Origin of the sequence: Caballeronia novacaledonica (assembly GCF_900258035.1) — a bacterium.
In the GTDB taxonomy this organism is placed as follows: Bacteria; Pseudomonadota; Gammaproteobacteria; order Burkholderiales; family Burkholderiaceae; genus Caballeronia; species Caballeronia novacaledonica.
Genome location: NZ_OGTP01000033.1, coordinates 1 through 55291, shown reverse-complemented (window position 1 = coordinate 55291; position 55291 = coordinate 1). Strand labels below are relative to the sequence as shown.

Annotated in this window: 37 protein-coding genes and 2 pseudogenes; 17 read left to right on the top strand and 22 right to left on the bottom strand. The window is 61.5% G+C overall.

Going from position 1 to position 55291, the window contains the following annotated elements:
- The coding region (locus NOV72_RS29375) for an integrase core domain-containing protein (protein WP_146150062.1) at nucleotides 1-188 on the top strand (188 nt) is incomplete at its 5' end.
- A gap of 382 nt (nucleotides 189-570) precedes the next feature.
- Here the strand turns inward: NOV72_RS29375 and NOV72_RS29370 are convergent.
- Entirely contained in the window at nucleotides 571-1461 is an 891-nt protein-coding gene (locus tag NOV72_RS29370) for a LysR family transcriptional regulator (protein WP_106858032.1), read from the bottom strand.
- A 105-nt stretch (nucleotides 1462-1566) separates the two neighbouring features.
- Here NOV72_RS29370 and NOV72_RS29365 point away from each other — a divergent pair, with 105 nt between their 5' ends.
- The 3 genes from NOV72_RS29365 to NOV72_RS32470 are packed head-to-tail and all read left to right on the top strand — an operon-like array spanning nucleotide 1567 to nucleotide 2319.
- Nucleotides 1567-1959 (top strand): tautomerase family protein, encoded by a 393-nt coding sequence (locus NOV72_RS29365; protein WP_106858031.1) that lies wholly within the window; start codon nucleotides 1567-1569, stop codon nucleotides 1957-1959.
- A 34-nt stretch (nucleotides 1960-1993) separates the two neighbouring features.
- Nucleotides 1994-2152 carry a hypothetical protein gene (locus NOV72_RS29360; RefSeq protein WP_181291188.1) on the top strand — a complete coding sequence of 53 codons (159 nt, stop codon included), beginning with the start codon at nucleotides 1994-1996 and terminating at the stop codon, nucleotides 2150-2152.
- Nucleotides 2153-2172: 20 nt separating this feature from the next.
- Entirely contained in the window at nucleotides 2173-2319 is a 147-nt protein-coding gene (locus NOV72_RS32470) for a hypothetical protein (protein WP_181291187.1), read from the top strand.
- A gap of 49 nt (nucleotides 2320-2368) precedes the next feature.
- On the opposite strand, the gene NOV72_RS29350 is transcribed toward NOV72_RS32470, so the two are convergent.
- Genes NOV72_RS29350 through NOV72_RS29300 form a run of 11 tightly spaced genes read right to left on the bottom strand, consistent with a single transcriptional unit; the run spans nucleotide 2369 to nucleotide 10714 of the window.
- Nucleotides 2369-3082 (bottom strand): hypothetical protein, encoded by a 714-nt coding sequence (locus tag NOV72_RS29350; protein ID WP_106858030.1) that lies wholly within the window; start codon nucleotides 3080-3082, stop codon nucleotides 2369-2371.
- Nucleotides 3083-3107: 25 nt separating this feature from the next.
- Nucleotides 3108-4175, bottom strand: a complete 1068-nt coding sequence (locus NOV72_RS29345; RefSeq protein WP_106858029.1) for an asparaginase — start codon at nucleotides 4173-4175, stop codon at nucleotides 3108-3110.
- Nucleotides 4172-4543: a non-heme iron oxygenase ferredoxin subunit gene (locus tag NOV72_RS29340; RefSeq protein ID WP_106858028.1), complete on the bottom strand. Its 372-nt coding sequence runs from the start codon at nucleotides 4541-4543 to the stop codon at nucleotides 4172-4174. Before NOV72_RS29340 ends, NOV72_RS29345 begins: the two co-directional genes overlap by 4 nt.
- Nucleotides 4540-5478 (bottom strand): dihydroorotate dehydrogenase, encoded by a 939-nt coding sequence (locus tag NOV72_RS29335; protein WP_106858027.1) that lies wholly within the window; start codon nucleotides 5476-5478, stop codon nucleotides 4540-4542. Before NOV72_RS29335 ends, NOV72_RS29340 begins: the two co-directional genes overlap by 4 nt.
- Complete coding sequence (locus NOV72_RS29330) at nucleotides 5472-6371, bottom strand: dihydroorotate dehydrogenase electron transfer subunit (RefSeq protein WP_245933204.1); 900 nt, start codon at nucleotides 6369-6371, stop codon at nucleotides 5472-5474. Before NOV72_RS29330 ends, NOV72_RS29335 begins: the two co-directional genes overlap by 7 nt.
- Before the next feature lie 13 nt (nucleotides 6372-6384).
- Nucleotides 6385-6960, bottom strand: a complete 576-nt coding sequence (locus NOV72_RS29325) for a nuclear transport factor 2 family protein (protein WP_106858025.1) — start codon at nucleotides 6958-6960, stop codon at nucleotides 6385-6387.
- A complete protein-coding gene (locus NOV72_RS29320; RefSeq protein ID WP_106858036.1) occupies nucleotides 6957-8207 on the bottom strand; it encodes an NAD(P)/FAD-dependent oxidoreductase in 1251 nt (416 codons plus the stop codon). The genes NOV72_RS29325 and NOV72_RS29320 overlap by 4 nt, the downstream gene beginning before the upstream one ends.
- A complete protein-coding gene (locus NOV72_RS29315) occupies nucleotides 8204-8578 on the bottom strand; it encodes a cupin domain-containing protein (RefSeq protein ID WP_106858024.1) in 375 nt (124 codons plus the stop codon). Before NOV72_RS29315 ends, NOV72_RS29320 begins: the two co-directional genes overlap by 4 nt.
- Nucleotides 8575-8991 carry a cupin domain-containing protein gene (locus NOV72_RS29310; protein WP_106858023.1) on the bottom strand — a complete coding sequence of 139 codons (417 nt, stop codon included), beginning with the start codon at nucleotides 8989-8991 and terminating at the stop codon, nucleotides 8575-8577. Before NOV72_RS29310 ends, NOV72_RS29315 begins: the two co-directional genes overlap by 4 nt.
- A gap of 16 nt (nucleotides 8992-9007) precedes the next feature.
- On the bottom strand, nucleotides 9008-9400 hold the full coding sequence (locus NOV72_RS29305; RefSeq protein WP_106858022.1) for a hypothetical protein: 393 nt from the start codon (nucleotides 9398-9400) through the stop codon (nucleotides 9008-9010).
- 3 nt (nucleotides 9401-9403) lie between these two features.
- Nucleotides 9404-10714, bottom strand: coding sequence for an aromatic ring-hydroxylating oxygenase subunit alpha (locus NOV72_RS29300; RefSeq protein ID WP_106858021.1), 1311 nt, complete (start codon nucleotides 10712-10714; stop codon nucleotides 9404-9406).
- A 172-nt stretch (nucleotides 10715-10886) separates the two neighbouring features.
- Here NOV72_RS29300 and NOV72_RS29295 point away from each other — a divergent pair, with 172 nt between their 5' ends.
- From NOV72_RS29295 to NOV72_RS32915, 5 genes and pseudogenes are all read left to right on the top strand, one after another.
- Nucleotides 10887-11477, top strand: a complete 591-nt coding sequence (locus NOV72_RS29295; RefSeq protein WP_106858020.1) for a TetR/AcrR family transcriptional regulator — start codon at nucleotides 10887-10889, stop codon at nucleotides 11475-11477.
- Between the two features lie 268 nt (nucleotides 11478-11745).
- Nucleotides 11746-13062: an MFS transporter gene (locus NOV72_RS29290; protein WP_106858019.1), complete on the top strand. Its 1317-nt coding sequence runs from the start codon at nucleotides 11746-11748 to the stop codon at nucleotides 13060-13062.
- Between the two features lie 146 nt (nucleotides 13063-13208).
- The gene (locus NOV72_RS29285) at nucleotides 13209-14279 is read left to right on the top strand and encodes a porin (RefSeq protein ID WP_245933203.1); all 1071 of its coding nucleotides are present in this window, start codon (nucleotides 13209-13211) and stop codon (nucleotides 14277-14279) included.
- A 13-nt stretch (nucleotides 14280-14292) separates the two neighbouring features.
- A complete protein-coding gene (locus NOV72_RS29280; RefSeq protein ID WP_425428804.1) occupies nucleotides 14293-15048 on the top strand; it encodes a maleate cis-trans isomerase family protein in 756 nt (251 codons plus the stop codon).
- Nucleotides 15049-15114: 66 nt separating this feature from the next.
- Nucleotides 15115-15566: pseudogene (locus NOV72_RS32915) on the top strand (transposase); the annotation flags it as partial.
- Nucleotides 15567-15699: 133 nt separating this feature from the next.
- Here the strand turns inward: NOV72_RS32915 and NOV72_RS29270 are convergent.
- Nucleotides 15700-17985, bottom strand: a complete 2286-nt coding sequence (locus NOV72_RS29270; protein WP_106858016.1) for an FdhF/YdeP family oxidoreductase — start codon at nucleotides 17983-17985, stop codon at nucleotides 15700-15702.
- 216 nt (nucleotides 17986-18201) lie between these two features.
- On the opposite strand from NOV72_RS29270, the gene coxB reads away from it, so the two are divergent.
- From coxB to NOV72_RS29245, 5 genes are all read left to right on the top strand, one after another.
- The gene (gene coxB, locus NOV72_RS29265) at nucleotides 18202-19272 is read left to right on the top strand and encodes a cytochrome c oxidase subunit II (protein WP_106858035.1); all 1071 of its coding nucleotides are present in this window, start codon (nucleotides 18202-18204) and stop codon (nucleotides 19270-19272) included.
- Nucleotides 19269-21257 (top strand): cytochrome c oxidase subunit I, encoded by a 1989-nt coding sequence (gene ctaD / locus NOV72_RS29260; RefSeq protein WP_106858015.1) that lies wholly within the window; start codon nucleotides 19269-19271, stop codon nucleotides 21255-21257. Before coxB ends, ctaD begins: the two co-directional genes overlap by 4 nt.
- Entirely contained in the window at nucleotides 21254-21868 is a 615-nt protein-coding gene (locus NOV72_RS29255; protein ID WP_106858014.1) for a cytochrome c oxidase subunit 3, read from the top strand. The genes ctaD and NOV72_RS29255 overlap by 4 nt, the downstream gene beginning before the upstream one ends.
- Before the next feature lies 1 nt (nucleotide 21869).
- A complete protein-coding gene (locus NOV72_RS29250; RefSeq protein WP_106858013.1) occupies nucleotides 21870-22316 on the top strand; it encodes a hypothetical protein in 447 nt (148 codons plus the stop codon).
- Between the two features lie 62 nt (nucleotides 22317-22378).
- A complete protein-coding gene (locus NOV72_RS29245) occupies nucleotides 22379-23644 on the top strand; it encodes a c-type cytochrome (protein WP_245933205.1) in 1266 nt (421 codons plus the stop codon).
- 462 nt (nucleotides 23645-24106) lie between these two features.
- Here the strand turns inward: NOV72_RS29245 and NOV72_RS29240 are convergent, their stop codons facing one another.
- From NOV72_RS29240 to NOV72_RS29230, 3 genes are read right to left on the bottom strand one after another with little or no spacing between them, the layout of a single operon-like run.
- The gene (locus NOV72_RS29240) at nucleotides 24107-25120 is read right to left on the bottom strand and encodes a tyrosine-type recombinase/integrase (RefSeq protein WP_106858011.1); all 1014 of its coding nucleotides are present in this window, start codon (nucleotides 25118-25120) and stop codon (nucleotides 24107-24109) included.
- Nucleotide 25121: 1 nt separating this feature from the next.
- Entirely contained in the window at nucleotides 25122-26090 is a 969-nt protein-coding gene (locus NOV72_RS29235) for a tyrosine-type recombinase/integrase (RefSeq protein ID WP_106858033.1), read from the bottom strand.
- Nucleotides 26087-27337 (bottom strand): site-specific integrase, encoded by a 1251-nt coding sequence (locus NOV72_RS29230; protein WP_106858034.1) that lies wholly within the window; start codon nucleotides 27335-27337, stop codon nucleotides 26087-26089. Before NOV72_RS29230 ends, NOV72_RS29235 begins: the two co-directional genes overlap by 4 nt.
- Before the next feature lie 392 nt (nucleotides 27338-27729).
- Between NOV72_RS29230 and NOV72_RS29225 the strand changes: the two genes are divergently transcribed.
- The 3 genes from NOV72_RS29225 (at nucleotide 27730) to NOV72_RS29215 (ending at nucleotide 32904) form a co-directional block, all read left to right on the top strand.
- Nucleotides 27730-29448: a LuxR C-terminal-related transcriptional regulator gene (locus NOV72_RS29225; protein ID WP_106858010.1), complete on the top strand. Its 1719-nt coding sequence runs from the start codon at nucleotides 27730-27732 to the stop codon at nucleotides 29446-29448.
- A gap of 136 nt (nucleotides 29449-29584) precedes the next feature.
- The gene (locus NOV72_RS29220; protein WP_181291186.1) at nucleotides 29585-32173 is read left to right on the top strand and encodes an autotransporter outer membrane beta-barrel domain-containing protein; all 2589 of its coding nucleotides are present in this window, start codon (nucleotides 29585-29587) and stop codon (nucleotides 32171-32173) included.
- Nucleotides 32174-32175: 2 nt separating this feature from the next.
- Nucleotides 32176-32904, top strand: coding sequence for an HD-GYP domain-containing protein (locus tag NOV72_RS29215; RefSeq protein ID WP_106858008.1), 729 nt, complete (start codon nucleotides 32176-32178; stop codon nucleotides 32902-32904).
- A 513-nt stretch (nucleotides 32905-33417) separates the two neighbouring features.
- On the opposite strand, the gene NOV72_RS29210 is transcribed toward NOV72_RS29215, so the two are convergent.
- The 6 genes and pseudogenes from NOV72_RS29210 to NOV72_RS29180 form a co-directional block, all read right to left on the bottom strand.
- Entirely contained in the window at nucleotides 33418-42612 is a 9195-nt protein-coding gene (locus NOV72_RS29210) for a Tc toxin subunit A-related protein (RefSeq protein ID WP_146150061.1), read from the bottom strand.
- Between the two features lie 265 nt (nucleotides 42613-42877).
- Complete coding sequence (locus NOV72_RS29205) at nucleotides 42878-50158, bottom strand: SpvB/TcaC N-terminal domain-containing protein (RefSeq protein ID WP_181291185.1); 7281 nt, start codon at nucleotides 50156-50158, stop codon at nucleotides 42878-42880.
- Between the two features lie 362 nt (nucleotides 50159-50520).
- Nucleotides 50521-50913, bottom strand: coding sequence for a hypothetical protein (locus NOV72_RS29200; RefSeq protein WP_106858005.1), 393 nt, complete (start codon nucleotides 50911-50913; stop codon nucleotides 50521-50523).
- Nucleotides 50914-50916: 3 nt separating this feature from the next.
- A complete protein-coding gene (locus NOV72_RS29195) occupies nucleotides 50917-53274 on the bottom strand; it encodes a tetratricopeptide repeat protein (RefSeq protein ID WP_106858004.1) in 2358 nt (785 codons plus the stop codon).
- A 162-nt stretch (nucleotides 53275-53436) separates the two neighbouring features.
- Nucleotides 53437-53742: a hypothetical protein gene (locus tag NOV72_RS29190; protein WP_106858003.1), complete on the bottom strand. Its 306-nt coding sequence runs from the start codon at nucleotides 53740-53742 to the stop codon at nucleotides 53437-53439.
- A 731-nt stretch (nucleotides 53743-54473) separates the two neighbouring features.
- Nucleotides 54474-55172 (bottom strand): annotated as a pseudogene (locus tag NOV72_RS29180) (PDDEXK nuclease domain-containing protein); the annotation flags it as partial.
- Nucleotides 55173-55291 lie beyond the last annotated feature (119 nt).

Below are 55291 nucleotides of genomic sequence, written 5' to 3'. Positions count from 1 at the left end.
AACAGAACGCCTATGTGGAGCGGTTCAACCGGACGGTGCGGTATGAATGGCTGTCGCAATACCACTGGGATGACCTCACACACGTGCAGCACTTCGCGACCGAATGGATGTGGCAATACAATCACGAGCGCCCTAACATGGGCCTCGGAGGCGTGACACCAAAACAGCGGCTCACTGCCGCAGCATAGTCTACTTCCGACCCGCGTTATTAGCGGGGGGATTACCGTGCATGATCACCTCCCATGGATACACGTACATTAAACTGTATACCCAGAGGCGGATTTCCTCATGCACTGACCGTCTCGCCCACCTCGTGTCGGCGATCGATCGCGCATCGTCCAGGTAGAGCGCAAAACATTGCCGTCTGATTGGCCTGGCATAGCAAGCGCGATAACGTGCCGCTGCGATTTTCCGGCGGGCGTTGGGCCTGGACTACATGCATCTCGTCCCCACCGCATACCCATGCGCCCAAGGGCTCCTTTTGGCCTCGTGATCAAAGAGGACGCTACCTGCTGCCGAGCCCCCGCTTGCTAATTGAAGATACTTGCAGCCGTAGGATTACCGCAAGCCCTAAGACCTGAACGAAGACTTCATCGTGTCTCCGAGGTGCGCAATCGCCCGGCTGAGGTTCCCGAGGTGAGGCGCATGCAATAGCCACACATCGAGTTGAGGCGCGAAGCGTGCGACCTTCACGACTTCGAGCCGCCGCTGCCACACGCTGTGGGCAAGGACACTGCGCGGAACCAGGCCCAATCCTAGGCCGGAAGCGATGAGCTGAAGTTGCATCTCGCTGCCGTGCGTGTCTGCCTTGACGCGCAACGCGTACCCGGCGGCCTGGATCGCGTGTTGCAGCGCCGCTCGATAGCCGCATCCTTCGGGGTTCAGAATCCATCCGCCATCTGCAATCGCAGGGAGCGTCGCACGATTCGAAACCAGTGGACGCCTTTTGCTCTGCACGACGACGAGTTCCATGGTCGCAACATGTTGACCCGCGTAGGCCTCCGCAGGTTGCCTGCCCTTCGGACTCAAGATGGCGGCGGCATCCAGTCCACCTGCATCGAGCAGACGAAGCAGGCACGGACTCCAGTCCGATTTCAACGTCACTTCGAGTGCTGGAAATGCGTCCTTGAGCGCGGTCAGGGCGTCGAAGAGGACGATGTCGGCGATACCCTGCGGCAAACCGAAGCGCAGCCTTCCCGAAGGATCACCGTCCTCACGGGCCACATTCATCAGCCGGTCGAAAGAAGCGAGCAACGGAACGGCATGCTCGTGGATACGATGCGCAAGCGCGGTTGCACGCGGCGGTTTGGAATTGCGGTCGAGAAGTGGCGCGCCCAACACATCTTCCAGCCGCTGCATGCGCTTCGATATCGCCGATTGCGTGACGCATAGCTTTTGCGCAGCACGGGTCAAAGAGGTTTCCTCGACCACCGCCACGAAGGATTTCAGTTCATCGATCATTATTCCATTCCGTCATTTTCGACAGTCCGAATATTCGCTTTTGGAAAGAGATCGTTGAGTCTAACCTGATAGGCGTTATCACGCACTCTCGCCTTTGAGGCCACTATGCCACTCGTCCGAATCGATCTTTCGAAAGCCGCGCCACCCGCCGTCGCTCAGGCTGTCAGCGACACCGTCTACGAGGCGATGACCTCGATCGCCGGTGTCCCCGCCAACGACAAGTTTCAGATCGTTACCCGCCACGATGCTGGCGAACTCGTCTATCCGGCCGATGGCTATCTCGGCATCTCCTACTCTCCTTCGATTGTTTTCATCCAGATCACCTGGAACACGGGCCGTTCGATCGATGTGAAGAAGGCCTTCTATGCCGCCGTTGCCGACGGCATTTCAAAGAAGACGGGTCTGCGAAAGGAAGATGTCTGGATCAGCCTGGTCGAGGTCGCACGCGAGAACTGGTCGTTCGGCAACGGGGAAATGCAGTACGCACCCGCCGACTAACCTGGATCAGCGCTCGCAGCGCATGGAGGAAGACATGAAGCCACTGGCGCAGTTGACGTTTCATTCGCTCGAATTACAGCCCGTGCTGATCCCACTGAAGCGGCCGATCGTGTCGCGGGTCGGCAGCTACTCGGACTGGCCGGTCATCGCCATTACGCTGAGAACGAACGAAGGCATCAGCGGATACAGCTAAAGCCCGAGGTCGTCCAGTTCATGGCAGCGACGCACCGCATCGCCGAATCTCTTGCCCTGGTTGAAATCGAAGTCCGGATCGGAAGTCGTGACATCCGCGAGTCGCGCCGGGATGTTGGTGACGAGGATGTCGAGTCGGGGAAGTTCGCTTCGCGACAAGATCAGTGAACAGCTCGGTTTCGTCACGTAAGAGCAAGAGGCATCGATCCCATCTTCGTTACGATGATCCCTGTTCCGGATAACGGGTATCGGCCCACATCGGATGATGAATGTTGCTGCCTTCGAACGGCGGGAACTGCTCGAAGTCCGCCCGCATGTCGTGCCGCACGGAAGAGTTCATCGCCCGCGTGATCGCGTCGGGGCTGTCGAACATCAGCCGGTTGCGTTGCATGTAGTGCACGCGCTTCCACGGCATCGCATCGACCCAGTCCACGCGCGTGAAGATTTCGATCTCGCGCACGCCGTCGAAGAACTTCATGATCTGCGGGTGATGCGACAGATAGTAGCCAAGCCATTCATCGAAGTTTTCGGCGCGCCCCGGATAGTGCACGAGGAACTGGCAAGGCAACGCGCCCTGCGGAACGTGCGGCGTCGGATCGAGCACGGGAAAGGGCCGGCGCAGCATCACTTGCTGCTCGACGGCGCTCAACCTGAGACTGCCCAGATCCAGCCGCGCAAGCGCCTGGAGATGCCCTTGCGGCGCGATGGCTGCTTCGAGATCCGACAGACGTTCGAAGTCGAGCTGGAATGCGAGGATCGGCGACGGGCCGTCATCGGTGTAGAAGTCATCCGCGGCAGCGGGCGTATAGAGACGCATGCGGCTCATCGCGGGCGTCGCTTCGAGCGCGGCGATCACGCGCAGCCGGTCTGCTTCGCTGACGCGCGCGTCCGCATCGGGATGAATGAAGGTGACGAGGTAGGAAAATTGCATGGTCGGATGACAGAGTAAGGACGCGTCAGAGATCGAGCAGGCAGGCCTGAATCGCCTCATCGTTCATGCGGGTTTCGTCCTGCGCGGCTTGCGCATCGCGCGCGGCGAGCAGGAGCATCAGCGCGATGCGCAATTTTTGGGCCGACAGGTCGCCGCCGGCAAGCAGGCCGTCTGCCGCGAGAAAGCGTTGGCGCGGCACGAGTCCGCGCGGCGAACGCGTCGATTGCACGACCACCACGCCCGCCGCGACGGCTTCCAGCAGCGCGGCGCGTTCGCCCGACGCCGCGCGCCCCGGCGTCAGGCCCGCGCACACGATGCCGCGCGCGCCGGCCTGAACGAAGCCGCGAATGGCCGCCCCGTCCGCACCGGCGTACGACATCGAGATGTCCACGCGCGGCAACGCGACAGCATGATCGATGACGTTCCGGAAGCGCGCCCGCGACGCGCCCTCGCTATCCGGCATGCGACGACGGTAGACCACGCGCGCATCCGCATCGACACGGCCGAGCGGTCCATAGGGCGGTGCTTCGAACGCGGCCAGTTCGAAGCTCGCGGCCTTGGTCACGTCGCGGGCCGCGAAGATCGCGCCGCCCATCACCACCAGCACGCCCGCGCCGCGCGACCGGGGATCGCTCGCGACGGCCATCGCGCCGCGCAGGTTCGCGGCGGCATCGCTGCCGTCGGTATTGGCGGGACGCTGCGCGCCGGTCAGCACCACAGGCTGGTCGAGCGACAACGCGAGATCGAGAAACCATGCGGTCTCCTCGAGCGTCGCCGTGCCGTGCGTGACGACGAAGCCCGTGAGCGACGGATCGGCTGCGGCCGCGTCGCGTATCAGCCGCGCGAGTTCGAGCCAGTCGTTCGGCCCGATGGCCACGCTGCCCAGGCTGCGAAACGGCACCGGCACGATCTCCGCATCGGGCGCAAGCTCGCCGAGACTTTGCAGCAGCGCGTCGATCGGATGAATCACGCCGCTGTCCGCGTATTCGATCCAGTCGAAGCGATGACGTCCATGCATCGCGAACGTGCCGCCCGTGCCGATGACGGCGACGCGCGGACGCCGCGTCTCAGGCTGAACGCGCGCGTGCATCATGAGCGCAGCCGGACATACAGCACGTCCGCCTCGATGCGGGTTTCATGATGCCGGGTGTCGCGCGTGACCGGCGCGGAGAGCGCGCGGCCCGTGCGGACATCGACGAGTCCGGCATGCAGCGGACATTCCACCTCGTGCCCTTCGAATTCGCCGTCGCTCAGGAGCGCCGCGCCATGCGTGCAGATGTCGTCGAGCGCGTGAATCTCGCCATCGACGCGAAACAGGCCGATCTTCACGCCTTCGAGTTCGATGCCCTTGCACATGCGCTCGCCGAACAGCGAATCGGTCGTGCCGAGCGCATGCCAGCCGTCCGCGTCGCGCGCGTACATGGCCGTGTCCGCCCGCCTGATTTCATAGATCGCGTTCATACCGCCACCCTCTTCTTGAGATCGACCGGTTCATGCATGCGCACCGCGCCGATGATGTCGGCAAGCTTCGTCACGCCATGACGCCTGCACCACGCGTCGAGCTCGTCGACCATGCGCGGCATCGCGTTCGGCGACACGAAATTCGCCGTGCCCACCTGAATCGCGCTGCAGCCGGCGAGCAGGAATTCGAGCGCGTCCGCCGCGGTCGCGATGCCGCCGCAGCCGATCACCGGAATTTTCACCGCCTGCACGCACTGATACGCGATGCGCAGCATGATCGGCTTGGTCGCCGCGCCGGTCAGGCCGCCCATCACGTTGGCGACGCGCGGCCGGAAGGTTTCGACGTCGATCGCCATCGCCAGAATCGCGTTGCTCACGACGAGCGCGTCGGCGCCGGCTTGCTCCGCCGCGAGCGCGACTTCGACCACGTTGCCGGCGTTGGGCGTCATCTTCGGCCACACCGGCAAACCGGTCGCGGACTTCATCGCCCTGACGACCTGATAGGTCGCTTCCGGGTCCATGCCGAAAGCCTGCCCGTTCTTCTTGAGGTTCGGGCACGACACGTTCGCCTCGATCGCGGCGACGCCCGGCACGCTGATTTTCGCGGCGAGCGTGCCGAACTCTTCGATCGTGTTGGCCGAAATGCTCGCGACGAGCGGGCTCGCAAACCTGCGGTAATACGGCACGGTCTCGTTGACGTAGTAATCGCTGCCCTTGCTCGGGATGCCGATCGAGAACAGCGTCGCATCGCGGAATTCGGCGACGCGCGGGGGCGGCACGCCTTCGCGCACATCGTGCGTGATGGTCTTGGTGACGATCGCGCCAAGGCAGTTCAGGTCGAAGACCTGCGCCGTGCCCTCGGCGAACGTGCCCGATGCGGGCATCACCGGATTGGCCAGCGTGAGCGAGCCGATCCTGACGCTGAGATCTACCATGATGTCGTTTCCTGAAGATCGAAGACGGGGCCGTCCCAGCACACGCGCCGGTAGCTCAGCTCGTCGGATTGCGCATGCTTGCGAAAGGGGCGCACGCAGGCGTAGCACGCGCCGATGCCGCATCCCATGCGTTGTTCGAGCGCGACCTCGCCGGGAATGCCGAGTTGCGCGGCCAGCCGTTGCAGCATCGCGAGCAGGCGGTTCGAGCCGCATGTCGTCGCGAAGGTGATCGGCCGGCCTGCGTGGATGCCGCGGATCAGGCGCTCGACCTGCACGACATCGCTGGTCTGCTCGTCGTCGGTCACCATGACGACGGTCGCGCCCGTTTCATGCAACGTGTCGGCGGACATCATCAGCGCGGGCGTGCGCGCGCTCAGCACGGCGGTCACATGCGCGCCCGTCGCGATGGCTTCACTTGCGAGTGGCGCCATCGTCGCGAGGCCCACGCCGCGCGCGAGCAGCAGGACGTGCGCATCGTTTGCATTCGCGGGCAAGGTGAAGCCCTTGCCGAGCGGTCCCAGCGCATCGAGCGTGTCGCCCGGCCCCAGTTGCGCGAGGCCGCGTGTACCCGCGCCCTGCACCTTGTAGAGAAACTCGATGCGCTGGTCGCCGGCATTCACGCAATAGATGCTCATCGGCCTGCGCAGATAGGGCGTGTCATCGTTCGAGGCCGGGCATGCCAGATGGAAGAACTGTCCGGCGCGCGCGGTCAGCGCGAGGTCGGGCGCCGTCAGCACCAGATGCTTGTACTCGGCGTTGACCCAGTCGTTGGAGCGCACGAGGCACGCGTTCTCCGCAATGGAGGGCGCAGCCGCGCACGTCGCGGCCGCGTGAGCGCCGTCGCACAACGGGAACACCGTTGCCGCGCGCGAGTCGGTAGTGGGGATCGTCATCGTTGTCATCCTTTCATTGCCCGGCGACGTCAGCCGCCGCCGTGAAATTGCGCCGCGCACCGAGCGATGCGAAGTCGCTCGCCAGCGGCAGCGGCGGCGCGTGTGGCTCCATCATGTGCAGTTGCGCGAAGCGCATCTCGCTGATGAGCCATCGGCCGTCGTCGCTTCGTGCGTACTTCTCTTCCGTGACGGCGCCGAGCAGCACCGCGCGCGCATCGTCATCGCGCAGCGCCAGTTGCCATAGACGCCAGGTGCCGCTCGCATGGTTTGCGTCGGTCACGTGCAGCGTTTCGCTCACGTAGTAGTGCATCGCGAAACGCCACGGCGAGCGCTCGAACCAGCTCGCGAGACGCGCGCGTCCGGTCAGGTCGTCGCCAAAGCCGGCGCCGCCGATCCATACCGCGTCTTCGGTGAAGCAAGCAGCCTGCTGGCGCGCGATGTCGCGCATGACGTCCTCGGGCTGGCGGCGGTAGTCGTTCGTGTACTTCGCGTCGGCGAGCGCCGCGTACCGGGCTTTCAGCGTGCGAATGGCGTCGATGGCTTCGAGCTTCGCGAGGCGTGCGTCGAGTGTGGCGAGCGTCGGTGTCATCGTGCGAGCTCCTTGAGCGGCACGCTCGCATCCGCAAGTCTTGTCATGTCGATACGCGCTGCATCGCTGACGAGACGCTCCAGATGCCGGCGCTCGCGGCTCTGGTTGACGGTGACGCCCGCACGCACACAGCCTTCGCGCAGCGAGAGAATCGTGGCTTCGGCCTGCGCGAGATCGCCGCGCACGATGGTCACGTCATCCGCGCCGGGCGTACCCGTCACCTGAATCGTGTGGCCGAGCTGATCGGTCCACATCCACGGCGTCTCGCGATAGGGTTCGTCGCGACCAAGGATGAACTCCGCGACCGCGCGCGCCTGATTCTCGGCGTTGCGCCATGTCTCCTGACGCGCATGCAGGCCAGAGGCGGCATCGCGCGTGCAGGCGGCATCGCCGGCGGCATACAGCCATGGCGCGGCGATGCTGCGGCAATACTCGTCGACGATCACGCCGCGCGCGTCCGACAGTCCCGTTCCGCGAAGAAAGCCCGGCTCGCAGTCCACGCCGATCGCGACGAGCACGCAGTCGGCATCGATGGCGAAGCGCGCATCGTCCTTCTGCCCGAGCACACGCAGCGCGAAGCGGTCGCCGCGCCCGATGCCGGTCACGCTCACGCCCGTGCGCAGATCGACACCCTGCTCCACGTGCCGCGCGGCGAGCCATTGCGCGACCGTCGCGGGCAGGCAGCGCCCCATGATGCCCTGCGCGCCTTCGAGCACGGTCACCGGCACGCCGAGCGTGATCGCCGTCGACGCCACTTCCATGCCGATGACACCCGCCCCGACGATCGCGAGTCTCCGGCACGCTTCCAGCGACGTGCGCAGCGCGAAGCAATCGTCGAGCGTGCGCAGCGCATGCACGCCGCGCAGGCTGCGATCGACGAACGCTGGCATGCGCGGCGCGCCGCCTGTCGCGACGACGAGCACGTCGAACGGCACGGCGCGATCGTCGGCGAGACGCAGCGTCTTCGTGTCGGCGTCGAGCGATACCACGCAGCCGTGAATGCGTTCGATGCCCGTCATCGCGAGCGCATCGTGTTGCCAGAACGTGCCCGGCGCGAGCTGGATGCGCTCGACGTCCGTCTTGCCCGACAGCAGTTCCTTCGACAGCGCCGGCCGCTCGTAGGGCACATGCGGTTCGTCACCGATCAGGGTCAGCGGGCCCCGATGTCCCAGCGCTTTCAGATGTTGCGCGACCCGCCCGCCCGCGTGCCCCGCCCCGACGATGACGACATGCGATGCCGCGCTCATGATCGCGGCTCCGCTTCGCGTGCGGCCGCTGCATTGCACGTCACGCGATACAGCACGGCGGTCGGTGTGGCGCACTGGAAGCGGCGCGCCTCGTGAGGCGGAATGAGGATCGCCTCGCCCGCGGACAGGACGTAGTGCTCGCCTGCCGCGACGATATCGACCTGCCCTTCCAACACGGCGGCCACCTCTTCACCAGGCGCATCGTCGGCGCCGAATGCGATGATCTCGTTGCGCGTCATGCGCTGCATCGACGTGGCGAGTGCGGCGCCGTCGGCCGTCTTTCTGGACGATTCGGGCGATTCACCCAACGCCGCTACAGACGCAAGCGGCGTGCAATGTCGCGCGGATTTGCGCGTCGCGGTCGCGTTCATGCGGTCTTCTCCCGGCTCGCCAGCGGGTAATACGGCGTTTGGTCGCCGCTGCGATATTCGGCGCGCGGCGGCGTGACCACATTGAGCCGCATGCTCATGCCCGCGCCCTCGAAGTGGTTCACGCCGTAGTGGCTGAGGCCTGCGGGAATGATCATTCCTTCGCCGGCTTGCAGCGCCTGCTCGACTTCCGTGCCGTCGTCGTGCACCTCGAAGATCGAGCACGCGCCGCGCACCTGAAGCGATGCTTCCTCGCCATGTCTGTGCGCCTTCGCGGGCAACTCGCGGCCGGCGGTCTCGACGAACTTGATCACCGCGACGCTCATGGTCTCGCCAATCATCGTCTTCATATAGAGACCGTCGGCGACGACCTCCTTGAGACCGTGATCGATTCCGAATACTTTGCACTTCGGCATGGTCGGCTCCCCGGCGTCAGATGGCGGGACGCATCGCGAACGATTCGTCGGCGGCGAAGCGGAACGGATCGTAGCCGTCGATGACGTTCGGCTGTTGATAGAACTCGACGGCGGGCGCGATCTCGGCGAAAGACAGCAGCAAGTACATCGCGGTCTTCGCCTCGTCGGGCAGGCTGTCGAGGCGATACTGGTTGAGCCACGCGACTAGCTCGTCGACGCGTGGCAGCATCGCATCCTTGAACGCGACGATCGCGGGCATGCCGACGGTGTGGCGCTGCGTCGTGCGTCCGGTTTCGCTTGCGAGCGCCCAGGTGCCGACGAATTCGTTCAGTTCCGCAAAAGCCTCCGGCAACGGCGCGAGCGCTGGCTTGCCGGGCTTCCCCATGAGCGTGATGATTTTCTGTTCCATGATTTACTCCGCGGTCGCGGCGGCACGCGCCGGTTCTGCTTCGGCCTCGGCCAGCATCCGTTCGATGACGTGATAGCTGTGGCGCACCAGCAGCTCGTTGTCCTGCAACACCATGTGCTTCTTGACGCCCGTTTCCGCCGCGCGCTGCGTGCGTTCGAGCGTGCTCAGGTCTTCCAGCAGCACGTCGCGCAACGCGACCTTCATGTATTCGAGGAAGAAGCGGCCGCCCGGCGTCGTCATTTCCGGGTAGTAGACGCGCGCTTCGAGCAGCGTCTTGTTATGCGCGATCGGACGGAAGTTGTACGCCTGACAATAGTTAGGGCGCAGCGACAGATAGAAGTCGGGGAAGACCACGTTGATGTCGAACAGCCAGTTCGCGCTCTTCGTCCAGTTGACGCCCTTGGGCAACGCATCGAGCGGGAACGCGTGCTTCGCGCTGCCCATGCCCGCGCGCAACGCCGCCGACGCGACGGGGCGCTTGGTGTTCGCATCCGACAGCGCTTCGGCAGCCGCCGCGCCGCCGGACGTGACTGCTTTCGGATTGCCGTAGACGGACTTCTGGTTGCCCGCCAGCGACAGACGGCGATGAAACTCGCCGCACAGTGCGTCGAGTGGCGGCATGCTGCCGCCGTCGCTCTTGTCGATGGCATCGGCGATCGAGTTCCCATGCACATAGGCGACGTGATACGCCTCCTGGAAGGCATCGAGCGCGAGCTTCCAGTTGCAGTCCACGACCGTTTCCCACGCGAAGCCCACCGTCATCTTGTCGAACGGATAGCCTTCGATGTCGCCGTACATCGGCTTGATGAAATCCGCGAGAGAAAGCTTCGGCTGCGGATCCATGTTGACGAAGATGAAGCCCTGCCACACATCGCACGCCACACGCGTCAACGCGTAATCCTTGAATTCGAGGCCGAAGAAACACTGTTCGTCGGGCACGCCGGTGAGGTTGCCGTCGAGGTCGTAGGCCCAGCCATGAAACTTGCAGAAGAACTTGCGCGTGTGACCGGTCTTGTCATACGCAATCTGATTCAGGCGATGCGAGCACACGTTGTGCATCGCGCGGATCTCGCCCTTCTTGTTGCGCACGACGATGATCTCGGTGTCGCATGCATCGAGCTTCTTGACGAAGTAATCGCCCGCTTCGGGAATCTCTTCCACGCGGCCCACGTGCAGCCAGGTCTTCTTGAAGATGTGGGTCTTCTCGCGCTCGTAGTATTCGCGGGAGATGTAGGGTTCGACCGGAATCAGGCCGGCGCCCATCTCGGCGTAACGGGCGGTCAGCGTGCCTTCCGGAGCCGCAATCGCATTCATGGCAACCTCGTGGAGAGTCGAAACGTTGAATAATGAACGGCATTCTGTTTTCTACAATTTCTGGTGTCAAGCGATTCCGCGAGAATTTCAATGGCGCGCCGCAGCACGGCGCTTTACGGGCGCCCGTGCTTGATAAGATGACGAATCACATTAGGATTTCAGGGAGCGAGACGTGCCGCAGGTCAAGAAAGCAGAGGTTCGGGAGGCGATACTGGAAGCCGCCTTCGCCGCGTTCAGCACCAAGGGCTACTCGGCCACGACGATGACCGAGATCGCGCGACAGGCCGGCACCACGGTCGCGAACATCTACGTGTACTTCGATTCGAAGCTCATCATCCTGTATGAGATCTACCACCCGTGGCTCACGCGCCAGTTCCATGCGCTGCGCACGGACGTGCTGTTGCTGTCGAACCCGCGCAAGAAGATTCGCCGGATCATCAAGGGCATCTGGGCCGACATCCCGGCTGCCGACCACGCGTTCGCCAACTCGCTGATCGACGCGCTCGCCAGCGCGCCTGCGGGGATGCGCAAGCCCGGCAACCTGCTGGTTTCGGTGGAGACGCTGCTCACGCAACTGCTGCTGGATTCGCTGCCGCCCGAGCGGGCCGGCGTGGTCCACGGCGACCTGCTCGCGCACCTGATCTGGATGGCCTTCGACGGCTTCGTGATCAATCACCGCATCGGCGACGAGCGCGACATCGAAAAAATCGCGACGATGATGGCCGACCTGCTGCTCGGCCAGAGCGCCCCGGACGCGCGCTGAACCGCCACGTCTTCCGCGGCGAAGACGCAGACGCCAACGCGCACGCTGTCAATAAGAACTAAAACTAATTTTGAAATCTTTGACAGCGACTAAAAAAGAATGACATTCTGTATTTAGGCAACGACGATTCTGACGAACGGTCCTGATCCGGCGCGCGACGGATCCGGCCATCGCATGCCCGCGCTGGCGCGGCGGGCGTGCGTCGTCGCGGCCGGAGACTGCTCCATGCTCGCCAATTCGCATCATCAACCCAAAGAGGTTCCCCGCAATGGCCGCCCTATCCGATAGCTCGCCGCTCGCGTCCTTCGACCCGCCCGCGCGCACCACCTACCTCGTCCTGCTGCTGTGCTTTCTGACGATCGTCGCCGAAGGCTATGACATCGGCGTCATGGGGACGATCGTGCCGTCCCTGCTCGCCGACCCGCAATGGAAGCTCACGCCCATCGAAATCGGCGCGATGGGCAGCGCCGCGCTCTTCGGCACCTTGTTCGGGTCGTACATCATCAGCGTCGTGAGCGATCTGGTCGGTCGCAAGTCGCTGCTGATCGTGTGCGTCGCGCTGTTCTCGCTGTCGATGCTCGGCGCCGCGTGGGCGCCCACGCCGTTCGTGTTCTCCGTGTCGCGCTTCATCGGCGGGCTCGGGCTCGGCGGCGTGATCTCCGCGGCGGCCGCGCTCACGGTCGAATACTCGCCGCCCGGCAAGCGCAATCTGAACTTCGCGCTGATGTACTCGGGCTATTCCATCGGCGCGCTGCTGTCGGCGGTCGTCGGCATCGCGCTGTTGCAGTCGCACGGCTGGCGGCTCGTCGTGGCGCTGGGCGCGACGCCGCTGCTCGCGCTGCCGTTTCTCTGGGTGCTCCTGCCGGAATCGCTCGACTTTCTGCTGGCGCGCGGACAGACGGCGAAGGCGCATGCGCTCGCCGAACGGCTCGGCATCGAGCGGTCCGCGCTGTATCGGCCCGCTGAGGCGGTCTCGTCGAAAGCGAGCCTGGGCGCGGTGTTCGCCGAAGTGTTCTCGCGTCAGAACATCCGCGCGACGATCAGCCTGTGGATCGCGCAAGTGGCCGCGGTGATGGTCATCTACGGGCTCGGCACCTGGCTGCCTCAGTTGATGCGCAAGATGGGCTACGACCTTGGGCCGAGCCTGTCCTTTTTCGCCGTGTTCATGCTCTCTTCGGCGATCGGCGGCATTGTCATTGGCCGGATCAGCGACATGATCGGCGCTCGCAAGACGATCGTCGGCGGCTATGTGATCGGCGCGCTCGCGGTGTCGGGGCTGACCATCCACGGCGGACTGATCGCCAACTATGTGCTGGTCGCGCTGGCGGGCTTCGGCAGCATCGGCGTGGCGATGGTGCAGCTCGGCTTCATCGCGAACTATTACAAGGCGCACGCCCGGGCGAGCGCGACCGGCTGGGCGGTCGGCATCGGCCGCTTCGGTGCGATGAGCGGCCCGATGGTCGGCGCCTATCTGGCGGCGCAGAACGTCGATGTGAAATGGAACTTCTTCGCCTTCGCCGCGGCTGCGCTGGTGGCGGCGGCGGCCATCGCGCTGACGCGCAGCCCGCACGCACGCGACGCCTGACCCGAGACCGCCGTTGCACATTCTTCGCGCAGTCATTTTTCTGAACCAATTATTTCGTATGCCTAATGATAAACAAGAATAGAAACCGCGACGCGGACTCGCATAGCTTCTTCCTGCGCGCCCTTCTTGGCGCGACGCTAGTGGGTTTGGCGGCTTCCGCCCATGCACAAGGCAGCGTCACGCTCTACGGGCTGATCTCGGTTGGCCTCAGCTACTCGTCGAACGTCGGCGGCAAGCCGCTGTACCAGATGCAGAGCGGCCCGCAGCAACCCTCGCGCTGGGGCCTGAAAGGCAGCGAAGATCTCGGGGGCGGACGATCCGCGATCTTCCAGTTGGAGAACGGGTTCTCCATCACGAACGGAACGTCGGGCCAGGGCGGCAGGCTTTTCGGGCGACAGGCGTGGATGGGTCTCGCCGACCGCCAGCTCGGCACGATCACGATGGGTCGCCAGTACGATGAAATGACGCGGCAACTCTACTGGACGGAATCGGCCGTGCAGTTTGCGACGTATGGCGCTCGTATCGGCGATAACGATAACGTCTTCAATGCGCTGCGCATGCAGAACTCCGTTCGCTACGAGTCACCCGTGCTCGGCGGCCTGAGCGTGGCGGGACAGTACGCGTTCTCCAACGAGGCCGGCGGATTCAAGAACAACCGTGCGTTCAGTGCCGGCGGCACCTATGCCAGGGGACCGCTGAAGCTTGCCGCTGCGATGTCGCAATACGATCATCCCGCCGCTGCGGACAACACGTCCGGTGCAGTCAGCGATTCCTACGGCTTCACGTCGCCGTTCGTGACGAGCCGCGGCGGCGCGGGCGTCGAGAAGCAGCGTATCTTCGGCATGGGCGCAGGCTATGATTTCCAGGTGGTGCAAGCGTCGCTCGCCTATACGAACGTGCTCTATGACTATCTCGACACGTCGGGTCTGCGCCTGCAGAATGTGGAAGTGTCGCTCACGCGCTATGTGACGCCGAGTCTGCAAGTGGGCGCCGCGTACATCTACACGACGGGAAAGTATTCGGATTCGACCAAGCCGCACTATAACCAGGTGAATCTCGGCATCGACTACTTCCTGAGCAAACGCACCGACCTCTATCTGGTGGGGCTTTATCAACGCGCGGGCGGCGCCGCGCAACACGCGCAGATCTTCTCGACGCCGGCGTCTTCATCGAATACGGAGACGCAGGTCATCGCGGGCATTCGGACGAAGTTCTGAGCGGGTGCGCACTATGCGCTACGCTTTCGTCAGCGCAGCGCTCAAACGAGGTGAGAAGACAATGAGCATTGGTTTTGGCACGATCGCGCGCATCGGGCATCTCTATCCGTCGGGTGGTCTTTGCGATTTCGAGGTTCAGTTGATGGCGCCCGACGGCGTGCAGTTCGTCACGACACGCCTGCCGTTTCGCGACACCTCGATTCACTCCGACAAGTCCATCATCGACGACCTCGAACAGCACGCCGCGCTGCTCGCCGATGCAAAGGTCGATCTGATCGCGCTGAACTGCACGGCGGCCGGCGTGGTAAACGGGCCGGAAGTCATCAACTCGCGCGTGCGGGCCGCGACCGGGATCGAATCGGTGACGACCATCGAAGCGGTGCTGGCGGCGCTCGAGACCGTCAACGCGACGCGTATCGGGCTGCTCACGCCCTATCGCGATGAAGTAGTGGACGCGGAAATTGCATTCTTCGCCGAGCGCGGCATCGACGTGATGACTCACGCGAACCAGCCGACGCTGACGCCGTTCGACCAGGCGATGATCGATCCTGATATCTGGCTGCGGATGGCGTCGCGTCTGGAACGCGGCTTCGACGCGTTGCTGATCAGTTGCGCGGGTATCAGGACGAGCGGGATCATCGAGCGGTTGGAGCGGGAGTGTCGCGTGCCGGTCGTTACCAGCAATGTGGCGCTGCTGTGGTACTGCCTGAGGAGACTTGACGTCAGGGGAAGGTCTGCTGGTTTCGGATCGTTGCTGTGTCAGGTTTGAGCATGCTGATTGCTACCGGAACCTTACGAACCACCGGGGCCGGGGCAAAGGTGGGAGTGCCGATCGGACACGCCCACCCCCGGCCGTGATCCGACCCCAAACGAGGACGAGCGACTGACGCAGTTGATTGAAACCTTGCGCACCAAACCCGCAAATGGTTGCACGCACCGGCACGTCCCCACGGCGGCTGCCGAGACCGCCATCTCGCCCACAAACCTGTACCGCCCACTTCAAGCTGCTGGGTCTGCAACCTTATCGCAGCGAGAGCCTCTAGCTCTCTACTGATCGATTCTTCATCGAGAAACTTGGCGATGCGGTCGGTCTGCACCTGAATCCGCCGCAGAATGCGCTGGTCCTGTGTGAGCGAGAAGAGCCAGCGTCAGGCGCTTGAGTGTACGGAGTCCGTGCCGCCGACAAGTTTCGGTTACGTGGAGGGCGTCACACACGATTACATCCGTCATGGCACCACCGCGCTGTTTGCCGCCCTGAACGTGCTCAACGGCGCAGTGGCTAATTGCGTCGCCGCGCTCGTCGACGGTAACGTTCGCGTGGAAGGTCATGCAGCGCATCACGCATCGGTGCGCCCGGTACGACGTCGATTTTGCGCGGTTTCGCGACAACTACAGAATACTTGCACCCGCGAACAACCCGTTAGCGTGCGCGAACCAAAATGGGCACGGCTTTGGCCGCGGGCACTTTACTTCGCTTTGCGTGATGCGAAAGCGGGATCAGTGCATTGCATTCGGGGTAGTAACCCATCGCGCAGCCACGAGGAAGATCGAACGCATGCGCGCGCAGTCCCTCCAGACAACGCTTCACACCATCTTTCGACACCGTCGTGACCGCAATGGACTGATCTTCCGCGATGCTCAATCTCGTCATGTCATCGCGATTCATCAGCAGAACATCACGCGTATTGAACACGCCTCGAAAGCGATCGTCGAGCCCGTAGACGGTCGTATTGAACTGACTGTCGCCGCGAGTGGTCATGAGACGGAGTGTGCGTTCGCCGTCGAAGGACATGTCTGGATCCTCCCCCATTCCTTCCGGCGTGATGAAATTCGCCTTGCCGTTCCTGGTTTTCCATTCGCGCCTGGCCGCCGGAATGGACCGATGAAAACCGCCCGGTTGCGACATGCGTGTCTCGAAGTCCTTGAACTGCTCCGGATACGTGGCCTCTATCGCCGCACGCACGAGTGAATAGTCGGCAGTCCACGCGTCCCAGTCAACATTGCCGCGATCTTGCAGGGTTGCCTTCGCAAGACCCGCGACAATCGCAGGCTCGGACAGGAGCGCATCGCTGGCAGGCTGCGCAAAACCCTTCGACGCATGAACGCATGCGGTACTGTCTTCGACGGTGACCGTTTGCGGACCGCTTGCCTGCAGATCGATTTCGATACGTCCAAGGCACGGCAACAAATAGGCCGCACGCCCATGCAGCAAGTGACTCCGATTCAGATGCGTAGCAATCTGCACGGTCAAAAGAACACGCTTCCACGCAGGCTCCAGAACGTGATGATCCGGCGTCGCACGCCCAAAATTGCCGCCGAGACCGATAAACGCATCGAGTTCGCCGTCGCGCAGCGCAGCGCACGCATCCACCGTCGACATACCCTCTTCCCGCGACGGCTCGAAGGCATACATCCTGGCGAGCTTATCGAGCGGCACGAGCGCCGGCTTTTCGGTGATCCCGACCGTGCGCTGTCCCTGCACGTTCGAATGGCCGCGAATCGGGCAAATGCCCGCGCCAGGCTTGCCGATGTTCCCGCCAAGGAGCATCAGATTCGTCAGCATCTGCACGGCGAGCACGCCTTCGCGATGTTGCGTGATGCCCATGCCATAGAGAATCATCACCGCTTTTGCGCGCGCATATTCGTTCGCGGCGGCTTCGAGTTCGCCGCGCGTGAGACCCGACTGTACTTCAATGTCGCGCCACTCCGCCTTTCGAGTGGCATCCGCGAAGCTCTCGAAGCCGTGCGTATGCTCGGCGATAAATTCGGCGTCGAGCACACGTGGCATGCCGGTTTTCTGCGCGCGATCATCGGCTTCGATTAGCGCCTTGCATACGCCCGTTACTGCCGCGATATCGCCGCCGATCTTCACCTGCAAATACTGCGTGCTGATAGTCGTCTGCGCCGGCGTGAGCATATCCTTTGGCGATTGCGGATTAGCGAAGCTCACCAGCCCGCGCTCCTTCATCGGATTGAACGTGATGATGCGTGCATCGCGTTTTCGCGCCTCCTGAAGCGGATGTAGCATGCGCGGCGCATTCGTTCCTGTGTTGTGACCAAAAAAGAAAAAGCAGTCAGTGTGCTGGAAGTCGTCAAGCGTGACAGTGCCAACCGGCGCACCGATCGTCTCCGGAAGCGCGACCGACGTGCTCTCATGGCACATATTCGAACTGTCCGGCAGATTGTTGGTACCGTACAGACGCGCGAACAACTGATACATGTAGGACGTTTCGAGCGAAGCGCGGCCCGATGTATAAAACACCGTACGCTTCGGATCGAAGTCGCGCAGCATTTTGCCTATTTCGTCAAATGCCTGCTGCCAGCGCACCGGCACATAGCGATCCGTGGCTGCGTCGTAGCGCATGGGTTCTGTCAGTCGTCCCTGCGATTCGAGTTCGAAATCGGTCCATGCTTCGAGGCTGGCAAGCGTGTGATGCGCAAAGAAGTCCTGATTGATGCGCTTCTTCGTCAGTTCCCACGCGGTCGCCTTTGCGCCGTTTTCACAAAACTCGAAAAGATGGGGATCGGCAGGTTTCGCCCACGAACAACTGACGCACGCATAGCCGTCAGGTTTGTTTTGATGCAGGAGGATACGCGCGCCGTCGAGCGTGACGTGTTGCTCGACGAGCGCTGAGGTCACCGCCTTGAGCGAACCCCAGCCGCCCGCCGGATGATCATACTTCTTGATGCTCGGCAGCTTGCTCATGCACGCCTCCTCGTCGGTGAGTCTGGAACCTGCTTTCAATGCATCGCACAAACCATCCCGCAATCGGTATTCCCAACGACATGAGATGTGCGTGCAAGAGCGCACAGCAAGACTTGTAGGCCAATCGTTGGGATCGTGGATTGCTAGACGTTGGAGCGCGCTGTCGTCGAGCTTTTGCGCAAGCGGCCATAAAGCACACTGCGGAGATACATGCGGATGCGCGCCACGAACGGGCCGATCATTTCTGCTAGCGAGAGTAAGCGCGCGACGGAAGGCCGGCGCTCAAGCGCCCTGCGCGCCACTGTTTTCTGGCTGTGCGCGAGCCGCTGCGCCATCGCGTACGCCGATGGACCACTCAACTATTTCCTGCATGCCGATGGCCCCGCCGCCACGCCCACCATGCGCCTCGGTTGGGCGCTGACGGCGCTGGTCGCGGCCGTCGCGCTGATCGTGACGGCACTTCTCGTTGGCGCGATTTTACGGCGGCGCCCCCTCGCGGCCGAGCGCGATGCGCAACATCTCCAGGCCGAGGGTGGCGGCATGCATTGGGTGTGGATCGGTACCGGGATCTCGTCGGTTGCACTGTTTGCCGCCCTCGCCTATGTACTCGTGACGCTCGAAGCGGTCGCCGAGCCGGGGCGCGCGCCGCGCCTGACCATCACGGTCACCGCTTACGATTGGTGGTGGAAGGTCGATTACCCATCCGGTGCGACTACCGCCAACGAGATTCATATTCCGGTCGGCGAGCCCGTCAGAGTCGAACTGCAAAGTGCGGATGTGGTTCACGCGTTCTGGGTGCCGCGTCTCGCCGGCAAGACTCAAACGATTCCAGGCGTCATCAACGAGCAATGGATTGAAGCGGACCACCCGGGCGTGTATCGCGGGCAATGTTCACAGTTTTGCGGCGCGCAGCACGCGCACATGGCGTTCGAAGTGATCGCCGAACCGCGCGCGCAGTTCGACGCATGGCTCGAGAATCAGGGACAACCGCGCGCAGCGCTCAGCGCCGACGCCACCTTGCAGGCCGGCGCGCAACTCTTTCAGGAGCGCTGCGCGGGGTGTCACAGCGTGCGCGGCACGGACGCTGTCGGCAAACAGGCGCCCGATCTCACGCATCTCGGTTCGCGCCGGCTGATCGCTGCGGGCGCGCTTCTGAACACCGCCGCAAACCAACTCGACTGGATTCAGCACGCCCAGCGCATCAAGCCGGATTCCCTGATGCCCTCGATCGCGCTGACATCCGCCGATGCCACCGCGCTCTGCGCCTACCTTCAGACACTACGATGACCGATCACGCTTCCTCGCCGCCGCCGCTGCAACGCACGCTCGCGATCGGCAAGATCGAGCCCGGGAGCGCGGCGGAACGCGCGCTCCACGATCTGTGGGAATCGCGGCCCGGCTGGCGCGGTTGGCTTTCGACGGTCGATCACAAGAGTATCGGCCTGCGCTATCTCGTCACGGCGTTCTTGTTTTTACTTGCCGGCGGCGTCGAAGCGCTCATCATGCGCGTGCAGCTCGCGCGCCCGGACGCACATCTGCTCACGCCCGAACAGTACAACCAGCTCTTCACCATGCACGGCGTGACGATGATCTTCCTCTACGCCCTGCCCGTGCTGTCCGGATTTTCGAATTACCTCTGGCCACTCGTGCTCGGTGCGCGCGATATGGCGTTTCCGCGCCTGAACGCGCTGTCCTACTGGACGTTCCTGTTTGCCGGACTGTTCCTGTACGCGAGCTTTCCGTTCGGCGAAGCGCCCAACGCCGGCTGGTTCAACTACGCGCCGCTCGCGGGGCTGACCTACAACACCGGGCCGAACATCGATACCTACGCGCTTGGCATGGTGCTGCTGGGCATTTCGACGACCGTCGGCTCGATGAACTTCATCGTCACGTTCCTGCGGATGCGCGCGCCCGGCATGTCGATCGATCGGGTGCCGGTGCTCGTGTGGGGCACGCTCACGGCGTCGGGCGGCAATCTGCTGGCGGTGCCATCGGTGAGTCTCGCATTCTTCATGCTGTGGCTGGACCGGCGCATAGGCACACATTTCTTCGACGTGTTGAACGGCGGACGCGCGCTGCTGTGGCAACACCTCTTCTGGATCTTCGCGCATCCGTGGGTCTATGCGGTGGTGCTGCCCGCGATGGGAATCGTATCCGATGCGTTGCCGGTATTCTGTCGCCGTCCGCTCGTGGGCTATCTGCCAGTTGCCCTCTCCACGGTCGCGACCATGATCATCGGCTTCGTCGTCTGGATTCACCATATGTTCGCCACCGGCATTCCCGCGCTGGCGCTGTCGTTCTTCGGCGCGGCGAGCATGGTGATCGCGATACCGAGCGCTGTCGCCACCTTCGCGTGGATCGCTACCATCTGGACGGGAAGGCCGGTGTTCAAGGTGCCGTTTCTGTACTTCGCGGGCTTCGTGTTCCTGTTCGTGATCGGCGGACTGTCGGGCGTTCTGACCGCCGCCGTGCCGCTCGACTGGCAACTCACCGACACCTATTTCGTGGTCGCGCATCTGCACTACGTCCTGCTCGGCATCAACGTGTTTCCGGTCATCGGCGGCGTGTATTTCTGGTTTCCAAAATTCACCGGGCGCATGATGAGCGAGCGTATCGGCCGCGTCGGTTTCTGGATCCTGTTCGCCGGCTTCAACGTCGCGTTCTTTCCGATGCACATTGCCGGACTGCTCGGCATGCCGCGTCGGATCTACACCTACGCGCCCGACATGGGCTGGAACACAGTGAACATGGTGACGTCGATCGGCGCATTCGTGTTCGCGCTGGGCGTGCTGATCTTTCTGTTCGACCTCGTCTACAGCCAGCGTCGCGGACCCGTGGCCGGGAATAATCCGTGGGATGCGCCGACGCTCGAATGGTCGGTTCCCTCGCCGCCGCCGCCGTATAACTTCGCCGTCGTGCCGCGGATTGCCAGCCGTCATCCGTTGTGGGAGCAGCGCATCACCGGCAGCATGCATTCGCAGTTGGCGCACGGTTATGTGCTGAATCAGGGACGCGAGGCGCTCGGCACGACCGCTCTCGACGGTGATCCCGACGTGATCCTCAAAATGCCGAAGGACTCGTATGCGCCGTTCTGGCTCGGTATGGCCTCGCTCCTGTTCTTTACCGGACTCGCGCTGACGGCGTGGTGGCTCGCGGGCTTCGGACTGCTCGGCTGCGCGGTCGCCATCGCGTTCTGGCTGTGGCCGCAGCGCGAGCTCGGCCAGCGCGACGACCCTGCCTCGCCCGGCGCGCAAGCGGGAGCCGCATCGTGAGCGAGCTCGCCGAAGCCCTTCCCGAACGCGAGACGCTTCCGGTCGGCAGTCCAGGCCAGCGCTCCGGCGGCTGGTGGGGTTGCCTCACGCTGGTCGCCACTGAAGCGGCGCTGTTCGGCTATCTGATCTTTTCGTATCTCTATCTTGCATCGCAGACCACGCAGCCATGGCCGCCCGAGGGCATGCCCAAGCTCGGTCTCGGCCTCGTCAACACGGGCATTCTTCTGTCGAGCAGCGTGTTCGTCTGGGCGAGCGAGCGCTTCGTGCGGCGCGGCAGGCGCGCCATGGGCGTGTCGATGATCGGCATCGCCATCGTGCTGGGCGCGCTGTTCGTCGCGATTCAGCTCAAGGAATGGGCCGATCATCCGTATGGCCTGACCACGCACCTTTACGGCTCGCTCTACTTCACCATCACCGGCTTTCACATGGCGCACGTGCTGGTCGGCATTGTCGTGCTCGCGTTTCTGCTGTTGTGGACCGCGCTCGGCTATTTCGACCGGGAACGTTCGGCGGCCCTGACCATCGGCGGACTGTACTGGCATTTCGTCGATGTCGTTTGGCTCTTCATTTTCTCGACGCTGTACCTGTCGCCTTACGTGCTGGCGAGATGACATGGACGACGCATCGTCAGTCGGCGCAAAGCACGGCAGACAGCCTCCGGCACGGCCGGGTGGCATCGCCCTCGTATTGGGCTTGCTGCTGGCGCCCACCGCGTGGTTCACGCAGACCAATCTCGCTCAGACCCTGGCTGCGTGGGGATGCTTTCCGCACGATCGCCCTTTGAATGCGCCCGCCTTGCCGTGGCTCGAGCACGGACAACTGGCGCTCGCCGCGTGTGCGTTGCTGGCGGGCGCGACGGGGGCGGCGATTGGCTGGCGCAACTGGGGCCGCGCGGACACGCTTGCCGACGAACTCAAGGAGCAGGGTTCGATGGACCGTCGCGCCGCGCGCGATGCGTTCATCGCGCGCGCAGGCGCACTCGGCAGCACGCTCTTCCTGTTCGGCCTGATTGCGGCGGACATGGCGTGGCTCCTCGTATCACCTTGCGGGGGACGATGATCGTCATGGTTCACGGACCGAGTGCTCTTCGCTGCTTGCTTGCGCTTGTCATGGGCGTGACGATGACGTGCCCGCTTCGGGATGCGCTTGCGGTCACTTCGGACGCATCGCCCGAACTGATCAAACGTGGCGCTTATCTGGCCAAAGCCGCCGACTGCGCGGGCTGCCATACCGCGCTTCCCAAAGACCGCGATCCATTGCCGAAGTCGCTCGCCGGCGGTCAGGCAGTGAACTCGCCCTTCGGCACGATCTGGTCGACGAACATCACGCCCGACCCGCAACATGGTATCGGCAAATACACCTATCAGGATTTTGCGCGCGCGCTACGCGAAGGCGTTGCGCCGGGTGGCAAACGCCTATATCCGGCGATGCCGTATCCATCGTTCTCGAAGATCGCGGACGACGACATGCGCGCGCTCTACGCGTATTTCATGCACGGTGTGAGACCCGTCGCCGAGTCTGCACCCGAAACGCGGCTCCCCTTTCCGTTCAATCAGCGCTGGGGCCTGTATTTCTGGGACCTGGCGTTTGCACCCGGCAAACCATTCAGCGCCGATGCACAGCACGATGCCCAGTGGAACCGTGGCGCGTATCTGGTGCAATCGCTCGGTCACTGCGGCGCATGCCATACGCCCCGCGGCCCCGCCTTCAACGAACTCGGCTATACGGACGAGTCGAGCCGCTATCTCACCGGCGGCACCAATGACCACTGGTACGCGCCGATCCTGAGAAGCACGGCGGGCGCAGGGCTCGGCCGCCTGTCGGCACAGGACGTCGCTGCTTTCCTGAAGACCGGACATGGCGGCGGCTTCGTCGCATTCGGCAGCATGGTGCAGGTCGTCGAGGACAGCACGCAATATCTGAGCGAGGCGGACTTGCTCGCGATCGCGTCGTATCTGAAGAGTCTGCCTGCATCGGGACGCGGCGGCACTTTTCATGCGGATGCACAAGCGGCTCGACAAGCCATGACATCGCTGCGCACGGGCGACGTGGAACGCCCTGGCGCGGGACTCTATGAAAGCGCTTGCGCGCGCTGTCATCGAAGCGATGGCGCGGGCGTTGCGCAGAAGTATCCGCGCCTTGCGGGAAATCCAGCCGTGCTGGCCGAGAAGCCTGATTCGCTCGTGCGACTGGTTCTCGAGGGTGGACATGCGCCATCGACAAGTTACGGTCCGCTGCCCAAGGAAATGCCTGCGTTCGGCTCTAGACTCACCGATACCGAGGTCGCCCGCGTGCTGACTTACGTTCGCACGGCGTGGGGCAACGACGCGCTTCCCGTGACGACGCGTGACGTCCAAAATATGCGCAAACAGCTGGCTTCGCCGTAATAAGACCGTGGCAGGACCGGACGGACAAGGCTCCGACACGTCCGTGCCACGGCGCAATGGGTCTGTGACTGGAATCGTCTGGACAAGATGTTCGCGGACTGCGCTTCTCATTGCAATGACGCACGACGTGTTTCGAAGCGGTCAAGCACATTACGGAACCCTATGCACATCGCGTCATTCAGGGGACCGCGACGGGAAGTGTCGAGCTAAAGCGGCCCTCAGCTCATTTGCATGATGTATGGATTTCGGCCATTGCCGTCATTGGGGTAGGTTGGGTTCTACGTCCGCAATGTGGCGGACTGCTGACGATGGCGGCATCGAGCAACTCGACGACAGCTTCCTGCATTAGCGAACCGTCACTCTCGACCCCTATGCTCAGGTCGCAACTATGTGCAGATGGTCATCGTAGGCGTCGCCAGACCCTTGAGGCGTCCGGTCGGGGCTGGCGAAGCCTGCACATAGTTACAGGGTCTGCAGGAAGCGGATCAACGAGTCCGGCGCTTGATAGCGGCGAATCCTGGCATCGGGCGCCTCAAGCCGACCGAGCGCTTTCTCCTTCATCGCGAGGTCAGCTTCGACGTAGCGATGGGTTGTCGTCGGGCTCTCGTGACCGAGCCACAAAGCGATCACGTTGAACGGAACGCCCGCTTGCAACAGGTGCATCGCAGTCGTATGCCTCACGATGTGCGGTGAAACGTGCTTCTTGAGGAGGCTGGGTTGCTCAACGCTCGCTCGGCTCACGGCAAGATCCAGGCGCTGCGCGACGTTGGATCGTGACATAGCCTGCCCATCCCGGTTGGGCAGCAAGGCGGTTTCGCCGCGCAGCGTTGGATTCAAGCGCAACCAGCTACGGATCTCGGCGACGGTGGCGTCCCACAGGGGGATCGATCGCAGCTTGCGCCCCTTGCCGTGCAGGTGCACGCACGCTCCGCCATCGAGGACCACATCGACGACACGTACGCCAATGATTTCGGAGACACGCGCCCCCGTGTTGTAGAGCATCGTCAGCAGCAGATGATCGCGGCGAGACGACCAGTTCTCACCCTTCTGGCCGAGTACGGCTACCATCTCTGCACGCGTGAGGTAGTTCAGCATCGGCCGCTCGAAGCGTTTCATCGGCACCGCCAGTGCGCGCTCAGTATCGTGAAGTGAGGCCACGTCACGGCGACCGGCAAACTTCAGGAACGCGCGCAGTGCAGTGAGCCTCAGATTGCGGCTTCGAACCGAGTTCTTCCGATCCTGCTCCAGATGATCAAGGAAGGCCAGAATCAGATCGGGTTGCAAGTCGGCCAGCCGCATCGTGGTCGGCGCCTTGTTGAGCTGGCGACTGGCGAAGTCCAGAAACAGCAGCAAGGCATCGCGGTAACAGGCCACCGTACGCGGACTGACCGCCCGCTGCGCGACCAGGTACTCCGTAAAGAACTGCTGGATCAGCGCTGCGAACGAAGGCGGCTTCGGAGCAAGGGGCTCACGCATCTTACACCTCCTTCCTGGCTGTGAACGACTCGAAACGTCCGGCGGCCAGAGCCATCAACTCGGGCACCGCTGAGAGGTACCAGTAGGTGTTGGTCACCATCGTATGCCCGACGTAGGTCGACAGCGACAGCATGGCCTGATCGATGTCCACGCCCTGGGCTTGCCACTGCACGATGCGGCGCACGACGAAGGTGTGCCGCAGGTCATGGATGCGCGGAGCAAAGTGCGCCCCGCGGTTGCCCCATCCCAACTGCTGGCGGAGATCGCGGAAGACGCGCTCTACGTGACGCTCACCGAGTGCCAGACCTCGTCTACGACCGCGGGTGCCGACGAAGAATGGGGCATCCTCCGGCGGCGGCCCCTCGGCCAAGTCACGCTGCCAGCAATACCGGCGCAAGGCATCCACGGTGCTCGGGTGCATGGGAACCTGGCGCGACTTGCCGAACTTGGTCCGGCGGACGGTTAGGATTCCGTCCTTGAGATCAATGTCGCCGTTGCGCAGCGACAGCGCCTCGCCGATCCGCAGCCCGGTGGCGGCGATCAGTCCAAACAGCGTTTCGTAGACGGCACCGCGTAGCCCCGGCGAAGGCCCGAGTCGGCGCGCGCGAGCAAGTAGGTCGACGATCTCTTCCTCGCTGAAGATGTGTGGCGCTTGCCGCTCGGGCAACCGCCCGAAGATCGAATCGTCGGGTACCTCGGTGCGCGGCTCGAACTGCTGCAACCACCGCAAGAACGTGCGCAGCTTCTTCAACCGTCGCGCCCACGTCCGCGGGTCATTGCTCTCGTGGCGGTCGTTTCGGGCCCAGGCTGCCATGAGTTCCACCGTCAAGGCACCGCGATGGCCGGCGGTGTGGACATGGCGGGCGAAGCTGCGTAGCACATAGCCATCGTTGCAAGTGGAGAACCCCAGTTGGCGACGCTCGGCCAGAAACTGTTCGACGCGTGCTTGCACAGAAGTCGGCGTGCTCATGCTGGACTCCCCGGCCATGGCAGCGCGACCTCGACCAACTTGCGGCTGTCGAGCTTGGCATAGATCGGGGTCGTGTTTAGCGAGCGGTGACGCAGAACGTCGGCTACTTCCTTCAGCGAGGAGCCACCGGCCAGCAAGCGGTTGGCCATCGTGTGCCGCAGCAGATGCGAGCGCGTGTAAGGAAGACCGGCGCGGGCGAATGCTTGCCGGATCGTCTTGCGGACGAGATCGGGACCGGCGGGTTGGTCGCGGGGCGCGATATGGCGGACGAAGACGGCTCGATTGGAAGTCTTGGGACGTTCCTGCTCGAGGTAGGCCGCGATGGCTTCGCCGGTAGTGGCAGGCAGCGGCAGCATATCCTCGCGGCGACCCTTGGTGTGGCGCAGGACGAGCGTACCGGCTTGCCAGTCGATATCGTCTAGGCTGAGACGGGCGATCTCGCCGCTGCGCAATCCGAGGTCGAGCGCACAGCGCACGATGGCGTCGGCTCGCCGCATCGAACGGCCGCGCTGGCCGAGCGATCCGATCAACCGCTCGACCTCTTCCGCCGTCAGCGACTTGGGCAACGAGGACAGCGACCAGTTCGCAGGATAGGACACCGCGCCAATCAGTCCGTGGACCAAATCGCCGAGCGAGGTGCGGTAGCGGAAGTAACTGCGAAGCGATGCCACGACTGGCCCAGCATTCGCCGGTTTGCTATAGAGCTTCGCTTGCCCGGCGAAGAAGCGCCGAACGTGCTCGGGCTTGATCGCGGCGACATCGACGGCGCCCTCGCCGAAACGGGCCGTCAGCAACCGCCCGACGATGCGCAGGGCCATGCTCCGCGTCTTCGGCGCCAGACCCCGCACGTGCTCCATGTACGCGCCGTAGCGGCGCAGTTCCTCGTCTACTGGTGTTGCACGGCCTGCGGGCGCCGCGATTATGCCCTGAGCGCGCAAGACCACGAGCAGATGTCCTAGCGCCGCGCTATGGTCACCCCGATCGCGTCGGATCGTGCCGGGGCACCCGCACTGCGGCAGATGTTCGTCGAGAAACTCAGCAATCAATACTGGGTCGAGCCGTTGCCGACGGTGCCCGAAGTACGCCCATCGGGCGAAATGCGTGATGCAGCGAAGATAAGTCTCGACCGTCTTTGCAGCGTACCGGCGTTGGTTCAGGTACTGCTTGAACGCACCAACGCATGGCCCGATCGGCCCGTCGGGGAAACGGTCTATGTCAGTGCGATGGGAGCGGCGAACGATGTCCATGGTGACCTCCAGAAGTGGGACCACCACTGCATCCTCAGATGGAAACTATGTCCAGATCCTTACTCGCCTGTCTTGCCAGAGCTTTGCAATGCTTCGATCGGCGTCGTCAGCGACCGACCATCTGCGCATAGTTGCGACCTGAGCATAGGGGTCGCTATGAATAGGTTTACATAGCGACCCACAGCCGCCGCTCGCACTTTCAGGGATTCAAGGGCAGCTAACGGAGCGGTCCGGGCATCTAGGCCAACTTCTCAGGGGAGAGCCGTTCGGCAAAAGCCGACGCTCGCGGTTGGGAATCCCTACGGCGACCGTCCGCCGGTCCAGTACAATCGTCCCACTGCAGTCGGTTAGTCTTTGAGGCCCCATTTGCGGCGGACCGTTGGAGGATTGCGATGGCGCGCATGGTGGTGGCGAGCGTTGAACCCCTAACGAGGATGGCGCTAGGCCAGTGGCTCGTCGATGCCGGGCATGAAGTCGTTGGCGAAGCCGATGACGGCTACAAGGCATACCAGCTTGCACGTGGGGTCACCGCCGATGTCATGCTGCTAGACCTCGATCTACCCCGACTCAGCGGGTTGGAGGTACTCAAGCGGGTCCGAACGCGAAAGCTGCCGGTCAAGGTAATTATCCTGGGCGCCAGCGCTGTGGAAGCGCTCGTGCAACGCTGCATGGATGCCGATGCAGATGCCCTCGTACCTCGGGATCAGGACCCGGCCATACTGCACCGTGCAATCGCCGACGCATTGGCCGGACGGCGCTATTTCCCGCTGCCCGATTCCGCCCCGCTCGCCGCCCCGGCCAGCGGGTCACCGTTTGCGCTGCTCTCGGATCGGGAGCTGACCATCCTCAAATACCTCGCGCGCGGCCTGCCGAACAACGCGATTGCGCGTGAACTGTCGATCAGCGAAAAAACCGTGAGCGCGCATCGCAGCCATCTGCGGCGCAAGTTGAATGCACGCTCGCTAGTGGACCTTCTTGAGATTGCCAGGCAGCATGGGCTGATGGAAAGCGTTGCGCCGGCAAGTATGAAGCCGTCCCCAGAATCCGATCTTTCGGCGGCCGACATCGATGCCATGCACGCGATGCTCGACGGCGCGCCGCTGCCGCTGCATATCCGCGACCTCGAAGGACGCTTGATCGCCTGCAACGCGGCGTTTCTGGAACTGCACGGCACGACATTCGAGGCGGTCGTCGGCAAGCGCATGACGGACGTGGACTGGTTTCCTCCGCATATCGCGCAGTCGCTGCATACACGCTATATGAACCGGCTGGCCTCCGGGACTGCCAAGCAGGCGGATGTCGATACTACACGCCATGGCCAGCGGGTCATCCTGCATACATGGGCCCATCCGTTCCGAAATGCACAAGGCGAACTGCTCGGCGTAGCGTGCGGGTCGGTCGACGTAACCGGCCGCTCCGATATGGCGCGTGCGCTTTGGCTCCAACGCGAGGAAGCGGAATCGGCGAGCCGCCGCAAGAGCGAGCTTTTCCTTGCGATCTGCGCCCAGATGCGTCCCGCCGTGGACGTGCTATCCGACATGCTGGCGGAATTGCGTGACTGCGGTTCACCCCCTGCGTCGAACGAACGCATCGGGGCTGCGGCGGAGGTGATCCATCGACTGAGTGGATTGATCGACGGTATCGAAGACATGATGCGGCTCGAAGAAGGCGAACTGAGTCTGTCGCCGCAACCGACAAACGTCGGTACCCTGATCGACGATACAGTGAGCTCGCTTGCCAAATACGCGTCCCACCTCGGCGTGGCCTTGCGGTCGCGGACGGATCTGCCTGACGAGGACATGATGGTCGACCCCGTACATGTCGGACGTCTGCTGCGCGCGCTGCTACGACAGTGCGTCGTCGGCCATCCTGGAGGCGAGGTGGCGATGTACGCCATGACGGTCACGCGCAGTGACGGCCAGCGTGATATTGCCGTCCAGTTCGACGCCACACACGGCAACAAACCCGTAGACCCTCTCGCGGCCCCAGCAATCGGACTCAATCTGTCCTTATGCCGCGCAGCCGTCGAACTGCTCAAAGGCTCCATGCAGCATCGCGCGCCAAGCGCCTTATCCACATCGATCACGCTACGAATACCCCTACACAAATAGACGCTTCCACGCGGTCCAGATGGGCCGCAGTATTCTCCCATGCCAGCCGCAGTGTTCGCCTATAGAACGGTGCTGGTCGCACTCCTATTCTGAACTCGCCGGTCCTTGCGGCCCAATCAATTCAGAGGAGTGCATCATGAACACCCGCTTCAACCTTCGCCCACTCACATTCTGCATACTGGCGAGTCTTGGCGCCGTCACCATGCCGGCGCCTGCGCAAACAGATGCGAGTTATGTCGCGCATCCCGTCAGCACGAATGTGTCCGACTGGTCATCCGACCGACAGGCACCGTATGGAAACCTGACCAATATCGGTCAATACGAGGGCCGCGCCAACGTGCTCACGTTCGGCATCGACCCGCCCGCGTCAGTGCATTCGTTCTACAACTGGCAAGGCTACAACACGAGTACGCATGCGGCCGCTGGCAACAGCTTCATCGGCGGCGACCTATGGATCAATCCGGCCTGGCAAACGGGCAGCGGTACAGATTATGTCCGCACGGGCATGTGGGGTGCTGCCATGCCTTCGGATACTGTGGCCAGCGGCAAATACGTGGATAGCAAAACCTCCATGCCGATCATGAGTTTCACCAACAGGGATGGTGTCGGACGACTCGAGGTATGGGACACCACGGTCAATCCCGACAGCGGCTGGGTCGATCTGCCTAATACGGCCGGGCTAATCCACTACGGCTCATGGAATGCAATCGACATGCGGCTGCTTCCCGGCGAGGGCAAGATCGAGTATTACCTCAACGGCTCGCTGGTCTATACATGGGCCAACCCCTCCGGCGATGACGGTAGCCTGCCGCAGCAGTTCTGGAAGATGTATCTGCAGGGACGCAACAACGGTGTGACTTCGTTTCAAACCTACTGGGCGGATCTCGCCTCAGGTGAGCTGATCCAGAGCGGCCAGATGATCGGCAGCACGGCTGGCAACGTCGTTGCCGTGTCGACCGCCAGCACCCCGCATACACCCACGCTGGTGGCGGCGGGCGCGCAGATTGGCGGCTCGCTGTCCGCGAAAGGCACGGTAGATATCCCCGCCGTTATCGCCTTCCAGGGCGACACGACGATCGGGCAATCGGTCGGCGGATCGAATGCAGTGCTAGGCTTTAGCGCCGATCCATCCCACACGACGGAGATTGGCGGAGACGTAGCGCTTGTTCAGTCGACCACAACAGGCGGTTCGGTCGCTAACCCGATCAAAGTCGGCGGCAATGTCAGCGCGGATGCGCATTCGGACATGGGCGGCAACTGGCGCATCGCCGGCGATCTTCTCAGCGGTGGCAATCTGAGTCCCGGCAATTCAATCGGCGTGATCGGCGTAGGTCGCAATCTGACGCTGTCGCCGAGTTCGATGTATGGCGTCGAAGTCACGGCGGCGGGTGCGTCCGACCGCGTGGATGTCGGCGGCGTGGCGACACTGGCAGGCGGCGTGCGCGTCAGCGCAACCGATGCCTACAAGCTCGGCCACCCCTATCTGATCATGACGGCTTCCGGTGGATTCGGCGGCACGATGTTCGACGCGTCGCAGGTAACGTGGGATCGCCCCGACTATCTGTTCCTCGCACCGCGCCTAAGCTATGGACTGAACGACGTGAACCTGATCATCGACCGCAACGGCACCTCATACGCGGCTGCCGCGCAAACGGCCAACCAGGCGGCGACCGCGCGGGCGCTCGACACGCTAACATTCGGCAACGCGGCGTACGAATCGGTGGCTCGCGCCACCGGCGCGGCGAGCGCCGCGCAGGCGTTCGACCAGCTTTCCGGCGAGGGCTACGCAGCCGCCAGAACCGCGATAATCGAAGACAGCCGCTTCGTGCGCGACGCGATGAACCAGCGTTTGCGCGACAAGGCCGCACGTTCCGGCAACGCGACACCTGCCGCCGCCACGCCCGTCGAGGTCTGGACACAAGCTTTTGGCGACTGGGGCAGCATGAGCGGCGGCAACGGCGCCGCGGCGGCAGACACGTCGGTGAGCGGCGTCTTCATCGGTGCCGATGGCACGATCCGCGACGGCGTCACGATCGGCGTCATGGGCGGTTACAGCCATTCGACACTCGATCTGAAGACTCGCGCATCCAGCGCGAACAACGATAACTACCATGTCGGCATGTATGCAGGAACCGACCTGGGCAAGCTCGGCATTCGCGGCGGCGCGGCTTATACATGGCATCAACTTGCAATGGACCGCTCCGTCGTCCTGCCCGGTTATGTCGACGCGCTCCGTGGTAGTTACGGCGGTGCTACCGCGCAGGTCTTTGGCGATGTCGGCTACAAGCTCGGCGCCGGGCCCGTTGTAATCGAGCCGTTTGCTAACGTGGCGCTCGTGAACCTGCACACCGATGCGTTCCGTGAAAGCGGAGGCGCCGGGGCGCTGTCTGGTCAGTCCAGCAGCAGCAGCAACACGGCGTTCTCGACGTTAGGCCTGCGCGGCGCATCGGACTTCGCGATCGGCCCGACCATGTTGACCACCACGGGCGCGCTCGGCTGGCGTCATGCGTACGGTACGCTCGTACCCGCGCAAGCGATAGTGTTCGCAGGCAGCGCGCCGTACATCGTCACGGGCGTCCCGATCGCACGTAACGCGGCCGTCGTTGAGGCAAACATCGACGCAATCGTCGGGAAGAATGCCAAGGTCGGCGTCGGGTATAGCGGACAGATCGGGGGGGGTAACCAAAGCCATGGCGTCAAGGCGCGCTTCCTCTACCAATTCTGATCATGGGAACCGTCAGCAAACTCGGATTGGCGCACCAGGCTCTGCGGGCTGCAGTGCTTGAAATCGCAAACGCACGGGCGGCTTGCCTGAACGAACTGCCTGCCCGGCGTCGCGCAGCGGCAATTGAAATGTTCGAGCACGGACTCCGATGCGGTCTTTACATGGGTGCCTTTGCGAAAGCAGTACGCGACTGTACCGGCCTTCCCATCGAAGTGAACAACCTCGTCTTCGCGGCCGTCTACCATGACATCGGAAAACTATGCGTCCCTGCCGAACTGCTACTTGCACCCCGCCAATTGACCGCAGACGAGCGAACCATCGTTCAGTCTCATGTCACCTTGGGCCGTGTACTGGCGCGTCGAGCCTTACGGGTCATGCGTGTACCTGAACCTGCATTGCGGTGGGCACTTGAAGTGGCCGCGCTCCATCACGAACGATGGGACGGCCACGGATACGCCCATGCGCTAGTCGGCCGAGCGATTCCGCTGGCAGCACGCATGATGGCGATAGTCGACTGCTATGACGTTATCGTGACCCCCAGGCCGTACAAATCTGCCTGCAGCCACAGCCACGCGTGCGGGATCATAGAAGCCGAAGCAGGGAGTGCATTTGATCCTTCACTTGTGGAGATTTTCCTTTCGATTGAACACGAGCTAGAACTCAAGAGTTCGGCATGGTGTGTTCCCCAGGAGGAGTGCGTGGCGAATGTTGAAGTTCGTCAATTCCGCTAGCCGTGTGCACAGAGGCGCGCGGTGTCTGCACAGACGATAAATCGCGGTGGTATTCCGCTCGCCCCGCCTCAAGCCTGAGAAAACCGGGCGACAGTCGACGCATCCCTCCTGTCACCGAACGTCAGCTGAGGCCGACAAGCTTCCAACGGGTATCCGGCAGATTTCGAAGTAGACCGGCCATTGGAATGACGGCAGTCAGTGTTGCGCGAACGGCAACTGATGGCCGGGAGTACGCGTTCGAACAACCCGCAGGTAAGCGGCCGCTTGGGATTCCAACGCCCGGCCAGGGGACACTCGTCGAAATCGTGCAATCGGCCATCTCCGGTCATTGGCCCATGCTCTAACGCGGACATTCGAACGTCGGCTTCGCAACTCTATACGCGACATTCGGTACAGAGTTGGTCCGGCGGTACGGCAGTTCATGTCCAAGGTTGTTAGACGCCTGCTCACGTCCGCCCCATCAGCTTGCAGGCGGCGCGTGTGAGCAGACTTTTGACAAGCGTCGATGGAGGCTCACGACGGCCAGTCGCGAGTCCGGCCGGAATACGTAACGACCAGCAGAATGTCTTCGATGTCTCCCGTCGCAAAACGGCCTCTCATTTCCTCGGTGTCGGGAAGCGACAGCTCCCATTCACCGAAGGGTTTCCTGCCGACGATCGATATCCAGCTGCCGGCGTTTCCCCGACGCGTGCTTACGATTCCATCAATTGTGGTGGCGGCCCCGCCTACCGCGCCCACGTTCCCTTCCTCGACGAATCGCAGCCCGGCCACCGCGACCTCGAATAGCTTACCGTCCTGGCGCGCAAAGCACAAAGCCAAATGCTGAATCCTGAGGGCGTCCACATTCGGCGGGAAGTCGTCCAGCAGCGTGCGGAACTTCACCACCATCGGCGTGGAAGTCTGAGCCGGGTTATGCAGGTCGTACCACTGGTCGGCGAACTGATTCCGGAAACTAAACGGACGATCGCCGCTCGTCGATTGACGCAATGACTGGATCACCTGCTGAGCGTAGTCCGAGCTCGGCAGGGCAGTAAAGTCGATCGTGAACAGCACGTCTGCCAGCGTCAGGTAGTCGAAAAAATTTGCCGCCTTAGGCATTCGCAATTCCCAGTTCGTGTCGACGCCGCAGCCTTCAAACGGCATCAGCATGCTGGAACTCTGCGCATCGAGGTCGAATACGCCACTCGCGTTCATCGGCGACGTGAGCGCAACCTGCTCCGGATCCCGACGAACCGGAACCGTCTGGAAGATGTCAGGCCCGGTAACCACACGAGATACGCCTGCACTCGAAAGCGTCGCGTGAATGCCGTCTATAGGCGGAATCAGTGCAACCACCGACACCCGCACGCGACGGATCAGGCGAACGTAGTGGCCGGGAAAATCCCGATCGAACATCAGCATCGGCGTCGCAAAGGTCATGACACCCGTCTCACGAAACCGCTGGAATTCCGTGGGCGCATTCAACGCAAGCGATACGGTCTTCGACAACTGCAGCTTGAGCTTGTTGGTATCAAAGGCGTACTGGTCAAGCCGGTAGATATCCTGGAGCAGTCGTGCGGAACCAGTCAGCCCGCGCCGGTCCACCGGTGCCGCCTGCAAATTGTCGGTCGGCATGCTGTCGACTGGAGCCTGCCAGTAATCGCTCTGGATGAAGCCGGCCGTTGGCTCCTGCCTTTCGAAGGCAAGCTGATCTTCGGCAACGCGCGCAATGGACGTCGCCTGCTTCAGAAAGTAACTGTAGACGCCTTCAAGGACCTCGCTCATCCAGTCGTACAGTTCCACGTTCGCGAATTTGTTAGCAAGGAAAGCTACTGTGTCTTTCGCCTGCGTGTTACGCGTCTCTGCGATCACTTTCTCCTGTTTTGCAATCTCCACCGTATCGTTAGCCAGCGTCACCTGCTGTCCGCCGATGTCCACGTCCTGACGGGCGAGTGCGGCCGAGAATTCCCACTCTTGCTTGCGACGTTCGAAACTCGCAAGGGTCAGTGAAATCTGCGCTTGAGTTGAACGGCTGCTTGCGAGCGATGACAAGTCTCCGCCCAAAGCCTGGAAGGCGCTGCCGATGGCAGACGCCGCGCTGGAGGCGGAGCCAGGCGCGGGTGATGCGGCAGCAGCACCAGCGGCTGTGCTGTACGCCACAGCCGCTAAGACGCTTTGTGCTGCGGCTGATGATTGCAGGGAAGCCACGTCGCGAAGCAGGTCGATAGCCTCATTCTCGAGTTCAAGCTGACCCTCATCCAGCAGCTTCTGATAATGAGCGAGCTGGATTTGCGCACGTTGCTGCTGCAGGGACGCAAGCGTCACACCGTCGTTCGCCTGCTTGATCTTTAGCACCTCAAGCTGCACTCCAGCCTGCGCTAGTTCGAGATCCTGTCGAGCCTTCATCTCGGTGTAGGCTTCGGCAGCTCCTTTTTCGATGGCGGCTAACATCGCGGATTCGAACTGCTGGGAAGTGCCGGCGAGGTCTTTGGCGCGCTGGATCAAGGTCGGGTAGCGGTAGATCGTTGGTCGTAAGACATTGGTTCCCGACAAGACGAGCTGCCCGTTTGCTCCGATGGTCGGCAATCCCGTCACCGTGTCGGTCGGTGCGACATACGGCTCGAGTTCGCGCTTCATGCCTGCAATGTTCCGGCAAGTGCGAATCTTGGACAGATTCAGCTCGGCGTGTAGTCGAAGGGCCGTGAGGACAGGATTGGGCGGCACACAGAACGCGAGCGATGGAGTCACCGTCGGCTTGACCGGATTAGACGGCAGTAGCGGAACTGGGACAGATGTGGGCGCCGCAGGGGCGGGGACAACAAGGCCGGGCGCGAGAACAACTACACGTGGGCCCGGCCGAAACAGTCCCGCGAGCGATGGACTGTCCTTAGGCGCAATGGGGTCGAGTGTGGGCGAAAGCACGAAGTCCACATCGTTTGCCGCAGTGGAGGGCCGGCCTCTGCGCAGCCAGGGCAATTCCGCCTTGCTTGTCTCGAGCGCTGACGGCGTTGTCCCGGCCGCTGCGGCAACGGTTCCTGCCAACTGCGCGCTGGCTTGCATGCCCACCGCCTCCACCGCCTCACTGACGATGCGTGAAGTCAGGAGACCCGCGTAAGCACGGGTGCTTGCCGCCTCATGGGTTTCCAGTAGCTTCGCGATCGTCAAGGGGGACGGCTGCGAAACCGTCGCTTCTTCCACCAGCTTGCGCGCGTTCGCAAGCTTGTCGTCCCAGCTGGAGTCTTCCGCGATTACCGATTTTACCTTCGGGACTAGCGCTGCGAGTGAGCCGGCATCCCTGAATCGGCGCAGTTCGGAGGTCAGCGCGGCAATACCGATCGACGCCTTGATGGGCGCAGCGGGTCCGAGTGGAATCTCGATCTCGCCAACCAGGTCGTCGCATCCTCCGAGTTGCTGATGCAACTCGGGGAGGCTGAGAACCGCCAGCTCGGCAAGATAAAGTGTGCGCGCCCGCGGCACGCTCTCAGCGGTGTCGCGAGTAAACTCATCGTCTGCGTAATCGCGAAGCAGCTTCGCGATGGTCAGCAGCGTGAATCGCGTGTACGTCAGTCGCCGACTGGCAGCAATGGCGTGAGGATCAAGCGGATCGAGAAGCCAGTCGGTGCCGCGCTTGTAGACTTCCGGCAGCGACTCTTCCTGAACGAGGCCGTAGTAAATCTTCTGTCGTCCCGGCGGGCTGGTGTAGTCCAGCACGGTGCGGACCATATCGAGCGCTGCGCGGTATTCGCCCGCGCGCTGCAATCCATCGCAAAGCAGCATTGGAACAAAGTAATATGCTTCTTCCACGTAGGTGCGATTGGTGGCGCTATCGCTGGTGGCCGTTAAAACAAACTTCACCATGTTTCGGCGGACGTCAGCCTCGGCGCCTTCGATTCGCGACGGGATCAGAAACTGACCCACAGAGAGTACGCGAGGCGCGATCCGATACGTCGTCGAGACTATCGGAGCGTCTGACAGAATCTCCTCCAGCCTGATCAGACGTAGGTATACCCCGTCCTGCTCTCGCGTCACGTCGCTTTTGAACCCGATTAGGGTGAAATCGTTCCTACGTTGATACGCGTACGATGAGTAGTCGACGTATCCAGAGTTCGGTGCGATGACTGAAAGACCGTCTAGAGACCACGCCCCGTCCGACAGCTTTGGTGTATTGAAGTCTTCGTACATTGTATGATCTGCCTGCTTGATCACTATGTAGCGGTTCCACCCATTTTTTGCCTTACCCCAATATAACGCGCCGACGAAAGAACCCTTGTCGGTACTGGAAGGGTAAGGGTGGAGGACGAACGAGTCGTCCGGAGACGACATCGGAGCTGTCTCCCAGAATCGTCCGCCTTTGCCAAAGATAAGAAAGCCGTCACGCATGGCATAGAGCCGATCGACCCCACTGAGGGCGTTCCCCCCACCCAAATCATAGAACGAGGGATCAAGCCGAAAGATCTTCCAGTCACCTTCCTGCCACCCGCTCCCATCCGGAGCGAAATCTCTGCAATAGATGGAACCGTCTCCACCGGAGCGAAGAGCGAGCCTCGGCATGTACCAAAAATCGCCATTTTGGTCGACCACTACCTCGATTGAGCGCGGATCACCCGGAGGCAGTGCGAGATCGGTTGGACCATCCCAGTTGCCGGTTTCGAGATCGAACGTAAGGAACTGCAGCTTGTAGTCGGCGGTTCGGATGAAGACAAAGACATGCCGCTCGGTCGGGGAGCGTTCGTACACCGCTATGCCGCTAACACTCGAGATAGTTGAAACTCCGGGCACTGTATCCCAGAAGCTCTGCGCGGAACCGCTGGTGTCTGCTGGATCGAAGGTGGACCAGTAAAGACTGTTGGATATCCCGCCGCGTCCGAACAGAAAGACGAGCGGCTTGCGTGTGATCGCACCGGGCACGCACTGGCTGCCGCTTCGCTGAGTGACGGTGGCTTGCGCCGTCGCGCCGATGGCCAGCCTGGCGATGTCTTCGTAGTAAGTCGCGTACTCGGCCGCCAGAGAGCAGGCCTGTTCGCTGGTAAGCTGGCGCGCGTCGCGCACGGACTTGACCAGTCGGCGAAAGGCCGGTGTCTGCCGTCGCCGCAGGTTGCCAGCAGCGATATTTTCAGGATACATGGTGACGAACATTGCCGCTCGCCATGTGGCATAAGAACCGATCCAGCGCCACTCTTCGTCAAAATCCGGTGCATCAAGCGTGAGCTTCATGTTCTGGAGCACCGTGGACTGGCCGCTGCGCGCGGAAAACAGCAGTATTTGCAATGTTTCAATGGCCTGTGAGATGCGGGTTGTCTTCTGACAACCGCCTGCCTTAGCATCGATCAGCAGTCGATCGGTAAGCCACGCAGCCTTCGTTTCCAGATCGGCACCCTCTCCGGTTGCGACTATGAGCGCGTCGCGTAGCGTCGGAAGCACAATTTCCTCAACGGCGCTCAGAACATCCTGGTATGAGGCGAGGGTGCTGTGATCCTGGTCCACACGGGCCTGCAGCGTATCAAGCCAGTTAAATCGGGTGTCGAGGTCGAAGCGCCAACGCAAAGCGGCAGCAGCGGGCTGCGCGGGTAATGCATCGGGTGCGACAAAGAAGTCCGGCGAAAGGATGACACCCGCGAGCCGCTCTTCATCACGCCACTGTGCCGTGAGGCGGCTCTTCATTACCTGCAACAGGATCGAGTGAATGCCGTCCCATTCGTCCGCTATCACGGGCTGGCCCGCCGCCAGCAATGCGCGGATTTTCAGCAGGTATGCAAAGGCGGCGTTGCTCAGCGACAGCTGGTCCAGCCGCCACTGGACCGCTTGGCCCGCGACCCGGCTGGTATCCAGCGCAAGCAGATCAGCCATCGGAGTGGCAAGGGCGCCTTCGACGATCGAATCGAATCCGGCAAGCGTCTTTGGCTTCGCGTCGAGGTCTGCAATGGTGTTCGCTACCCAGTCATGCCGGACCTGCCATAGCGTGAAAGCAGCCTCCGCACCCAGCCCATTGAACGCGATTGTGTCCATCAGGTCAGGGTCGACAATCGAGGGTCGACTTCTCGCCGCGAGTCCCTGCTCCCAAACCGACCTTTGTTCGGCGGTCGCGCGCATACGAGGAAGTGCGGCCTTAAGTGCCCGCCAATACTCGGCCGACCTTCCCGTCGTCTCTTCTTCCGTGACCCACTGCGGGTAGAGATGCTTCGCCTTGTGCGCCGTCGTCAGCAACGCGTACAGATCGTTCCACTCGGCACCGGTAGGCGTTCGCGGCGAAGCCGGCGCGGCCTGGTCCTTCATCGTCATGACACGATTGAAGCGCTCGACCGTGAGAAACAGGTCGTTGACAACCTTGGAGGTAGCCGCCGCCACGACCGCCCCGTCTGAGCTTGCGAGGTCCGTGCGGATCGTCGCGAAATCGTACTGCAGCGGATCTCCTGGAGCCGGGTGTCCGAGTGCGCGACGAAGCATCGAGTCGAAGCCATTGTTCTCGCGCTCTGTTCTGATTGCAGCGGTCTCAGCAATGAGCGCATCGTGACGTAAATGCCAAAGCTGAATCGACTCCTTGCCGACAGTAAGCTCGGGCAGATCGGTGAGCTTGAGCTCATCGGGATCAATCAGCGGATGCCCAACCGTGCGAAGCGGAGGCCATGCGCCGGCTGGCGGCTCGCGTTGCGCGCGCCAGAAGTCTTCTGGTCCGAAACGCAGCGAAGCCGCTTGCTCTTCCGCCAACCACGCGGCATAGAAGCGACGCTTCTGCGCGTTGACCAGAAGTGAAAATGTATCGCTCCATTCGTCCGCCTGCACTTTCTCGCTCTTCGGATCGACTTCCCATTGGCGCTGCTTTGCCCTGATGCGTTGAAGTAGCGCGAATGCGTCCGGCTCAACGTTGAGATCTCGTGCCAGGCGTTCCTTCGTAGCGACGATGTCTGTAGTCGAACCGCGCTCGAGAACATCACCGAGGGCATTGAACTCGGAGACAGGTGTGGCGGCCAGCCAGGGTGTGATGGATGTAGCGTCATAGGCGATCGGCGCGAACATGGTCGCCAGCACTTTATCGAGGTTCGGAACAGTCATTGCGACGCCGTCTACGACGACTGTCTTCGTCTTTGCGGCAAGGTCTGTCAGTCGCTGGTCGACCCACAGGCGGCGCTTGCGCCACAGCGCAAATGGCGGCGAAGCGGCGTCCGGCCGGCGAAAATCATCCGGACCGATCACGTCCGGCTCCAGCACTGGTCGCCGGTCGTCCGCCGGCAGGTAATCCGGCGAGTAGATGTCGACGATGAAGTCCTGACCCCGCCAGATTGTGCGCAGATTTCGCAGGCGCCACCGCAGCAGGTTCGGAACCAGTGCTACGGAGATCGCCGTGTTGTTCGCGAGGGTGCCCGCGACCGTGACTGCGCCGGACAGCCCGCTCGCGTTTCTCGGACTCAGCCACACGGAGCGGTCGCCAGTGAGCACTTTTGCCGTTCCGGCTGCAACCAGGCTCGTGCGTGCGCTGTCCCGGTACACTTCGACCTGCGACTCGACCATGCTGGTTATGAAGTTTTTGACCGTGAGGTGCAGCATGCCTTCTGCGTCTGTGTTGTGCGACCAGATGAAACCTGAGAAGCGCCAGTGCGCGAGCACGGGAGGTGCGCCGCCGTCGCCGATCTTCACTCCGTCGGAGAGCACGTCGCGCGTCGTATCGACCAGCCCGAACAGCCGCTCAAGCGCGAGCTCGGTCATCGCGTGTGGATCACCAAGCGCAGCCTTTGGGTCCAGGAACATCTGGTCGAGTTCGTCACCTTCCGTAGCGACAGGATCCGGACGGGGCTCGGTCAGATCAATGGCGAGCCGTTCCGCAAGCGCGTGGCGCTCATCATCCGATGCGCTTCGCGCAAGGCGGATCTCCTCATACGAGGTGCCGAACCGCGTGAGGATAAGTTCATAAGCCGACAGCAGATAAGTACCTGTCGCAGATTCGAGTTTCGAAGCGTCGGCCGCCCCGAGCGGGTGGGCAGCGGTGTAAGCCCGAAGTGATTCGATGCAAAGGCGAACCTGCCTGAGAAGCTGCCCAACAGCCTCGCAATCCGTCGGCAAATCGCCGAACGGCTGATGGAACGTGTTCGTCAGATACGCAAAGTTCGTTGCGGCACCGCTCTCCTTCAGGTGAGTTGAAGCATAGCCCACCAGATCTGCGAGGTACGCCGCCGGACTGACAGCAGCCTCGCAGTCGTCACATCCGCATTGCTCGGGAAGCGCCACAGCCGCGTCCACGCCGTCAGGACCGGCTATGTGGAAACCATTCGCCTGTTCAGCGGAAAAGCCCGTCAGAACGTGCTTGAGGAAGCCGGTCTGTGCGCTCGCAGCCACCTGCATCCTGGCGGCAGGGAAGTCCCCGACAACGTCGTGAACGGCACTGACGAACTCCTGCATCGGAGCGCGCGCAATGTCAGCGACGCTGCTGAATCCCCTTGCGATGAGCTTCGAGTTGGCGACTACATCGTCTGAAATACGGCTAAGATCCGCATGGGCGTCGAGCGTGCGTACAGCGGCGGCGTCCTGCGCGACGGGTAAGCCATCAATTTCCCGCAAACCGCCAGCACGCCGGATGTCGCCCAGTGTTCGGATGTCGCGTCCAGCCAGGAACTGCAGCAGATCAGCCGGGACCTCAATCTGCGCGGTCCCGACGAGTCTTTCGAGAGTGTGCTGCTCCCGCTCGGGCTTAGGAGGAGCAGGCATGCGGATCTCAAGTATGTCCGCGCGGTTGGCGACCAGCCGTAGCTCGGTCGACCAGAAGTCATTGCCCGCTTCGTCGGGAACCATCAATCGCAGACGGCGCGCGGCCTCCTGGTCATTCGCGTTATCGGCCCGGAATTCGATTACGAAGAGACCTTGGGCGTCCGTCGTTTCACGGCCGATCTCTTCCGGTTTCCCTGGCGACTCCATGTCCAGGACACGCACCACGCGACCGGTGAGTGGCGCGCCGCTTTGCTCCTCGCACAGACGTGCAACCACCTGATACGCTGTCAACGACGCGCGGACGGCGTTCGCAACGATCTCGTCGAGCTGCTTACGCACGATGGCAGGGATGATGTTGTCGCTAATCGAGGCGAGGAGCGCCCGAACGAGCAGGTCGCGCGAGACGGTCGCGAGATCCTTCAGGATGGTCTGCAGTGCCTTGTCTAGCGTGGAGCGGTCCTGGCTGTCAGCGACATCGCGCCAAGCGGATGGATTCGGCTGCTCTGCGCGGGCCCAACCGTAGAATGCCGGAGCCGGAACACCCGTCTGACTGGCGAGATTCACTGCAGCTGCGAGCCACGCGATACGCACCCGCTCTGCGTCGACATCCCTGGACAGGAAGGTGATGTCTTCCGCAGTGACATCGGCCAGTGGGACTGGCTCAATCAGCGGCCCGATCAGCGTGAGCAGTTGCTCATACTCGGACAGGCGCTTCGGGGCCGCAACCTCGACCATCAGGTCGACGCGTACTTCACGGTCCGGATTGAACAGCGGGTCGGAGCGGCCAAGCACCGCGCCATCCGCTCCAAGCACCTGGATGTAAACATCAGCACGACCCGCTTCGTGGGCGCGAAAGCGCGCTTCCTCAAAGCGGATCTCGTACGCGCCTTCTTGATTCGTTGTAGCGACGCCAAGCAACTCGTCACTCCGAAGGCTCGGCAGATCCTTGTCGAACGCGCGCACCACCATGCCCGCGAGCGGATGAAGTTGCTGGTCGGTGATGGTTCCACGGACAATGAATTGTGCCGACATGCTGTCGCTCCTAAATATGCCTGGCACGCCAGGACATGACGCGCGATCGCGAACGACATACGAAATGAAAGCACGTAAATTGTCATGGATTGCCTAACTGAATATCGATGGTCACTCGCGCCAACTAGTGGCCGGTTCGTTCGGCGACTACCAGATCCTTTTGACAGCCTCCATTGCGAACATCGTCGAGCGCCATGGAGAAACATTGAGCGCGCGGGGCCCAAATTATCGTTGCGCAATATTATGTTATGTGGTCGTCTGCTCTTTACGATCCTTGGGGGCGGAATGAATCTAATATCTTGGTTGGAATAAACGGAGCAGGTGTTGTCAGCCGCGAGCCGAATGACGATAGTGCTTCAGCTACCGACGTCAGTGCTCCGGTTACCGCGGCCTTCATCGTGGCAAGTTTCACCCCAGCGGCCGTTAGCGATTCCATTGCGACTGAACGAAGGTAAAGAAGGGCTGCTTGTGCAGTTGCGATCTCAGCGGGGTTACCAAAGTGGCTCAAAAAGTCTTCAAGCTCCGATGCGCCAGGCACAAGATTGCGAATACCCTCACGTGCGAATGCAACTCCAACGCTTTTTGGTGCCACTTTAAGAAGCGTCTCCATTGCAACGACGGTACCATAAAGCTTAGGACTGACCGCCATCGTGATCGTTCTACCTGACGCGGTTGGTAAAAGGACGGTTGGAGATTGTTGGTGACTGGCATCTGCCTCCCACTTCTCCATTGCTCTTGCAGCATAGTCACTCGTTGCAGGCACGCGAAACTTACTCGTTCCGCTAGCATCCACAATTGTCGCCGGTGTATTCGACTTCAAGCCGGCGATCTCAACCGTCCTGTCCTGTTCATATTTATCCATTCGCGCGAAAGTGTTATGGGGAGTAAAAGTATCTCCTTCAAACGGTTTGTCACCGATCGTCCCCTTGATCACAGGATCTTTGCGAGAATATGCCGCCGTCATCCGCTCTGGCTCCCCGGCTATAGCGGGGTGTAAGCCGGCCTCTTTAGAAGCCTGCACATCGGCGTGGTGATGGGCCTCAACCCCTTTTCCCGTAACACTTGTATTGCCCTGCGCAGGTTCACCACGCTTACTAGCCGCAGCGTCAGCCGCGCTGCTCCAGGCTCTGTTAGCGTCTCCCGTGTGCTTCTTTCGCTCTTTAGCCCAATTCTCGTTACCTGTCGCATGAATATTCTGCGACTGATATTGCGTGGAATTTTTCGGCTGGTCGGAAGACTGCGTGCCCGCTCGATCGACCAATCGAAGGGGGTTGCAACGCACATAGTTATATAGATTCAGTCCATCAACAGTCCCAGCAGGATCACAGCTCATCCACCTGCCGATCCATGGCATGTAGTACCGCGCTCCATAATAGTAAAGCCCACTCACTTCATCCCGCTCCTTCCCCGCAAACCGATACTGTTTGCGTACAAAGTTCCCGAAGCTCGTTTCGCCGTAGGGCGTAAACTCCTCCCGATTAACCAACTTGCCAGAATCGTCGATCACTAGGTTACTGCTGCCCAGGTGATCGCTCACCTGATACTTGACTGCAGGTGTGGTATCTCCAGCAAACGGATTTCCAATCCGAACCAGTGCAATCCGGCTCTGATTTTCCATGACATGCAGGGTATTGTTTTGCTCTACATTGCCGCCTCTAACGATGCGTTGATGTTCGAAGACGCCGTCGATATAAACTGTGACTTCCACCTGACCGCCTTGCTTGCGCACCAACTTTTTAACCCGCTGTCCGCCCGCGTCATAAAGATAATGTGCATGCACTGACGGTTCGCTGCCGGCCATCTGAACGCAGAAGATCCGTATCCGATCGGCATGGTCCCATTCGAAATGGCGCGAGGCGGTTTCCGCTGTCGTATTGCCATTAGCGTCGTATCGATAGTCGAAGGTGGTCGCGCCAACGTTCAGCTTGCTCAGTCGGTTATTCCCAGAAACTGGAACGAGATCGCGAGTAAACCCGGCGCCGTTTGCAAGATGCTTTATCTGTTCGATATTGCCCACCGCATCGTATCGATACAGTTCGGTATAGCTCCGCGTTTTCGTTAGATCGGTGCAGCGCGGTGCACCTTCCCAAGGAAAATCCGGCGGGCGATCGCACTCGCGGCCGGTGGCCGACCGCAAGCGATAGAAGGCGTCATATTGGAACTCGCGGTCCAAGACATCAAGTCCCGCCGCGGAGCCGTTGATACCGCAGCCTGGTGTCCGGTCTCGAATGCTGAGGATATTGCCAACGAGGTCATACTGGTAGGCGAATTCCTGGAGCGGAAGATTGGTTTGGCGATAAGTGAGATCCGCCGTTTTGCTGAAAGTCTCTGAGCACAGGCGCAGCAGGCGGAAAGTCCTTGCGTCATATGCATGCCGGGTCATGATGCCGTTGCCATAAGCGATCTGTACACGCTGGCGCTTGGCGTTGTAAGCAATGCGTTCGACGAACGCTTTGCCGTCCAGCGCTACGCTATCTAGCACTCCGGCGCGATTGTAATGGGGAATGAGCTTTCGCCGCTTGCTTTCGACATCCTCCGGATAAGTCAAGACTTTCGCACGATTAAGCGCGTCGTAATTGACGGCGGAAGCATAAGCGTTGTCCTCAAGGGGTACGGAGCCAGGGATATCCCAGTCTACGCGGAAGGCTTCAACCTCCCATCCCACCGGCGGACCACTGAACACCCCGAGGATTGCCACGTCGCTCACGACGCGCCGTGTCTTCTCCTGCAGGTTACCCTTGAAGTCATATGACTCGCAGGTGAGGAGCCCCGCCTCGTCATAGTGATGCAACAGCCGGCCCAAACGATTCGTAGCCCGGTTGTTTGCCCGGTCTGCCGCAGGTTGACCCGGGCCGCCGTCGTCACCGTATTCGAGCCGCTCGCGTAAGCCCAGTTTCTGCCCTTCGCCGTCCCGTGACCACAACCGGATTGGGCGGTTCAAGTTGTCGTATGCAGACAGGATCAGGGCACCCTTGCTGTCGCGCTGCTCGACCAAGCCTCCTGCCGCATCCATCAATGTTTGCCGCATCCCGGCGTCGATGCTCTCGATCCGGAGCTGGCGGTTTGCGTAATCGTAGATGTGGTCATGGAACGCTCTCCGCCCGAGCGCATCGAATATTGTCAAGACGTTGCCGCGAATATCGTACGTCCTGCAGGTAACCGATTCCTGGATCGGAGGAAGAGCGCCTCCCGCAGGCGCATCCCGGTTGCGCTCGACCGCTTTGACCGTGCGCCCCAAGGCATCAACAACGATGCTCGATGGAGTGTTCCAATGGTGTTGGTAGGCTGCCGATTCCACAGGATGGGTACGTCCGGCGTTGTCGTTGGCATCATAGGTATAGGCTTCCCAGGGAGTCGGTTCGAATCTGTCCGGGTTGTTCAGATCAGACACAGCGATGGTGCCCGGTACGCCGTAAATTGCCAGGTGCTCCGAACCATCGGGATTCAAAGTACGGGTGACATGGCCGCGCGGGTCATAGAACATCATTCCTTTTTGACCCAATCGGCTGTCTTCGGGACTCCCGTATTTCCAACCTTCGGAAAAGAATGGCTCATATTTCGCGACCACCTGGCCTTTGTTGTCGTAAATTTGCCAGCCGCTGACAACGACATTCGGTTTCGCGGTGTCCACGTTCCGCTGACCGAGTACATCGCCACCTGCACCGTCATCCTGGTTTGCAGGGAGCACGGTTTCGCCGCCACCGAAGTGCACATCGCCAAACCGCACTTCCTCACCTTGGGTACGCGTCTGCAGTAAGCGCCCGAAACCATCCGAGTATTTGACTGTGGTGATCGTGTCGTCGCGCTCAGGCTGGGGGACATCGCTTTCGGTGTCGTGGTGTATCTGACGGATGCAACGGACGAAGACCGGCTGACGGTTTGCAGCGGGACTGGTATCGTAGGCAAGAAACCCATACTCCATGCGCACGCTGGGGCGGCCTTGATCACCCTCGGTGGGTGTCTTACCTAAAACAAAGGTATTTTCGAGGAGCCCCAACGGCGAAAAGGTAAAGCGACTCTTATTGTCGTTGTGATCCGTGACCTCGCTTGGTTGCAGAACGCGGTAATCGTAAGTGGCCTGCAACGTCAAGCCAGCGGCATCGGTCACCTGCTTTGGGAGAAGCTCATACTCATCGTAAGCGATGAGCGTCCGGTGTCTGGTTGGGTCAACCGTCTCGTCGTGCAGTGGATCCAGCGTTTCCAGCACCAGGCCGCGCCCCACACCGGATGGATCAGTTTGAAAATCAAAGCGACGTCGGTTGGAAATGATGAAATAGCCTTTTAGGTCGGCGGGATCTGCGCTCCCGGTGTGGAAGATGTATCCGGCTCGCTGGGGCAAGAGCGTTCGGAACTCCGCCGGATATTCGGATGTCCAGGCGGGGTTGCCGGTAGGCTCCAGATATGGCGGGATCTCTGTACCATAGGCTTGTTGCAGAATGTCATCGGTGAAAGCCAGGCCTTCCGTCCGGGTAGCGGCGCCAAACCTGCCGATTTGACCGGACGGCAAGCCATCGAAGGCATTTCCGTCGTAATAGTTGAGCGTTTGTCCGATCAGCTTCAAGTCGCCGCTCGAATCCTTGAGGGCGGGCAGTTCGGTGACGGCTTTGCCGGAAGTGTTTGCAATTTCATAGGTGGTCGCCTTGGCGACGCGGCTATGGATATAGGTCTTGGCGTCATTGGGCGTCGCATAAAGGGTGCGTGTACGCGTAGCCAAATAAGGATCGACGGATTTGTCGTCCATCGTGCGCCAGCCCCGTGGACATGCGATCTGCGTTTGCGCGAGCGCTCTGCCAAACCGGTCAAACGCGCCTGCATCGTCGGTGTAACGGGTGAAGGAGAACTGCGTCATTGGGTCGTCGCCGCGTTCCCACTGGGTGACACGGTGACCAGTCTGATACGGGTAGAACACATGCAGGCGTTGCGTATCGAAGGCCGCCGGAGGCTCAATTTCGATCAACCCATAGCTCGATTCAGATACCGTATAAGGGCGATCTTCCCGGTCTGATCCATCGAGCGCATATAGTTCGGTACGTAGAACGCTGCCACGCAGAGTGCGCAACGCATCGCGTTTGACGCGGCGACCATCGGGCGTCAATGGCCAGCACTTGAGGAACTGGTTGACGGTTTCCGTGTGCCTGAGGAGTTGCGGATCCGCTTTCCAGTACTGGTCCGACCAATCGAGCTCCTGCCAGTCGCCGAATTCGTCTCCGACCGGTCCCTGGTGAAACCACGTTTTGCTGCATGTGGGAGGAGAGAAGTATTGCCGATCGACTTTGGCGAACAAGGCTGCTGCGCCATGAAGCCCGTCGCTGTCATACTTTTGAAAAGACTCGGTATCAAGCTGTTCCACCATCCCGAAGCCGCGAAACTCATATTCAGCGCCATCCCAGTGGCCGTTGTGATAATGGTATTCAGTATTGAGCTTGCCTTTAGAAAAATAGTCGATGACTTCGACGCGAGAAACGACATAAACCGGGAATGGCAAGCTCGTTTTCCATCGTGTTTCGGGGCGCTCCTGATCGTCCAGATAGGAACGTATTGAAGATGCGTACTCGACCTTCGTCACCGCGCCGATGTGGTTATCCATCTCGCCCAGGAGATAGGGCTTGAGGCCGTGTGTGAAATCGTGAAAGAACAGGTGATCGCGGGTCGATCCACTCGCGTCGCGACTCCACAGCACGCCACTGATTCCCGTGCCGAGAATGTCGACAAGGCGTACGGCATCCAAATTGGAGACCCGGGGCGTACCTGAAATGGTAATCGCATCGGACCACCGGTTGCCACTTTGGTTGATCCATAAAATGATCTCGGTATCTCCGACGTAGACCATGTCCGCCAAGCCGTCTCCGTCCACATCGCCGATCAGGACGCGTTTGGGGTCGTAGCCATTGGGAAACCGCGGACTATTCTCCATACGGAGCCGTTTCCCCCAGTTTCCATAGCCCAGGTTGGGCCAGTAATCGACGCTACCGTCGTGGACCAGGACGATATCCTGAAGGGCGTCACCCGTCATGTCAGCCCATTTGACGTGCGGATCGGAGAAGTTGACGTCGGGGAATATTTCGAGCGATTGTCGTTCCACCCAGCGCGTATTCTTCCAGCCTTCTATTGGGTCGTTAAAAAAGCATTCCAGACGACTCCCCGAGCGTATCGCATCGGTAACGCCATCGCCGTCCAGATCGACGAGCTTGACCTCGGGATCTTCGAGATTGAAGCTGGGCCCTTGTCGAAAACGCTGGAAGGATCTTCGATCCCACTGGCCGCCGAAGCGGAGCGGAAAGTATCCAGACTGCGAGGGAGAGGTAACCAGAAGATCGGTGCGACCGTCGCCGTTTGCATCGATCAATTGCACACCGGAGTCGGCCAGCGCGACGCCGGCGGGCGCGTCGTGCATGAACCGCGGCAAGTCGAAGCGGCCATTACCGAGATTGCGCCAATAGCGCATCGTCCCATTCATCTGGACGAAATCGGGCAGCCCGTTGCCGAAGAGGTCTACAAGCTCAAGATCGGGATTTGCCAGCGATTGTGCCGGTAAGTCTAATCCCTGGAGGGGGAAGAATCCGCGTTTTTCTGGCTCGAAACGGGTGTACTTAAATTCGAGCGGCGGCAGCATTTCCGTCCTGGCGTCGTCGTGCCCGGTGACCTTAACAAGAGAGAGCAGGGAAACCCCATTTATGGGGAGCGCGGCACTGAGTTCCGGGCGCTGATCGAGATAGATGAAATCGTAGGATCGGACGTCCCGATCCGTTCCGGCATGGGTGCGAACGACAATGCGGACGCATCGTTTGCGGGTGCGGATCTCGAAGCCGGATCGATATTCGGAAAATGGATCAAGTTTGACGCGTTCTTCGTACTCGAACGTCACTGAGACCAGGAATTTGCGCACGCCGCCATCCAGATAATCTGCATAGCGGATTTGGTTCAGGTAATTCTGATCCCATTGATGCGGTCCTTCCTGGCCGCTATCGCGCTCGTAATCGTATTCAATGCGGTTGCCGAACGGATCCTCGGTACGCGTGAGCTTCCAGGCAAAGACATCCTTGCGGACAGATGGATGCGCGATAACCGCCGGGTCGTGACCGAGCGATGCCTCGGTGCCGTAAAAACTCACTAGACCGTCTCTGCTCCTGACTTTCCAATAAGCGTTGACTACGTCGTGGTGGTAGAAAATCTCTGCGAACAAGCCTTCGGTACGGGGACGATAGAAGGCAGTTGCTCCGTCCTTGCTCACCTGAACCAGGTCTTCCGCCCCGGACAGGATGAAAACGTCTTTTGAGTCATCGTAACGAGGTACACGCCTGGAAGTCTTGCGGACAACACCGGGTATCTCCAGATTCCAGCCGAGCCCGTATGGGCCGTTGCCATGACCTGTGCTGTAGACCAGGTTCAGTTGAGGTTGAAGGCCGTTGCGTCCCGGAGGGACAGCGATCGGAACCGTAAAATTGCCGGTACCTGTATGGAGATCAGGCGAGAACTTTTCACCAATATCGTGCAAGGCACCGCCGCCTTTGGGCAGCACGATGACACTGGAAGCAGCATCTCCCATCGGCATTCTCCCTTGCGCAGAAACCGTTCTCGCAATGACTGTATCGAGTCCGGCTTAAAAACTTGGTAATGCCGTTTGATGCCCTTTTCCGTTTCACTCCAAAGATAGGTAGCAAGAAGGCGAAATGCAAGGGAACCGTTTGGATTCCCTCAAATAGCACGGGCCGGATATCTGATTTTTCTTAATGAGTGGCGCACTCGGTCCTGTCTCGCTGCTACCCCGCCGAAAACCGGACAAAAATCCGTGGCGGGGAAGTGTTGGAGCGCAACACTTCCCCGCATTGTTGACGAAATCAGGCTTCGGGGCACCCGCGATCGAAGCGATGCTCGCGTCCTGCCGCATCATCGCCCCTTCGGCTTGATCTACTGGCTCACCGTGTTGCCGGAGCCGCCGATCTGAGCGACCTTGTTGTCGTTACCCGATACGTTTGCACTCTGGCTGATGCCCGTCGCAGTCTGCGATTCGCTTATCCACTGCTTCAGGAACGAGACGAGCTCTGAGTCTTCCAGGAGCGCCTTGCGCAGTTGCATCTTCAAGGCGCCCTGCGCATCAGGGTTATCGGGTTGCTCGGCCAAATCATCCAGTGCTTCCTTCGCCCCTTGGCGGCTCAGCCGCTGCTTGAGGCTATCGAACAGCGTGCTCGCTGAAGACTTGCCAAGCTCCTCAGCACCTTTTTCAACGGCTTTCTTGAGCAGCGGTGTCAGCAGCCCGACGGCCGATGAAGAGAGCGCGGTTAGAGTTGTGGCATCTAACATGATTTACTCCTCGTCAGTGAAGTACGGCATTAGCGGTGCGATAAGCTCAGCGTCGGGTCCTCGCCCGGAAGACTCACAGAGCTGAAGATAGTAGTCGAGCAGCGCCCCCATCAAGCGCGCATGAGCATCTGGCAGGTGCAAAAGCGCGGGCGCAAGGGTGGCAACGGCTTCACGGGCAACCGGCAATGCGGACACAGCGTCATAAACCTCACGGGTCTCAAGCGACAATACGAACAGTGAGGTCGCCAGAGCCGGCCGGAACACCTCGGGCCGCTCGGTGGCGAGCGTGCGGTAAAGCTCGGCCGCTTGCTGCGCGGTCTGCAAGGCGGGCTCGTGCTGCCCCAGCTGAATGAGCCCGAGGGCAAGGTTGTTCAGCGACATCGCCAGATCCGACCCGAACACGTCGGGGCGCTCGGCGGCGAGCACGCGATAGAGCTCGACCGCTTCCCGCGCGATCGGCACAGCGGGCTCGTGCCTCCCTAGCCCATTGAGCCTGAGGGCAAGGTTGTTCAGCGACATCGCCAGATCCGACCCGAACATGTCGAGACGCTGGGCGGCGAACTTCCGATAGAGCGCGACCGCTTCCTGAGCAACCGGCAAGGCGGGCTCGTGCCGCCCAAGCTCACTGAGCCGGTTGGCCAAGTTGTTCAGCGACATCGCCAGATCCGGCCCGAACACGTCGGGGCGCTCGGTAGCGAGCTCCCGATAGAGTTCGAACGCTTCCTGCGCGATCGGCAAGGCGGGCTCTTGCCGCCCCAACTCACTGAGCCGATTGGCAAGGTTGTTCAGCGACAGCGCTAGATCCGGCCGAAACGCGTCGGGGTGCTCGGCGGCGAGCGCGCGGTAGAGCTCGACCTCTTCATGCGCTGCCTGCAAGGCGCGCTCGCGCTGCCCCACCAACGCTAGCCTGATGGCCAGCCCACTTAACGAAGCAGCGCGCCGGTATGGCAACGCCTCCTCCCCCGCTGTGCACAGCGCGTGCACCCGTTCGGCCACGCGCAGATTCACATCTCGCAGAACCACGCTATCCATCGGCAGGCTCGCGTCTAGCGCGGCGAGCTCAGTGCAGTTTTCGCCAAGCGCGTCGATGATGCCTTCGAGCCAATGAAGTGGAGCGCGCGAGTGCTGCGCGAAGTCCTGTGCGCAGCGGATAACCGACTCGGTCACCGGCCGGCCGAAGGCCGCATGACAACGCAGCACGGCCAATGCCCCTGCGTCTTGCCGCATCGTACGCATGACCAGCGCTTCGCCAATCAAGTCGGGCAGCAGGGGTGCAATGCCATTGATGCGCGGCAGCGCTAGTTCCAACAGGTCGGCCAGCACGGCAGGGTCGCCGCCGCTGGGGCGGTTGATGGCGGCTTTCTCGCTCGACGCAAAGCGCTCAAAGTCCTCGCGGCTCATGCCCTGCGCGAGCGTGACGCAGGCAGCTAGATGTTGCACCAAAGCCGGATCGAGCGAGCGTGGCTGCGCCAATTGCTGCAACCGATCAATCTCGCGCTTGGCGAGCGCATCGGCAAGATCGATCCGTCCGAGCGCCAGCGCACTCGCGTGACCGACCTTGATCATTTCGAACGCGCCCATCATCAGGAACAGTGGATCGCCGCCCCACGCGAGTTGCATCAGCTTGTCGCGAAAGGCGTCGTCATGCATCGGCAGGTCGATCAACCGATCCGGACTCGCCTGCGCCAGCATGTTGTCGAGTAATGCTAGGCGGTCACCGACCCTCGTGATCGGCCGAATCGATACTGGCTCAGATGGGTCCAGCAACGCACGCTTGCTGGTCACGCCCCACCCGCCCGAGGCGAATACCGTAGTCCACCAGCCCGTCTCGGTAGTCGCGTGGCGTTCGAGCAGCAGCAGTCGCAGCACGTGTTTTGGCGGCACCGCACGGTCAGTGAGCTCATCGAGCCACTTGCTCAATAGCTCAGCGTGTTCAGCCGCGTAGTCCACCACGATCAGCGTCGGATTCTGCCAACCCCAGTCGCTGAGATTTTGCTGACCGAAGAACCGATGCAGCTCCGTGCGCGTGACAAAGCCCGCATTCCAGCCGTCGCTGCTCGCCTGCTCGCACAACTCCAGCGCGAGCCGGGTCTTGCCGCTACCCCCGCCGCCGATGAGGACGCGGGCCGACATCGCGCGCAAATCATTCAGGAACGTATGCAAACTGGCCAGTTCCATCTCCCGACCGAGCAGCGGCGTCGAGCGCGTGTACGGACTGAGTCGATCCAGATCCTGCCGAATCTGCCGCCGCGCGACGTAGCGCGTGAGCGTTAGATGCGGACAACCCGCCGTGACGGTGTTGCCGTCGCCCACGATCTGCACGACCGAGTTGCCCGCGCCAACGATGCTCGCGTCCTGCATGTTCCGCCCCCGTACTCCCGACCGGATCAAAAATAGCGCTAGTTCGAAACTATAGAAGAGAAAACTCGGACCAGCGAGCGATTTTCAAGACGTTATGCCGGCTTGATCCACCAAGCCGTTGCGATCTGATGAAACTGGTGTCATTCGTGTGTTGCGGAAACTTCAAACCGAGTCCGACAGGAGAGGCCATTGCACCTGTCCGACCTCCGCCTTCCACATGCCCAGAACGACGAACTCGTCCCCTTCGGCGATGTCGTCGAACCAGTCCGCATGTCGGGTCCAGATACTCGCCTCTACACTGATACCGTGTTCCGGATCGTCAGCGTCGGCAACGTACTTCGGTATGCGCAGATTGATGACATGCTTCTCTCGACCACCAATGAGAGGACTGCGCCTAGTTCTGACCACGCGATGCAGGGCGATAGGATGTTCGACAGTCTGCAGTGACACGGCGCGAAACGCTTCCATGTACCGCTCCGATTCGTAGTCGAAGGACGGCCATGGCACTACGGTATACCTCAGGCACGAACTGGCCCATTCGCTTGCGTCGATGCCCGGTGCTGCAGGCATTCTGCCTGCGCTTTACACCAATGCTGGGATGCTTCTCGCCTCACTTGGCAGGCCCATGCCACCGGCTTTAGGCAACCGCAAGCCGTAACACGTCCTAGATCCACCTGCGCGCCGGCGTATGTTGCCGGCTCCCTTGCCTTTCTCGTCAGCACGCATCCGGCTCGCTCCCGGAGGGGCGTGCTCGCCCATCTTCAGGAGAATCCGATCATAAATCAGGCCACGCGCCTCAAACCCTTGTTTCATCTCGGCAAACTACTTATTACGCCCGCCGCAATAGCGGCACTGCGCGTGAATAACGTCCCCGTCATCAGCGTCATCTGCAATCGTCATCGTCTGGTCATTACACGATTGCATGCGCCGTCGCGGTCGTTTTCGTGCGGATGTCCGGTACTGTTCCATCAAGAGTCACTCGTCTCTCCCCGGGTCAATAGTCCGCTTAGGGTCGCGAGTTCGCATTGACGGACGGCGTGACCGGTCATTCGAGACAGGCTGACGTGCGAACGGCCGGAAAGCGGCGGTCAGCCGCCTGACCAATGCCGATGCTCGAATGACGGCAAAGGCCGACAAGCCGACCGAAGACTAATGCGTTGGAGAGTAACGAGCAAATCACGACTTGGCTTCCCGGTCTCTCAATCGCGCAAGCGCACGCTTCCGTCTGGCAGGACGGGATGTTGCGCTTCCCATTCGCGACGAGTTTTCGCCAATTCCTCTGCAAGCAATTTTTCGTCAGGAAGGACCGTGTGGTACTCCGCAGCCAGCACCTTGTTGGGCAGGCCGTCGAGCGCATAGCGTGCGATCGCCTCGTTGGTTCTTGCACACAGAATCAGGCCGACCGGCGGGTTCTCGCCGGGCAGTGTCCAGTGTTCCTTCGCGTAATTGCAGTACATATGCATCTGACCGACATCTGCATGATTCAGCTCGGTCAGTTTGAGATCGATGATCACGAGACAGCGCAGTCGTCGATGAAAAAAGAGCAGGTCTACGCGAAACCAGCTGTCGCCGATGCGCAACCTTCGCTGCCGCCCTACAAATGTGAAATCGCCACCCAGCTCAAGCAAGAAATCCTCGAGCCGGTGGATCAGGGCGTCTTCGAGGTCGCTTTCCGAATACTCATCCTTCAGGTCAAGGAACTCAAGAACATAAGGGTCCTTGATCGCTTCTTCAGGCTTCATTGTGTCGCCCGGATTTGCGACGACGCCCTTTTCGAGCATTGCGCGCTTATCCTTGGACATCAACGTGCGTGTGTAAAACTGGCTGCCGATCTGGCGTTCGAGTTGTCTCACGCTCCACCCGCCACGCAGCGCTTCACCTTCATAGAACGAGCGCTCTTCAGGCGATCGCGTCCGTCGCATGGTAATCCGCCCGTCCAGTAAGCGGGATCAGAAGTAGAATTTCCAGCAAAGGGAGTTCTACGCAATGAAGAAGTCGAAGTTCACAGACAGCCAGA

Excerpts from the sequence above, each read along its gene's own strand:
- NOV72_RS29195 (WP_106858004.1), bottom strand. The coding sequence starts at position 53,274 with ATGCAGGACGCGAGCATCGTTGGCGCGGGCAACTCGGTCGTGCAGATC.
- NOV72_RS29245 (WP_245933205.1), top strand. The coding sequence starts at position 22,379 with ATGACGTGCCCGCTTCGGGATGCGCTTGCGGTCACTTCGGACGCATCG.
- NOV72_RS29300 (WP_106858021.1), bottom strand. The coding sequence starts at position 10,714 with ATGAATGCGATTGCGGCTCCGGAAGGCACGCTGACCGCCCGTTACGCC.
- NOV72_RS29345 (WP_106858029.1), bottom strand. The coding sequence starts at position 4,175 with ATGATGCACGCGCGCGTTCAGCCTGAGACGCGGCGTCCGCGCGTCGCC.
- coxB (WP_106858035.1), top strand. The coding sequence starts at position 18,202 with ATGCGCGCCACGAACGGGCCGATCATTTCTGCTAGCGAGAGTAAGCGC.
- NOV72_RS29365 (WP_106858031.1), top strand. The coding sequence starts at position 1,567 with ATGCCACTCGTCCGAATCGATCTTTCGAAAGCCGCGCCACCCGCCGTC.
- NOV72_RS29250 (WP_106858013.1), top strand. The coding sequence starts at position 21,870 with ATGGACGACGCATCGTCAGTCGGCGCAAAGCACGGCAGACAGCCTCCG.
- NOV72_RS29360 (WP_181291188.1), top strand. The coding sequence starts at position 1,994 with ATGAAGCCACTGGCGCAGTTGACGTTTCATTCGCTCGAATTACAGCCC.
- NOV72_RS29320 (WP_106858036.1), bottom strand. The coding sequence starts at position 8,207 with ATGAGCGCGGCATCGCATGTCGTCATCGTCGGGGCGGGGCACGCGGGC.
- NOV72_RS29335 (WP_106858027.1), bottom strand. The coding sequence starts at position 5,478 with ATGGTAGATCTCAGCGTCAGGATCGGCTCGCTCACGCTGGCCAATCCG.
- NOV72_RS29240 (WP_106858011.1), bottom strand. The coding sequence starts at position 25,120 with ATGCGTGAGCCCCTTGCTCCGAAGCCGCCTTCGTTCGCAGCGCTGATC.
- NOV72_RS29225 (WP_106858010.1), top strand. The coding sequence starts at position 27,730 with ATGGCGCGCATGGTGGTGGCGAGCGTTGAACCCCTAACGAGGATGGCG.
- NOV72_RS29210 (WP_146150061.1), bottom strand. The coding sequence starts at position 42,612 with ATGTCGGCACAATTCATTGTCCGTGGAACCATCACCGACCAGCAACTT.
- NOV72_RS29350 (WP_106858030.1), bottom strand. The coding sequence starts at position 3,082 with ATGCAATTTTCCTACCTCGTCACCTTCATTCATCCCGATGCGGACGCG.
- NOV72_RS29200 (WP_106858005.1), bottom strand. The coding sequence starts at position 50,913 with ATGTTAGATGCCACAACTCTAACCGCGCTCTCTTCATCGGCCGTCGGG.
- NOV72_RS29310 (WP_106858023.1), bottom strand. The coding sequence starts at position 8,991 with ATGCCGAAGTGCAAAGTATTCGGAATCGATCACGGTCTCAAGGAGGTC.
- NOV72_RS29190 (WP_106858003.1), bottom strand. The coding sequence starts at position 53,742 with ATGGAAGCGTTTCGCGCCGTGTCACTGCAGACTGTCGAACATCCTATC.
- NOV72_RS29235 (WP_106858033.1), bottom strand. The coding sequence starts at position 26,090 with ATGAGCACGCCGACTTCTGTGCAAGCACGCGTCGAACAGTTTCTGGCC.
- NOV72_RS29315 (WP_106858024.1), bottom strand. The coding sequence starts at position 8,578 with ATGAACGCGACCGCGACGCGCAAATCCGCGCGACATTGCACGCCGCTT.
- NOV72_RS29290 (WP_106858019.1), top strand. The coding sequence starts at position 11,746 with ATGGCCGCCCTATCCGATAGCTCGCCGCTCGCGTCCTTCGACCCGCCC.
- NOV72_RS29230 (WP_106858034.1), bottom strand. The coding sequence starts at position 27,337 with ATGGACATCGTTCGCCGCTCCCATCGCACTGACATAGACCGTTTCCCC.
- NOV72_RS29370 (WP_106858032.1), bottom strand. The coding sequence starts at position 1,461 with ATGATCGATGAACTGAAATCCTTCGTGGCGGTGGTCGAGGAAACCTCT.
- NOV72_RS32470 (WP_181291187.1), top strand. The coding sequence starts at position 2,173 with ATGGCAGCGACGCACCGCATCGCCGAATCTCTTGCCCTGGTTGAAATC.
- NOV72_RS29270 (WP_106858016.1), bottom strand. The coding sequence starts at position 17,985 with ATGAGCAAGCTGCCGAGCATCAAGAAGTATGATCATCCGGCGGGCGGC.
- NOV72_RS29325 (WP_106858025.1), bottom strand. The coding sequence starts at position 6,960 with ATGACACCGACGCTCGCCACACTCGACGCACGCCTCGCGAAGCTCGAA.
- ctaD (WP_106858015.1), top strand. The coding sequence starts at position 19,269 with ATGACCGATCACGCTTCCTCGCCGCCGCCGCTGCAACGCACGCTCGCG.
- NOV72_RS29305 (WP_106858022.1), bottom strand. The coding sequence starts at position 9,400 with ATGGAACAGAAAATCATCACGCTCATGGGGAAGCCCGGCAAGCCAGCG.
- NOV72_RS29215 (WP_106858008.1), top strand. The coding sequence starts at position 32,176 with ATGGGAACCGTCAGCAAACTCGGATTGGCGCACCAGGCTCTGCGGGCT.
- NOV72_RS29205 (WP_181291185.1), bottom strand. The coding sequence starts at position 50,158 with ATGGGAGATGCTGCTTCCAGTGTCATCGTGCTGCCCAAAGGCGGCGGT.
- NOV72_RS29330 (WP_245933204.1), bottom strand. The coding sequence starts at position 6,371 with ATGACGATCCCCACTACCGACTCGCGCGCGGCAACGGTGTTCCCGTTG.
- NOV72_RS29340 (WP_106858028.1), bottom strand. The coding sequence starts at position 4,543 with ATGAACGCGATCTATGAAATCAGGCGGGCGGACACGGCCATGTACGCG.
- NOV72_RS29280 (WP_425428804.1), top strand. The coding sequence starts at position 14,293 with ATGCGCTACGCTTTCGTCAGCGCAGCGCTCAAACGAGGTGAGAAGACA.
- NOV72_RS29220 (WP_181291186.1), top strand. The coding sequence starts at position 29,585 with ATGAACACCCGCTTCAACCTTCGCCCACTCACATTCTGCATACTGGCG.